Raw genomic sequence first — 57,671 nt, 5'->3', positions numbered from 1 at the left:
TACTATTCGTCTTAATAAAGGAGAACCAAAATGGCTGTAATGAAGCAGGATATTCCAAATCGTGTAACGGTTTACCATGACAATATCGATCAAGAACAAGAGCTGAAAAATGCGATGCTGCCAGAGAAACCGCGCTACTTTAACGGTGCTCCGACTTACAAAGCGAACAGCATCGAAGAGTTTGAAAGCAAAATCAGTCAGATAGGTTTGTCTCTCGATAAATAATTTTTCTTTTACCTAAAAGCGCCCTCAAAATGAGGGCGCTTTTTTGTTTATGTGATTGATTTGAATCGTAGGGAATTAACCTTGTTGTGCACTGCCTTGGCAGACCTGTTTTTGCACTGCTGGTGGCGCGGGCTCGTAATGGCTTAAAGTCATACTAAAACTGCCTTCACCACCCGTGATGGAGCGCAATCGACGAGCGTAATCTTGCAGCTCATTTACTGGTGACTTGGCTCTGAGTAAAGTGAAGCTGCTGTCTATTGGCTCGGAGCCTTCGATTAAGCCTCGGTTTCCAGATAAATCACCAGAAACATCGCCAACATTCGCGGTTGGGATGTGCAGTTCCATCTGGACAATGGGTTCTAGCACAATAGGAGCTGCGTTGTTAATCGCATTTAAAAACGCTTTCTTACCTGCGATGACAAACGCAATTTCTTTTGAATCGACGGAGTGATATTTACCGTCATAAACGGTGACTTCCACATCCTTAATTGGGTTGCCAGAAATCGCGCCTTCCTCTAACGCTTGCAAAATACCTTTTTCAACAGAAGGAATGAGCGCGGTTGGAATGGCGCCACCCACCACTTTGTTGATGAACTTAAATCCGGCACCACGTTCGAGTGGACGAACCTTCAATTGCACTTCACCAAACTGGCCTGCACCGCCACTTTGTTTTTTGTGTCGATAATGCCCTTCGGCAGGTTTGGTGATGGTTTCAAAGTATTCGACGCTTGGTTGGCAGGTTTCGACGTCCAGTTTGTACACGTTCGCCATCTTTTCTAATGCGACTTTGAGGTGAAACTCCCCTTGGCCGCTGATGATGGTTTCGTTGGTGCGAGCGCGATGTTCGATGCGCAGCGAAGGGTCTTCACTGGCGATTTTATTCAGCACATCTCCTAATTTTTGCTCATCTCCACGCTTAAGAGGTTTCAAGCACAAAGAATACATGGAGTCAGGAAGGTCCAACGTTTTGAGTTGAACACCATCTTCTTCGTGAGAGTCATGAACGATTGAATCGAATTCGAGATCATCCACTTTGGCTAAAACGCAGAAGTCGCCTGCAAGCGCGCGAGGGATCTCGGTTCTATCTTTGCCCTGCAGTTGATATAAGTGCCCAACTTTAAATGCCTTGTTGCTTTCGCCAATATAAAGCTGGCTGCCCGCATTGATTTCACCCTGATACACACGTAAGTAGGCAAGTTTTCCCATATATGGGTCGACGCTGACTTTGTACACGTGTGCGACGGTGTGCTCTAAGGTTTCGCAATTTACTTTGATTTTTTTGCCGTTCTTTTCCAGTAGAGGAGGGTTACCTTCGTTTGGCATGGGCATGATCTCCGCCAAGGTACGAAGCAGAAGCTCGACGCCCGCGCCGGTTTGTGCTGAGACAAAACAGACCGGAATCACATGTCCAGTTCTCAGTGCTTCTTCAAACGGATCATGCAGTTGCTCTGCGGTGAGTTCGGAGCCTTGTTCCAGATACAGTTCCATCAGTTCTTCATCGACTTCGATAACTTGGTCAATTAAGGTCTCATGAGCTTCATCTACCGTTGCAAGTAAGGTTTCTCGTCCCAATTCTGGTTCGAAATAGCAGTCAACTACAGATTCCCCGTCAGCCGAAGGTAAGTTGATCGGCAAGCAGTGGTCACCAAAATGCTCAACGATGTTCTCCATCAATCTTTCTAACTGATTACCGTGGTTATCGAGCTTATTGATAATGATCATCTGACATTTTTGCTGCTCTTTAGCAAAGGTGAATAAGCGATCGGAAGTTTGGTTAAGTGGGGTTTGAGGGTCGATGACAAGGGCAGATGTTTCAACGGCAGGAAAAACGCTGATAGTACGGCCAAGTAACTCGTTTTGTCCCGGAGTGTCGATGATATTGAGCCGGTGTTTATTCCAGCGCAGTGCGACTGGCGTTGCTTCAATACTGTGTTGATATTGGATGGATTGAGGGTCGAAGTCGGTAACGGTATCGCCTTTTTCTACGCTGCCTAAATGGTGCGTGGCATCGCAGGTGAAGAGCAGTTTTTCTATCAGCGTGGTTTTACCGGTCCCGGTTTGGCCGACAAAAGCGATATTGCGTATTTTATTGATAGGCATAGAGCCTCCTTGCAAGATGGCGTGAAAAACCTACGAATTGCTAGGAAGTGGGTTGTTATAGAAACCCACGCACTGCATTGGAGTAGGGCGGGATTACCGCCTATTCGTTTTCCACGTCATTTTCCGGATGACTCGATGCATAAGATCACCTTCTTGGACTACTGGAATCTTAGCATGCCTCAATAACCATATAATTTATGTGACTTATTTCATGATGGGGCTGATTGTTTTTTTTATCGAGATCATAAACTCAGAGGTTCTGACTTTTGGAGTAAAACCTCTGGATTGTTTAGGCTATTTGGAAAGAACGATTTCGCCGTCGCGATAAACCAAGCTTGGCGTTACATCTTGTCCTAGTAACACCGGGCCATCAAGATCGACAACGCTCGCCTGAGCAGCAATGGGTAACGCGGCTCGCATCGCCAGCGACGTCCCCAACATACAACCGGACATGAGGCTAAAACCGAGTTTTTGGGCGTCGTCGGCTAATAATAGTGCTTCAGTGAGCCCGCCAGTTTTATCTAGCTTAATGTTCACCATCTCGTATTTGCCAAGCAGTTGATGCAATTGCTCTCTGGTGTGACAACTCTCATCGGCGCAAAGTGGAATGGGGTGTGGAATGCTGGCGAGTACGTCGTCGCAGTCTTGTGGCAACGGTTGCTCGATCATGGTGATATTAAACGGTTCGAGTTGAGCAAATACCGTCGCGAGGTCGAGGTTTTGCCACGCTTCATTCGCATCTAAGACAATTTGTGCGTGCGGCGCGGCATCGCGTACTGCTGCAACGCGCTCAATCACGTTTTCACCATCCAGTTTTACCTTTAGCAGTTTTGCGCCTTGGCTAAGGTAAGCTTGTGCCTGTTTTGCCATCGCTTGCGGCGTGTCGATAGAAACCGTCATCGCCGTCACAATCGCCTCGGGTAACGTAAAGAGGTCGTGAACCTGCTGCTTTTGGCTCAAAAGCGCGTGAAGATGCCAAAGGGCGCAATCCAATGCATTTCTTGCCGCCCCTGCGGGTAATAACGATTGAAGCTGGCTTTTGAGAACCATGACATCAGCTTCGCCTTTGGCATACAAACTTTGCAGTTCATGCGCGGCGTGAGAAATCGCCTTAATCACCGATTCAACCGATTCACCATAACGAGGGTATGGCGTGCATTCACCTTGGGCGGTCATGCCTCGATGTTCAATTGTCACGCGGACTACGTGGCACTCTGTCCGACTGCCGCGAGAGATGCGAAATGGTGTCGCCATGGCAATCGTGACAGGTTCTACATGAATTTTCATCTCACTAGTTTTCCCTAAACCGCAGTTATTTTCTAAACCGTAAATGTTTCTTTAATTGTAAGGAGCCTACCTGCAACCGCATCAACGCCAAAACGTACAGGGTCGGTGACGGGCACTTGGTATTTGTCGCTCCAATCCTGGCATAACTGGGCTGCATCTTCTTCGCTGAGCGCAGAAGTGTTTAAGCAAATACCCACTAATTGAGCGTTTGGATTTGTTAGGCGAGCAGCGGCCAGATTCGCTTCTATCGTTTGTTCAATGGTTGGCAAGCTCACATGTGGTAAGTTCCGGATGTGTGGTCGACCAATCTCATGGCACAGTATCAGAGCGTCAGCTTGTGCGCCGTGAAGTAAGCCCAAACTTACGCCAGCAAACGAAGGGTTAAACAATGAACCTTGCCCTTCGATGATGTCCCAATCGTGATCGGTGAACTCAGGGCTGATCGCTTCTACTGCGCCGGAGATAAAATCGGCAACTACAGCATCAATCGAAATGCCACTGCCTGCGATGAGAATTCCGGTTTGACCCGTTGCTTTGAACTCTGCACGACAGTTTTTACGCTTCAATGCATGCTCAATGGCAAGGGCAGAGTACATTTTGCCAACGGAGCAATCTGTCCCTACAGTAAGTACTCGCTTGCCTGCGCGAGCTTTGCCATTGCCGACCTTGAGCGGGGCATCATAATGGCGAACATCATACAGTTTGGTTAATCCGCGTTGTTCTAGATCGGCAAGGAGAGCAAATTCCGCCAAACGTTGGTGCATGCCCGATGCAATTTCAAATCCCATCTCTGCCGCTTCAAGTAAGGTTGCTTGCCAAGCTTCGGGAATGACGCCTCCTGGATTTGCAGTGCCAAGCACCAGCGTTTTTGCTCCTTGCTGCTGCGCTTGTTGTAGTGTCATGTCGGTTAAACCAAGCGATACGGTTTCTGGCGTCAGGCGGATTTGGCCAAGACAAATCTCAGGTCGCCATTGATATATGCCACGCGCGGTTTTTGCTGCGAGTGGATCGGTTACATCGCCAAGAAAAAGTAGGTAAGGTTGAGCAATTTGCATGATGGTTCCCTTCGTCATCGTTATTGCTCATTAATGTAGCCAGACTGATTTAGGAAACCGAATGCTTATTTGTTAGGCAGGTATAACTTCAGGTTATACCTTTAAACCATCTGTTGTTTTAGGGCGGTGATAAATTGCTTTGTCGCAATGGATTGAGGTGTGTGCTCTGCGAATAAAATAGAGACAGAGAAGGACATATTTGGCTCCAAAGCATGCACGGAAACGGCATTATCTTGGCGATATTGTTTTGCAGTCCAAGGGTCTACAATCGCGAATCCTGCTTCGTTTTTCACCAGTTCAGCCGCCGCGGAGTAGCTGCGGACGGTAATGGCATGTTGATAATGCTCGTCACGCGCTGATAAGGTTTGATGCAGCAATAAGCCCAGAGGGTCTCGGCTATCTAAACCGATAATGGGTAAATCGTGACTGATGAGTTCTTCTAAAATGACGGTTTTTTCTGCGGGTATCGCTGCGCTTTTAGGAGCGATCAGTGCTAAGTTTTCTTTCAATAACACGTGCCCCATGATCGCTGGTGGTGTTTCTTCACCGAACGCAATGGCGACATCCAGTTCATGTTTCAGTAATCCTGAGCACAGCTCATCGCGATTGGCCGTTAAGAGCTCAAAGGAGATGCTGTGCTCTTTCGACAACAACGCGACAGTCGGCGCTAACAAGTGTGCGGCCAAAACAGGCGGAGCACCAACTCGTAAATGTTGAGTTCCCTGTTTGACTTTGTTGGTCAGAGAGCGAAATTGTCCGAGTTGTTGATAGACTTTTTCAGCCTCTGGCAATAAGGCTTTGGCTTCTTGAGTTGGAACGAGACGGCCCTTTACACGCTCAAATAAAGCGAAGCTCAGTTGTTGTTCTGTATGGGCGAGAACTCGAGTGACATTAGGTTGGGAAACGTGCAGTAAGCGAGCCGCGCCTGACACCGTTCCTGCTTGCATAATGGCGTAAAAGACTTCTAATTGCCTTAAGTTCACTGAGATTTCCCTCTGCTCATGTTGGTCACCTCAGAATACCCAACCTTGCTGATAAGCGATAGAGGTAAAAGTGCTGGCGTAAAAAATAGGAAGACGATGTTGGTTGCCTTCCTATCTCGCTTTTTCAATTTCTCAACTTCTCAATTTCTATGCTTCACTTTGCTGCTGCATGAAGGGGCAGGTCGTTAAACGGCTCGACGTCTTGACTGAGTAATCCCATCAAAATCACTGCTAACACCATGACAGCAGCTGCGATTGCAAAACCGTATTGTGTTAGTTCGTAATGACTCAACATTGCAATCAGGACGTAACTGAGAGATTGAATGGTGGTGGCAAACATGCTGATGCCGCCATCGACGCGACCTCGTTGATGAACCGCTACGGTGTGATGCATCCAGTTGACTCTCGCAATGCGATTTAGCGCGTTAAATACGCCAAACAGCGCCGTAAACAATAAGATGGTCAGCGGGCTCATCGCAAAACTCATCCCGATAAGCGCAAAAGAGACCATAACCATCGAAGCGAACATAATGTGGCTATGGGAGGCACGGCTTAGCACTTTGGTGACAATAAAGCCGGTTAGCAACGAGCCGAGGCCAAAACTGATGTTGAACCCTGCAAACCAATCGCCAGAGATGCCTTGTTCAGAAAACCAAATCGGCACCAGTTTGCTCAAATACGTCAATGCAGGATAAGAGAGGCAAGAGAGCAGAATAAAGCCATAAAATCGGGGTTCGAGACGGAATATTTGTTTGCTCTCTTTGAGTTGCGCGATGAAAGCAACGGATTTTGACGCCCTTAATTGTTGGGTATAAGGCGTCAGAATATAGAACATCGCTGCTAACGCAGAGGCGCTGGCCGCAAACAAAGCAAACTCTTTCATACCCCACATTTCAAGCAAAACAATACCCAACGCGCCAGCTCCGAGGGTTGTGGATTGCATTACAATTTCTTGCTGACCCGAAATTTTCGCATACTCATGGTGCTGATAATTTTCTTGGGTGAAGGCGTTGTTGGTCGTCCATGCAAAATTACTCGAAACCCAATACACCAATTGCGCAAAAGCCAGCAACCAGTGTGACTCAAACCCTAACCAATAAGCAATGAACACCACCAAAGCCATACCCGATTGAATCCATTGATTGAGCACGAGTAGTACTTTGCGTGAATGTCGGTCAATTAAAGTGGAAAAGAAAGGCGTTGCTAGAAAAGAAATCGCGGTGCAGCTCAGAGAAACTAAAGCGACGAATGTACCCATGTTAGGTTCGGAAAGCATGACCCATGGCAGTGCCATCATGAATAAGCCAGAGGAAATGCTGTCGAAGAAGCGGCCAGCTAAGTACGGCTGAGTTTTATTTTTCATTATGTTTGCCTCTAACTCCCGATGTATTTCAAAAGGTTGATGTCCAACTGTCTTGTGTTTAACAACCAAGTCGTTCGCGCTGAACACATTATCTTGAGATCGCCGGGGTTTAGCGTTAATTAAGATGGTGCAACTTTAAAACCTCAAGTAAACTTGAGGTAAAGCATTTTTTTAACAAAATTGATACACAGGGAGTCAAGGATGGAAATCAGCGTAGGAGAAGTGGCAAAACGTTCTGGAGTGAAAGTATCTGCCCTACATTTTTACGAGCAAAAAGGATTGATTTCGAGTTGGAGAAATCAAGGTAATCAGCGTCGCTACCATCGCAGTGTGTTGCGCCGTGTTGCGGTGATCAAAGCAGCGCAGCAAGTTGGGTTGTCGTTAGAAGAAATTAAACATGCGTTAGATGAACTGCCGAAACACCAAGCCCCTAACAAAGCGCAATGGGAAGAAATGGCAAGCCATTGGCATGAACAGTTAGAACAAAAGATTCAAAAACTTAAAGCGTTGCAAAACGATTTAGGCGGATGCATTGGCTGCGGGTGCTTGTCGTTAGAAACCTGCGCACTTCGAAACCCAGAAGATGTATTAGGGAAAGACCACTCGGGGTCGAACTTAACGTTAGAAGAAGAGTAGCGATTATCTCTATTCTTTGTCGAAACTGTCGACTACGATCGCGCCCATCGAAGCAGGCATTGTGATGACGATAACGCGTTTTATCGCAACCAAAGGCTCATTCATGAGTGGCAGTTTATCAAGACAGAAAAGAACTAACGCTACCACAACGGCCGCAATGAGGTACGCGATAACCACACGAAAAATAAAGATGGATACGCGATTCTTGATGTGGCTTTGAAACACGCTTTGATACGCGAAAAAACTGAGGAAAATGACAGAAAGACTTAACAGCATGAGCAAGTTTGCCATTGGTAGGCTCTCACCTAATCGCCACGCTTCCTCCGAAAATGAGATCGGGACTGCTAGGGCAAAAGCGCCAACCAATACTTGGCTAGCGTCTTCTAGATTAAAGTGGCTGCTCATGCTGTTTATTCCATTATTCGCTTGCTAGATGTAAGAGCTTTTCAAAACGCTCATTACCGTGCAGCAATTCGAGGTCTCGTTCTTCGGCAAGTAAATCACGAATGGATGGGCTGTATTCAATTGCGCGTTCCAAGTCTTCAATAGCTTGCTCTTCGATACCAAGGCGAGAGTATGCACACGCGCGTTGATACAGTGCAGGGCCGTTGGTGTAATCGACTTCAAGTACGCGGTTACAAATGCTAAGTGCCCAATGGTATTCGTTGATTTCCATCGCTGCGTCGGCTTTGTAAGTCAACGCTTCTAAATCACCTGGACGAATTAATAAGATTTCATCATAGATTTCAATACGTTGTTCTGGAGTTTGAGAGCTTTGTGCACGTAGCCATAAGTTATGGATCTCGTTGATTTTCTCAATCTCTTTGTTGTTTTCGCTGATAATGCGAGTTTTGCGTTTTAAATCTCGCTCAAGGGCGACAAACTTTTTCTCGTATTCTTGGGCGATCTTCTCCAATCGTTTATCAGCCATCTCTTTGGTGTTGTGTTTAAACTCGCGCAGAGATTGCCATCCGACAAAGGCAATCAGCGATGCGACACCAGCAATGATGTAGAAGAAGTATGTAACGGTCACGTTGGCATAGTTCAACGATTTATCTGCGACCGTTAGCTCGCGATCGGTGATCTCTGTGATCATTCGCTTTTCTAGGCTTTGATAGTCCTGACGCAGCGCTTTTAGTTCATCTAAAATATAGCGTTCCATTAATGGTCTATCTAACAGATCCGATTCTGAATACTTTTCCTCCGATGCCATTGTTGGCAAGGCAAGCATCAGCGAGAAAAAAATACCAATAAATAAGCGCATATAACGTCCTTTCACGAGAAGAGTACAGATAGACCATGCAACAATAGCAAATAGCACAAACGTTTAGCAAAGTTATTACAAAAGAAATCACAGTCGTCTTCGTAGAAGTCATATTCTTGTTGTTTTTCAGTTTGTTCCTGGTGGTTATTTGTTGTGATATCTTTTATCCTCCTTGCGAATTTATGATTAATGGAGTGAGCATGGACGCGCGAGCTAAGGATTACTTAGAACAATTCCTAGAATTATTATCACCAGAACAAAGGGAAGCTGTACCATCAGTCAGTGCTGACTATTATTGTGCCGATGAATACAACGCGAATGTATGCGCAGATTTGGTTCGTATTGGACAGAAAACTGCATCGTGCAGTTTGGAGCTTTGGTATCGAGAGCATGGTGAAATCATGCCCCAAGTCGGTCATTTACAAGTAGTGACGAATTGGGATGGGGACCCGGTTTGCGTGATACGAATTACTGACGTAAGTACATGCAAATATGAGAATGTAACCGCAGAGTTTGCCTACGCAGAAGGCGAAGGTGATAGAACCTTAAACTGGTGGCGTGATGCTCATACTGCATTTTTTAAAGCTGAATGCGATGAGTTGAACATCGATTGGCATGAGAAACGTACGCTGGTTTTAGAGCGTTTTGAAGTGGTGTATCCCGTCAATTAATCTCTGATAGCAGCACTGATTTGAAGTGCTGCTTTCTTTACTGAGAGACCATTTTTAGCGCTTTCGAGCGGTCACACTAAACATGTGCCAATGTTTTTGGCTTCCGACTACAGTGGTCCCGTCTTCATCTCTTTCATGCAATGAAATGAGGTCGTAACCTTCGAATAAGCTTTCCACTTCCTTTTTTGTTAATGCGGTAATGTTTGGGTGCATTTCGGAGGTAACCCAGGAGTCTTTCACTCCCAAGAAATCGCCGCAGAAGATACCGCCCGGTTGTAATGCGCTGTCTATTTTTGTCCAGACTTGTTTGAAGCCTGTGTCAGGGCAAAAGAACAAACTGGCATTTGCGATAACCAAGCTGCACTGAGGGTAATTAAATTCAGTAAAACAGCACTGCGAAACCGAAAATCGTTTATTACCTTCAAAGCGTGTTAAACAAGTTTTTACTGCATCTTCATTGCTATCACATGCGTGAACCTTAAATCCCTGTTCGAGTAGAAAGTGGCTGTCTCGACCTATTCCGCAGCCAATATCAAGAGCGACTTTGCCTTCTATCTTAAGTTGGTTTACGGCATTTTCCACGTTTGGGCGGTGAGGTTGGCTTAAAATTTTCTGATAGTATTCATTCCATTGCGCTGGCATTGAACTTCCTTATGTTGGTTGTGTCCCCTGCCCAAAACTAGCGTCCATTTTGTTTTGCTTGACTGGGGAGGTTTGCAGTATTGGCAGCTGTTATAGCTGATCTTCAATCGGTAATATTCCGGAGAACCAAGCGCCCATTTTTCGCCATACTCCTGCTTCTGGTTCGGAGTCGTATTCTTCGCCTGTTTTTACGTCGGTCCAGACAATGTCCCCGTCGCGCAGAGTTAAGGCATAGGCGTTACTCGACAGTTGACTCGGCAGTTGTTCTAGAAACATTTGCACATATTCTGGCTGTTCGATAACAACGGCCATTTCGGTATTCAAAGCGGCCGAACGTGGGTCCCAGTTCATCGAACCAACGAAAAGTGTTTTGTTATCAATCGTCATTGCTTTAGCGTGTAAACTTGCTCTGCTACTCCCCGTGAGGCTCCACTTACTTTTGAGTTTCGCGCTCGCTTTTACTTCCCAAAGCTTTATTCCAGCTTCGAGTAGATCTTTTCGATATTTTGCGTACCAACCATGCACGGCAAACACATCGTTAGACGCGAGGCTATTGGTCACAATCGTGATATCAACGCCTCGCTTGGCCGCGTTACTTAATGCTTGAGTACCTACTTCAGTTGGAACGAAATAAGGAGAAATGAGCACAAATGAATCCTCAACACTTTTAACCAGTTCCGACAAATTATCAATAAGTTGGCTCTCTCGGGTTGCGACTTTATCGGGCAGATCAAACCATACTTTCGCTTCTCCCCAGTAGAGCTTGAGTTTGCCTTGTTTTAGATCTTGGTACATATCCAGTTGGGTGAAGTCATAGCGGCCGGTTGAAAACTTTTCCTCTAACCGGAGTTTATTGACCTGCTTTTGAATCGCTTGGTCGGTAATTTGCTGTGAATTCGGTGTAATCCATTCCATTGGTATCGCATAGGCGCTATTCCAGTAGAGGTCGAACTGATCGGCAGTTTGTTGTACCGCCTCACCATAGAGCAGAAGATCAAAATCACCAAACTCAACTTGCGATTCAAAAGAGAAGTATTCATTGCCGATATTTCTACCTCCGACAATGGCGGAAACACTGTCTGCAATCAGAGACTTATTGTGCATACGACGATTAAGACGTTCAAAATCGCTAGCAAGAGCGAACCAACGGGAGTCGCGATACTGATGCGGGTTAAATAAGCGGATTTCTATATTAGGATGTGCATTGAGGGCAGCCATCACATCGTCGTTTCGCTTTTGCATATCGTCAAGCAACAGCCTTACTCGAACACCACGCTTTGCCGCTTCATACAAGCGCCACGTTATTAGCTGACTCGTTTCGTCACCGCGGTAAATATAGTATTGAAGATCAAGGCTTTTCTGGGCGGACTCGATCAAAGAGGTTCGAGCAAGAAGGGCATCGTGTCCCTGATTTAACGGTGCAAAGCCAGTTATGGACTTAGGATCTCTCCCGTAAGCTTCAAAGTACTGCGCAAGAACAGAATCCTTTTGATAACCGAGCTGAAAGCTGGTGGACTTTTCACTGGCGTCATTCAACGATACGGATGAGCATGCCGATAAAATAGTGAGCAGCGAGGGGAAGAGCAACTTGGCGAGCGTTTGTAACAAAGCACATTTCCTTGTCTTACAGAGTGTTACCTACTCCAAATTATAGACTTAAGCTGACGCCACATGCACCCAGAACCGTTTGATAACGAGCGATTAATTAATGAATTGCCATAGAGCCTGCACCAAGTTCAACTTTTAGAGCGCAGATAATCATTTATTTTAATTATCATTATGGCCGTATTGGTCATAATCACTAATATCTGGTGATTATGACCAATAGCACACTGGATAAAATAATGGTTTTTATATAACCATATGATTTTTAATAAATAAATGCTTGGCATGTCATTTGCTGTTTAGAATAAAAGTTAAGTCAGAGCAACTTGCGCAGTTGGTTAATTTTTTGTTAATTTTATTAACTTTGAATTGGCAATAACTATCTAGTTCGCTGCTTAAAAGACTAGGCAAGTGCCGCTTTGATGTTTATTCAAATTCAATTCTCTCACCACCATGCTTACCGGGAGCAATGGACTGAATAAAAGTGTGGTGTTGAAAACAACAATAAAAAAGGATTTTCGATGTTAGCAAAACCCATATTACGTTGGCTTTTACCCTTCGTCGTCGTTGGAGGCTCTTATGCAGGATATGCTGCAATTGCCGCAACTGCGCCGGAAAAAGAGTCAACCAAAGATGCAATTACAGAGCCTACTGTTCAGGCTTCTTCTCTTTTTCCTACCGATCACAAAGTGGTGATTACCAGTCACGGTGAATTAGTCCCTTTTGAAAAAACACACCTTTCCGCGCAAGTTAGTGGTGAAGTTACAAGTTGGCACCCGAATTTTGTGACGGGTGGCATCGTAAAACGAGGAGAGGTTCTTTTCACAATTGAAAGTGACAACTATGAAGCGTCGGTTTTACAAGCTGAAGCCGATTTAGCTAGTGCACGCGCAAACTTGATTGAGGAACAAGCGAAAGCCGAAGTGGCAAAACGTCAGGCAAAGAGACTGAGCGATAAGCAAGTGACGGATCTGTATTTACGCAAGCCTCACGTTTTGAGCGCACAAGCGCAAGTGAAGTCGGCTCAAGCGGCACTCAAACGAGCAAAAAGAGAGTTAGAAAATTGCAAAGTCGTTGCACCTTACGATGCGCTGGTTGTTGAGCGTGATATTGGTGTTGGTCAATTTGTTACATCTGGTTCTCGAGTTGCCACGTTAAACAACATCGAAGTGGCAGAGGTGCACGTACCCATTGCCGGTTTTGATAGTGCATTTTTACCCGAATCCATTGGTGAACTCACTGCGACAGTGACGCAGCAAGGTGTGTTTTCTACCACTAGAGAAGGTCGAGTAGTTCGTGATCTAGGCATGATTGATAGCGCTACCCGAATGATTAACATGGTCATTCAAATCGCGGACCCATACGGTGTCGATAACCAGCAGCCTCCAATTAAATTCGGCTCCTACGTTGAAGTGAGCTTCACTGGTAAGGAACTTAAGCACATCTACCGCTTGCCACAGGAATTAGTTAAAAACCGTACCGTGTGGGTGGTGAATGGCGATAATCAACTTCAACCCAGAACTGTCACGGTTTTGAGAGCAGAAGGTGAGTTTTTGCTGGTGGGCGAAGGCTTAGAGCAAAGTGATAAGTTGGTACTGACCTTACCAGAGTACCCTCAAAAAGGCATGGCGGTACAAATCGCAAAAAAGAGTGACGACTCCGAAACCGTCGTACAGTAAGTAGGAGTTTGTCATGGAAGATACTAAACAAAAGGGCTTAATTGCCTATTTTGCGAATAACCCCGTCGCTGCCAACCTTTTGATGGTGTTCATCATTATCATGGGTGTGGTGAGTTTTCTCTTTATTCAAAGGCAGATGTTTCCGAATATTGAGGTGAACTACATTGATGTTCGTGCGACTTATCCTGGCGCTTCTCCTCAAGAGATAGAAGAGAGTATTCTCGTTAAGGTCGAGGAATCGATTAAAGACGTCACCGGGATTAAAAAAGCAGTCTCAACGGCCTCTAGAGGTAGCGCGTATGTTTCCATCGAGGTAGACGTTAATGCCGATATCAAGCGTGTCTTAGATGATGTAAACCAACGTATTGATACCTTGTCTAACTTACCAGCGGGTATGGAACCAATCAATGTCTACCAAGTTGAATGGCGCCAAGATGTAATCGAAATGGGGTTAGTTGGGGACCGACCGCTCGAGGAGCTTAAACCGCTTGCTAAGCAAATCGAAGATGAATTACTTCAGTTAGAAAACGTCATGCTGGTGTATCTGAGTGCGCCAGAAGAAGAAATAGCGATTGAAGTAGACCCACTTGTTCTTCGTAAATACGACCTGACGTTGAGCGATATCAGCAGCGCGATCAGCCGTTACTCAGCCAACTTTTCTGCGGGCGAAGTAAAAACAAACTCAGGGATGATTGCAGTAAGGATTGAAAACCAATACTACCGTGGTGATGAGTTTAGAAATATTCCTGTAAAGCTTGGCGCAAATGGTGCGAAGGTTTTACTGCAAGATATCGCCACGATCAAAGATGGCTTTACGGAAGAAGAGCGCTATTTTGAATACTCAGGGCAAAATGCGATCTACATGTCTGTTGAAGCAACTCGTGATCAGAACATTATCCCTGTTGCACAGTCCGTTCGTAATTATATTGAAGCAAAAAACAAGACATTGCCGCAGGATGTTAAGCTCAAAGTCTTAGTTGATACGACTTATTATTTAAATGGGCGTCTCGACATGATGTTGAAAAACTTGCTGCAAGGTGCTGCATTAGTCGCGATTATGCTGACCATTTTCCTACGTTTCCGCTTGGCTATGTGGGTAATGATTGGGCTACCTGTCTGTTTCCTCGGTGCTGTAATGATGATGCCAGCTTTGGGTATTACAGTGAACATCGTCTCGCTGTTTGCTTTCATCATGGTGCTCGGAATTGTGGTGGATGACGCCATCGTCATGGGAGAAAGTGCGTACAGTGAAATCGAAGAAAAGGGCGGCGGTGTCGATAACGTGGTACGCGGTGTCAAACGTGTTGCTACGCCAGCGACATTTGGTGTTCTGACAACGATTGCTGTATTCGCACCATTCTTGTTGTCTAGTGGTATTGATAGTGCCTTCTTTTATGGTATCGCGGGGGTCGTGATTCTGTGTTTGATCTTCAGTTTGATTGAATCGAAGCTGATCCTTCCTGCACACCTTGCGCATACTCATTTTAAGCCAGTTAAACCAGGTGGTTGGCGTGACCGATTTAACCAACGTTTTTTTGGTTTTGTAAATGGTCCATATCGGAACTTTGTAACAACATGCACCCATTGGCGCTGGACAGTGTTTGCGGTGTTCTGTGGTTTACTGCTGATCAGCGCGGCTTTGATCAACGCGAATTATGTTCGGGTGATCCCCAACCCTAAAGTGCCGACTGACTATCCTGCGATCACTATTGAAATGAATGATACCGTTTCAAGTGAGCAGACAATCAGTGCACTCAAGACTATTGAACGTGTCATGCAAAAGATCGAATCTGAGACCATTGCAGAACATGGTCAAGGAATGATTCGTGATGTGCTGTCGTACAACAGAAGCCGCACCGAAGGTCGTGTATTAGTACCTCTGGTTGATGAAGAGTTACGCCCGTTCAATACATTTGAACTGGCTCGACGTTGGCGTGAAGCTATGCCTGTTATTCCCGGTATGAAGAGCATCAAAATCCGCGAGCAGAGTGCGGGTGGTGGTGACAGAGATGAGTTTGGCTACTTGTTGTTTGGTTCTAACATCAATGAGCTCAACGAGGCTGGGCGTTACTTGATAGAGCGTTTACAGCAGGAAGAAGGGTTATATGATATTTCATCTTCTATTGATTCTGGAAGCAAAGAAGTACTCCTGTCTCTTGCGCCTGTAGCGTACGATCTCGGTCTGGATCTCACCATGATCGCAGAGCAAGTTGGTGGCAGCTTTTATGGTGGCGAAGCACAGCGCATTATTCGTGATGGTGAAGAAATTAAAGTTATGGTGCGTTACCCGCAATTGACGCGTGAAGCATTCTCATCATTGCGTTACGCTGTGATTACCACACCAGCAGGTAAGAAGGTCATGTTGGGTGATGTGGTGAAGATCAATGAGCAGCCGGGCGTGAGTAGCATTCGACGTGAAGGCGGGTATCAAACCGTTTATGTCTATGGTTCCATAGACGAAGAATTGGTTGAACCTCAAGAAATCGTTAAGGTCATTGACGACAATATCTTACCGGACATGAAGCAAGCCTTCCCAACTGTGAAAACAGAATTGGGCGGTGATATTGAAGAGCAGGCTGCGCAGCGTAATGAACAGATTTTGTTCTTTATTGCTGGCATGATCATCGTCTACATCTTGTTAGCTGTACCGTTAAAAAGTTATACCCAACCTTTGATTGTAATGTCCGTTATTCCGTTTAGTCTGACGGGGGCGATTTGGGGCCATTTCTGGCTAGGTTTAGACATCAGTATGATGTCGACATTTGGTTTGATCGCCGCTGCTGGCGTGGTTATTAACGACTCTCTGGTTATGACAGATTACGTAAACCAAGTGAGAGAAAAGGGTATGAACATCAAACAAGCGGTTGTTGAGGCGGGTTGTGCTCGTTTTCGAGCTATCACGCTCACCTCAATAACGACGTTTGCGGGTGTATTGCCGATAATGTTTGAAACGAGTTTGCAGGCGCGTTTTGTCATACCGATGGCTGTCGCTTTGGGCTTTGCGGTGTTGTACGCAACGGTTCTGACTTTAGTGTTGGTGCCTTGTTTGTATTTAATGCTTGAAGATATTAAAAATATTTTCAGATCGATTAAGAGGTTTATCCATCGTTTGATTAATCGTTTCAAAAAGTCGCCAGTGACGTCGAGCGTTGAAGCAAGCGTATCGAGTTAACAAGCTTGATGTTAACGATTAGGAGCAGCCTTCGGGCTGCTTTTTTGTTTCCGCATTTTGATTCAAAGCGATTTTTTAGTGGGCAGTTACGTAATTATCTGATGAGAAAACTGCCTGACAAAGCATTTTCAATGTGTATGTTTCTAATGTTTTAAATTCGTATGGTTAATTTGACACTTGGTTAGCGAAATTTACCAGACGAAGATAACGTTGAATATGAGGGTTTATTTAAGTTGTTGAAAAATAACAAAATAAAAGTTGGCATCGTATGTGCAATATATAAATTGTAATTAAAATTAACTGCTAATCCTCAAGGAGCTTATTATGAAAAGCGTATTTCTATCTACTCTAAGTCTTATTGCTGTAATGTCATCACCAATCGCTGCTGCTAACACTTTAGACAAAGAGGAGTGGAGCTCAGATTTACGTCAGGACTTTTCTGAAATGAAACATGAAGCTATAGCAGATATTCAGCAAATGAACATGGATGCCATTCACGCACGTGATGAGCGTATCGTGAAAAACATTAAAGATGAGCAAGAACAGTTAGTAAAGGTAACGTGCCACAAAGAGAAAGCAAGCAAGTCATAAACGCCGATAAAAGAGACTAACAGACGAAAATGAATCCAATACGAGTTCGGTGTTAGTTAGCAGTAAGCACTGACCTTGTTGCTCTACTTGCCAGCCTTTTAAGGCTGGCTTTTTTGTTTCTCATTTCATGGGTGGAGATCAGATCCTCAAGCCTATTATCAATAGTTGGCGTGTTTGATGAGCTATTGCTGGATGGAGCGGATGTAACTTTTAAAAGTGTAGATTTCAGTAAAGTGGAGGTGATGTTAGATATTTAAAATTTTGAAAAGATCCGATCTCCTTTTTGACCTTCATAATACCTTAGTATGTGGCTTACCTTTACTTGAATTAGAACTCATATTGCAGGCGTTCGTTTAAAGGTATTGATGCATATTTGAAGAGTAAGAGATAGACATATGAGTTTTATTAAAATGTGTAAAGATGGTTTTAGAGGAAAGCCGGATTTCTCTGACTTATTACATAATGCGTTCCAGATAGATGACTTAGTGCTGTCATTTGAGTGTCCGAACAACATATATGAAGGACATGTATACCAGGATCTTGTTAATTTAGAACAGTTCGATGTTGAATCAAAAATAGAGAGGCATGAAAGGTTTGTAAAGTTAGCTACGGTATATTTTTTGTTTCAGAAGAAAATATTAAACCCTTTGCTTCCTATTAACAAACAAGGTGGATTATATATTAGGCTACGGGTTAAATCTACTGGAGAAGATATTGATAATATTAGTCAATTGTCCTCATTTTTAGAGAGAGAATATTATGATTTTTATCATGCCCCGGAGCAAAGTGAAGGCTCTATGAGGGGGTATCATACAGACTTGATGAAAGAATTGACTAAGCGTGCGAATAAACAATGGGGAGAAATTCCAGAAAGTGAACACCGAAAAAGAGAAAAAGAAGAATATTTAATTAGAGGTTTCTTAAGTGGTTATCCACCAATAAAGTGTGAGATAGTTGAAGTTGGAAAAAACAAATACTCAAAATACTCAGAAGGTAATCTTAAGTATAAGAGTGAATTACGAAGAGTATACAATTTACCCATAAAAAATGAATTCTACCTGAGCATCGAGTTTTGGTATAAGTACGAATCGATGTTTGCTAAGCAGAAGTTTTTAGATTGGGTGAGAAGTGCGGATGAAACCTTTGAAAAAAAAGTATTGGAATTACTGGATTTGTCTCCGCTCATCGACTCGTATACAGCCAAAGCGGTAAAGGGATTGAACGAAAAAACTAAGGCAGAGTAACACAGCGTCAAGAAAAGCTAGCAAAGTATGTAGCCATGAGAGAAAAATGAATCAAATTGGATGTCTATTTACCTTTGTACGCCATGGCGCATATAAAGCCAATGGATTTAGTATAGAGCCTATCACAAATATCAATACATATTTAAATAACAAGAGATATAAATATGAATTTTATCAAAATCTTTAAAGATGGGTTTAGAGGGAAACCAGATTTTGCACACTTGTTACATAATGTATTCCAGATAGATGACTTAGTACTATCATTTGAATGTCCGAACAATATATATGAAGGTCATGTATACCAAGATTTTATTGAATTACAACGATTCAATATTGATTCAAAAGTAGAGCGGCATGAAAAGTTTATAAACTTGGCCACGATTTATTTCTCTTTTCAAAATAAAATAATAAATCCACTATTACCAATCAATAAACAAGGTGGTTTATATATTAGGTTAAGGATTAAGTCTGCAGATAAATATATTACTAGTGTTAATCAACTATCTTCATTTATAGAGAAAGAGTACGTAGATTTTTATCATGCTGTAGAGTCACCTGACGGTTCTCAAAAAGGTGATCATACAGAGTTGATGAATGATGCCATTGCGTATGCAAATCATCGTTGGGGAATGGACCCGATAAACGAAGAAAAAAAGAGAGCGAAAGAAGAGTTCCTTGTAGGAGAGTTTCTTCGTGGTTACCCTCCAATCAAATGCCAAGATATCAAGATTGGTGGAAATACATTTTCAAAATATGTAGAAGGAAATTTGGAGTATAAAAAAGACTATCGAAGAGTGTACAATTTGCCTATCAAAAATGAGTTTTACTTTAGTATTGAATTTTTATATGAAATCGAGCCTATGTTTGCTCAAAAAAAGTTTTTAGATTGGGTAAGACACGCGGATGAAATCTTTGAAAAAAATGTTTTAGAGTTGCTAGCACTGTCTCCGCTTATTGATTCGCATACTACCTCCAAATCCGAAAGGTTGGCAAAAAAAAGTTGATCCAGAGCGTTCATACTTAACTTAAAGAAAAAAGCCCGCGAAGAATGCTTTCACGGGCGAAAAAAGGGCACCAAATTGGGTGTCTATTCATTTTGGAGGTGGTCGAACGTCCATATAAAACTGACAATAGGCTTGGTGAGAGGCTTACCACCAGCGCGACCAACGAGGCTAAAGTTAACATTGTTGTAATGATTGTTAAAATGTTAATTCTTCAATCAATGTTTTCATTATCGTGAGTTTAAATTGTGAATGTGTTGCCTGCGTGTATTTTTACTCTGTGAAATGCCGTTTTTGACAATAAAACATATTATAAATCTTGTGTTGGTTATTTGATTTGGTTATATAAAGCTCAACATACTTAATCCTTAACTGTTCATATTTACACTTAATGAGACACAATAACCCTCTGTTTGTTAAGTGATTGTGTGTTTTTTAACGCATTGGTATTGAACAAAAAGCGACCTAAGCCGTTCTTGTTCATTTTGATAAGTTTACTTATCAGTCGTTTTAGATTTCTTCGTGCTTATGGACTAGGCCGAAGTCAGCTAAAATGGCATACGCAGCAGGGATCATAAACAACACCAGCAGAGTGGATGCGAAAATACCAAACACGATGGAGATAACCAGTGGTTGGATAACCTGTGCTTGCAAACTGGTTTCAGTCAGTAACGGAAGCAAACCTGCTGCAGTGGTCATTGATGTTAGGAATACTGCTCTAAAGCGTTCCCGACTGGCTTTGACTACTGAGTCATGTACATTATCCCCTTCATCCACATGATGGCGTATGTACTGAACTAACAGAATCGAGTCATTCACCACAATCCCTGCTAATGAGACGAAGCCCATCATACTTGGCATACTTAATGAGTGACCGAGTAGGATGTGTCCCCATACCACGCCAATAAAGGCGAGGGGAATCGCAAGCATGACGACGAATGGTTCCAAATAACTGCGGAATTGGTAACTCAGAATCGCAAACACGCCAAATAAACCAAGCAAGAAGCCTTTACCCATTGATGAGCCAGTTTCAGCGGTATCTTTGGCTTCACCTTCAAAATCAAAGCGAAGACCAGGATACTTTTGCATAAGCTTTGGCGCCTCATCCTGTTGGAACTGACGAATAATGGCGGTTGAGTTGGCTTTCGTATTGTCGATATCGCCGAATACGCTCACAGTCCTCAAGCCATCAATGCGCTGGATTCTTACGTAATTACGTTGGAAATCCAAAGTCGCAATGGTTGCGAGGGGGATTTGACTGCCATCGGACAAGATAATCGGAAAGTTTGCCAATTGCTGTAAGTCACCGGCTTGTGCTTTATCGAGGCGAACTTCGATGGAAATGTTTTCTACCCCAACTTGGATCTCGTCTGCGGTTTGGCCAAAGAAAGCTGCACGCAATTGATTGGCGATGAGTTGGCCGTTAATCCCGTAAGCTTCTGCGCCCGGACGCAGTTTTACCAAGACTTCTTCTTTACCCATACGCATGTCATCCAACACGCCATGGACACCGTCAAACTCATTTAAGTACTGTTGAATGTCGATAGAGGCGGCTTTGAGCGCATCCAGTTCATCATGCTTCGCTCGAATTTCAATCGCTCGTCCACCCGGCCCCATGGTCGGTTGTTTAAATACCAGTGAGATAGGATCCGCAAGTTCACCAATGTCTTCACGCCATGCGTCGATAAATTCATCGATGAGTGTGTTACGACTCTCGGCGCCCAGCAAATCCAGACGTACCGTGGCAATGTGAGGGCCAGATTCATTCGCGTCGGCGTTAGCGTTGAATTGACTGGTGATGTGTAGAACCAATGGATTGCCGTCTTCCACTTTCTCTGTCCATTCTTTATCTAGCTTTTGAGCGGAAGCGACGATCTTATCGACGACAGCTTCCGTTTGAGACAGAGAAGAACCCGGAGGAAGAATAATGCGCGCTTCTGCAATGTCGCCATCCAACTCAGGGAAGGGTTGGAACTTGAGTAAACCACCTACTAACGTGGCAGCGGAGATAAGAAGTAATGCAACTACGCCACCCATAAAGGCATAGCGATACTCGACCACTTTATCCACTGCGTTGACCAAGGTGGTGTTACGGAAGTTTTCAAAAGAAGCGAGCAGCTTTTGTTTAAACTTCGGTGTCTTTCGCTCTTGCTTTTGTTTATGTAGCGAATGAGAAAGGTGGTTAGGTAGGATCAAGAAGGCTTCCACCAAACTCAAACTCAAAACGAGGATCAGAACTTGAGGAACTGCTTTAAGTACCGCACCCATTTCACCTTGCAGGAATAACAAGCTACCAAAAATACACACCGTAGTTAGGAAGGAAGAAATTACCCCTGGCAGTACCTTTTTCACTCCTTTGATAACGGCATCATCGATCTCTTCTCCTCGGTCGAGGTGAGCGGCAATCGATTCGGCAATAACGATGGCATCATCCATCATGATACCGATGGCCATGAGTAACCCGACCAAAGACATGATGTTGATGGACAGGCCAAGTTGCGCCATCAAAAATAACCCACCTAAGAAGGCAACGGGTAAACCAGCTGCGACCCAAAAGGAATAGCGAAAACTAAAGAACAACCACATGGTGGCGAAGACCAGAATGATACCTTGCCAACCGTTTTTGACCATCATGGTCAGGCGATCCCAAAGCACGGATGAAAGGTCATTGGTCATTTGTAGCATCACACCGTCTGGCGCGATAGCTTGTTGTTCTTCGACAAATTGAGCAACCCGTTCCTTGATACGCAGTGCGTCATCTTCTTTGTTTTTGCTGACTTTTAGTAGGGCAGAAGGGTGACCATCGAAGAGGACTTTCTGTTCGTCCAATTCAAACCGGTCGGTAATCGTCGCAATATCTCTTAGACGGATGATTGAGCCATTTGTACCAGAGCCCACGACGATAGTCTCAAGCTCTTCCGGCGTCACGCGTCGTTCGTCAAAGCGGATCAGAAAGTTCTTATCTGGCGTTTCGACATTACCACTTGGCAACTTGACGTTTTGACGACCAATCTGGTCCGCAATATCACCAACACTCAAACCAAGTTGTCGGATAGCTTGAGTGTCTAACTCTACTCGGTATTGGTGGTCAGAGAAGCCAGCAACTTCAACCAAAGAGACATCGTAATCGATTTTTAACGTGCGTTTAAGCTGTTCGGCATACGCTTTTAGCTCTGGCCATGTGGTATCTGCGGTGATCGCGACATCCACAACTGGCTCGTTCCAATCGAGCTCTTGGACCACAGGAGATTCAATCTCTTGTGGGAAGTCGTTTATCGAGTTGATCTGGGTTTGAACATCAACCAACATGCGCCCAATGTCGGCTTCTTCATTCAGTTTTAAGATAAGACGCGCAGAACCCTCAATCGCTTCACACTGAGTTTCTTTAATGTTGGCAAGGCCATCGACAGCATCTTCCATTCGGATACAGATGCTCTCTTCTACCTCTTGAGGGGAAGCGCCGGGGTAAACCACACCAGCTAGGATGTAGGGCGGATCAAACTCAGGAAAAGTTTCACGCTTAATCGTGGAAAGTGAAGAAATCCCCAATATCAGCAGCGTTAGCATCAGCAAGTTGGCTGCTGTTGGATGCTTGGCGAAGAATCGGATCATGAATCAGACTCCTCAATAGCCGTTTCTGACTGTTCAGGTGACTCTTTCAATAGCATGCCGTTAATCGCAGGCAGCAAATCGTTGATGATCAGCTTCTGACCTTGCTCTAGTTCACCATCGATCACCACTTGGTTATTGCGACGATATAACACTTCAACCGTGACGACTTGCAGACGATTGTCATCGCCCATCAGGTAAATCTTATTGCCATGAAGCGCACGCTCTGGGATGACCCAACTCGGGTTCTCTTGTCCCTCAATCAAGGCACGCACAAACATGCCGTTCACCAATGGAGGCGCAGACGTTGGGTTTAATGCACGGTAGTCTTGTTCAATTTCCAGAATCACACCGGCAGTCGCTTGGCTTGGATCAACCGTTTCACTGATGCGTGCAACTTTCGCAGGCCAGCTTGCAGAGAGGTTACCGCTGCTGAGTTCAATGTTGGCATGAATCGCATTCATATCAGGTTGTGGAATACCAGATTCATCACGGACAAACTCACCGATGCTCGCCGCCAAAGTTTGCATGTCATGAATGGATAGTTGAGCTTCCACTTCCATGACATCAATACCATGTCCTGTCACCATGGTTTGTTGGAGGTTAACCACTTGCTTTTTCTCAATTTCTACGTCAGCAATACGCAAATCGTAAGGAAGCGTGATGATGGTTTTATCAAGCGAGCGTTCGGCCTCATCCACTTTTGATGCATTAACTTTAACTAGGGCTTCCGCGACTCGTTTCTCATCCGGCATCAAACCAATTTGATTTTCAATATCCAGTACTAACTTACGTTGAGAGAGCGCGCTTTGCTCTTGCTGATCTACATCCGATTGCGAGGTTAAGCCTTTCTTACGTAGGTTTTGTTTACGGTCTAACTCTTTGTTGGCGATAACCAGACGGTTGGCTTCTATCTTGAGTGTGCTTTTGAGATTCGCTTCTTCTTGGTTCAGCTTAGCCAGAGAGGTTTGAGCAGATTTGAGATCGGCTTGAGCTTGAACCAGTTTCAACTCGTAATCGAGTGGGTCGATTCGCAAGATTTCCGTTCCTGCTTGCAGCACTTGTCCTTTTTCCAGTTGCGGATGACGGTAAACCACTTTACCGGTCACTTCGGCTATCGCTTTCCATTCAACTTTCGGTGCGATTTTACCAAAGCCAATAGCAACAGGTGCAATCGCTTTCAGCTCAAGTGGAATCGTCTCGACCAACCGTGCACGATCTCCAGCGGGTTTTACGGGCAAATCTGGTTTGAGGCTAATCGCCAAAAACAGAATGACGACCCCCACCGCAAGAGCAGGAAAGAACAGCAGCTTTTTATTTATCTTCATATTGGTCGCCCGAGTCTAAAAATCCATGTTTCATCAGTTGTATGTTGTGTTCGAATAATCGGTTCAAGAAGGCTTCAGAAAGTTCAATGCCATGAATGGCGAGCAGTGCTGGTGGTGCCATAAAAGGAAACACCATCAAGCTGATGTAAGAGACGCGACAAAGTTGAGGGTCGGCGTCTTTTCGTAAAACGCCACTGTCAATCAACTTATCAAAGATCACGCCTTGCATTGGCTTGCTGATATCTGCGAAGACTTTTTCGAGCAGTTTGCGTTGGGTTTCCGATGGGGGCATATGCATAACTTGGGCAACTAAGCGTGGGAACTGTGGTACCTTGATCATTTCGCGGTAGTAGGTACGCATTAGATCGAGAAAGTTTTGCTCGTTACTGTTGGATACCAACGTCTGCATCTGCTTTTGCATCGGTGACAGTGTTTCGCGCAACATGGTCTCGAACAGGCCTTCTTTGTTGCCAAAGTAGTAGCGAATCATCGCAACGTTCACGCCTGCTTTCTGCGCGACTAGGCGAGTAGAGACCTTGTCATAAGCCATAATGGTGAAGAGTTCGCGCGCGTGGAAAATCAGTTTTTCCCGTGCGTCGATATTATCTGTGGGTCTTCCCGCCCTTCGATGCGCTTCCGTCACAATCTTCTCTCAAAATATTAAACATTTGATTAATTATAAGACGCTGATTTCTCATGCGACATGTGAAAAATTAATCAGTATTTAATCAAGTGATTAATTTGTGATGAAGAGAAGTAAAAAAGAGCAGAAAGAACTGCTCTTTGAACAAATAGAAAAGTATTTACTTAGGAAGAACGGTCTTGTGAGGCTATATCACCCCCAACTTAACACACTCCAATTCGGTCTGTTGGCGTGTTCTTTTAGTTGTGGGCATGGATTTACCAGATAAGCGTAGTTCGCGTATTCACAAAGCGGTAAATCGTTGATTGAATCGGTATAGAAATGGATTTCGGAATAAGGCTCAGGCTGATTTTCTAGCCACTGTTTTAATCGCGTGACTTTGCCTTCACGATAACTCGGGATACCGTCGATTTCAGCAGTATAACGGTTGTTTTTCTCGATTAAATCAATTCCGAGTGCGGTTGGAATATTAAGACGGCGACCAACGGCTTCCACCAAAAAAGTGACGCTGGCAGAGATGATAACCATATCTATACCATCACGAGACAGTTGCTCAATCAGGGTTTTGGCTTGAGGGAACTGTTTAGGCAAAATATGGCTTTCAACACATTCTTCAACCAAGGCGTTTACTTCTTCAATCGGCATGTTTTCTAGTGGCTTCATGGAGAACGCTAGGTAATCTTCCATGTCCATTTTGCCTTCAGAGTACAAGGCCATTAGACGCTGATCTTCCATAATAAATAAAGGATCAGTCGCGATGCCTTTCTCAACCATAAACTCGTTCCAAATCATTGCGCAGTCAGCGTTTATTAGGGTTTCATCCATATCAAAAACATACAAAGGTTTGGACATGTTTAGGCTCTCACTGGTTGAATTTCGTTTAGGTTAAAGAGTAGTTCTAGTTGGCTGCCATTCGCTAGTAAGCGTTCTGAAGAGCGGTTAAGTAAGTCAACAGTGAGCTCACACTCTTCAACGTTCACTTGATAGCGAATAACATTACCTAGAAGCTGGTGGTTGGTGATCGTACCTACTTGTGGCGCTGAGATGTGGCTATCATATTGACGACCTTGCTCTTTTACATATATAGACTCTGGGCGAATCGCCACTTTCCATTCGGTATCAATGTTGAAGAGTTGCTTGGCTTTATTGGCCTCTACAAGGTTGTAGTGCCCCATGAAACCGGCCACAAACTCGTTAGCAGGATGAGTATAGATTTCTTCAGGTGTTCCTGCTTGAACAATTTCTCCTTTACTCATTAGGAAGATACGATCAGACATAATCATCGCCTCTTCTTGGTCATGAGTTACGAAGATAGTGGTGAGATTCATCTCTTTCTGAATATCTCGGATTTGCTGACGAAGGTGTTTGCGGATTTTGGCATCAAGCGCAGAAAGTGGTTCATCAAGCAATAATATGCGAGGTTTCACCACCAACGCTCGAGCGAGTGCGACACGCTGGCGCTGACCGCCAGAAAGTTGATGCGGATAGTGTTTTTCTTTACCTGCCAGATCCACCAGTTTGATGACTTTAGCCACTTCACGTCGAATATCATCATTCGCAAGCTTTTTCATTTTTAAGCCAAATGCAATGTTGCCTTCGACGGTCATATTGGGAAACAGCGCATACGATTGAAAGACCATCCCAATACCACGCTCTTGCGGGACTTGATGCGTGATATCTTCTCCGTTTACCCAAATCTCGCCTCCATCGACAGGGTTAAGCCCAGCAAGGCTGCGAAGTAGTGTCGATTTACCACAACCGCTAGGGCCTAAAAGCGTAATGAATTCACCTTGCTCGATGTTAAAGTGAATGTCCTCAAATACGGTGTTATCACCAAAACGTTTAGTCAGATTTTTCGCTGTTACGTAGCTCATTGTTTGACTCCTCGGCTGAAACGACTTGCCAACCAAGTCAGTAAAAAAATAAATAGGAAGTAGGTCATCACTAAGGCAGACGTAAAGTGGCCGCTCGTCTGACGCATGTTATACAAGTAGATTTGCAGGGTTTCATAACGTGTGCCGACTAAAATATTGGCGAACACAAACTCTCCCAATAGAAATGAAAATGAAAGGAAAAGCGATGCCATCAGTCCTTTTTTGAGGTTAGGTAAAATGACCATCAAAAACGCTTTGGTTGTGCTTGCCCCTAGCAAGTGTGCAGCGTCCATTAAATCGTTAAGGTTAATTGCTTCGAAGCTATTAGAAATCGCACGATACATGAACGGTAACGCGATGGTGAAGTAAGTACCTACTAGAATCCAAGGAGTACCGATAAGGGAGATTTCACTGTCAGCATAAAGTTGAAGCAAGCCGACGGAGGACACCACTGGTGGTACAGCGAATGGTAGCAAAATCAATACGTTCATGAGCTTATCGAGCTTCGGAAAGTAGTAAAACACCACGAATATCGCTGGCAGAACCAGAATCACACTGAGGGTTAGCGAAGCAATACAAATAAACAGCGAACGCCCAAACGCTTGCAAAAAGCGTGGGTCGGTCAGCAATTTAACGTACCAATCAAAAGTGAAACCATCTGGAAGCACCGTGGCGCCCCAGCGTGATGAAAGCGAATAGACAAAGGTCGCTAAAATCGGGATGAGCATGATCCCAACAATGGAATAAACCACCGTTTTATGGAATCGATTATTAACGTTGTGCATGACTACTTCCTACCTGCATAGCTTTTCGAAATGAGCCATTGGTTAATCACTGTGATAAAGGCAAGTAACGCCATTAGAATCACCGAAATTGCAGCGGCGAGATTAGGTTCAAGGAACAGGTCTCCCGATACCAGACTCGCAATTCGAATTGTGATGACGTTATAGTTACCGGAGGTCAACGCATAAACACTCGCATATGCGCCAATTGCGTTGGCTATTAAGATAATAAAGGTACCGAATAAGGCTGGTGAGAGCACTGGCAGAGCGATTTTCGCCCAATACTGTGATGTTTTGGCTCCCAGTAGCGCAGCAGCTGCTTGCCAATCATCACTCAACGCATCGAACGCAGGGTAGAGCAACAACACCGCCAGCGGGATTTGGAAGTAGATGTAAATGGCCAGCAGGCCCCATTTACCATAAAGGTCGAAATCACCGAGTAAGCCATACTGCTTGAGCAAAAGGGTAATCGCCCCATTGGTGCCCAAAATAATAATAAAAGCGAATGACAGAGGTACGCCTGCAAAGTTGCTGCTCATGTTCGTAAACGCAATCACACCGTCGCGGACTTTAGAATCGACTCTGCGCAGAGAAGAGACCAACAGAGTCGCAATGGCTAAGCCAAAAATGCTCGACCATATAGCTAACCACAAACTGTTGCCAAACGCCTGCATCATAAAGGCGGAGTCGAGCACTTCAATGTAGTTATCGAAGGCAAACTCGCCATCGTAGATAAAGCTGTTTAACAGCACCCAAATCATCGGTGCGAGTTGAAATAGGTAGAAAAACAGCGCGAAAGGCACCAACCAAATGGCTGGCTTAAAGCGCTTTAACCAAGTACTTGCCAAATTTGAGCGTGATTCGCTGGAGCTTGGGGAGAGGACTGAACTGCTCATAGTGCTAACAATTCCTGAGTGTATGGCTTCGTGTGGTCAAGGTTTAGCAATTGACAAACGGTGCCACAAATATCAGTTTGCTTAACATGACAATCTTGATGGGTAAACTTATCACCAATGACAAACAGGGGAACTTCTCGCTCTTCAGGTAAAATCCCACCATGAGAAAGATCGTTGTTCATGCCATGATCGCTGGTCACAATGATTTGATACCCATCAGCAAGCCATTGATCGATGTAGTTGGAAAGAATAATGTCTGCACCTCGCGCACAATTGCGGTATTGGCGAGAGTCTAGGCCAAACTTATGTCCTGTATCGTCGATATTCATCGGATGGATCAATAAAAAATCAGGTTGATAGTTGCGACGTAAATACTCTGCGTCCAGGAACAAGGCTTCATCAGGATAATGATCCCAATGGTAAAAGCAGCCATGCTGGATATTCAGGGTTTCATCATGCGTGAAACGATCGCGAACAGGTTCAAATGGCGCGCGATTATAAAGCTCACTTACCCAATGGTAGGCAGCCGCAGCGGTCACTTTTCCTTGGGCTTTTGCCAAACTGAAAATGGAATCGTGTTTGGATAGACGAACGATATTGTTGTTTACGATGCCGCTTTCTACAGGGCGAACGCCCGTTAAAATGCACTCATAAAGTGGGCGAGACATAGAGGGCAGCTCACACTGCACAGGATAAAGCGTTGCGCGAGTTTCTTGTTGGGAACGACTTTGTTCTAGAAGACCATTGAGGTAGCCCATGCAATCACGGGCTACCTGATAGTTCAGTCCATCTAGAACAACAAGGATGACCTTATTGCTCATAACGACTTACTCTTATTGCTGGTGGATTAAGACACTTTCTTGCCATTGACGTGGCAGCTTACGTGCGGACTTTTCCCAAGCTGAGAAGTCAGTCACTGGGTGAACATTGCTGTATTGGTCATTAGCAATTAGCTTGTCTTGCACTGCTTGAGGCAGTGTGATGTTGGTGCGGATTGGACGCGCATAACCTTCTGCTAAGTTGATTTGCCCTTGATCGCTGAAGATGTATTCACGAGCAAGCTTTGCTGCATTAGGGTTCTTCGCGTATTTATTGATTATGGTTGTATAACCAGAAATCACAGAGCCATCTTGAGGAATGCTCACTGTAAAGCGGTCGCGGTCAATTTTGTCGCGGTAGTTCAATGCATTGAAGTCCCACATGATCGCCACTTCAACTTCGCCTTTTTCTAGGTTGGCGATGTTCGGATCGGTAAATGAAAGACGACCTTGCTTCGCGAGTTCAGAAAAGAATTTGAGCGCAGGCTTGAGGTTGGATTCGTCCCCACCGTTGGCGAAAGCTGCGGCGAGAACCGCGTTGTTTGCCTGTGCTGCTACGCCTACGTCACCTACGGTCACTTTGTAGTCGCCTTTTAATAGGTCATCCCACGTTTTTGGCGCGTCTTTTACGAGGTTATTGTTGGAGATAAAAGAAATAGTGCCAGTGTAGGCAAGTGCCCAATGACCATCTTCGTCTTTTGCCCAATCTGGGATGTCATTCCAAGTTGTTGGTTTATATGGCTGAGTGACGCCTTTTTTAACCGCTACACGTGCGAAGGCAAAGCCTACGTCACCAATGTCTGCGGTCGCGTTTTTCTTCTCAGCTTCGAATTTTGCGATTTCTTGAGCCGAGCTCATATCCGTGTCTTGGTGCTTAAGGTTGTAATTTGACTTTAAATCAGCCCAAGTGTCTTTCCAGTTTGCCCAACTGTCAGGCATACCCACACTGTAAACCGCCCCTTCTTTTTGTGCTGCTGCTACCAAAGATTCAATATCGGCTTCTTTCGCTACTGTTGGCGTAGCGAGCGTTACCGCAATGATTGCCGCTGGTGCGGTAATTGAACGACTTAGCAAAGTTTTCATTGTCTCCATCCTTCTGGACTAGGTCAGTAAGTTCGCTTTGTATGCTATGGATGGAATGTGACGATTTAGCGCAAGTAATTTGACAGTTTTGCTGATTTTATATGGCACTTATATTTCATACGTTCAGTATGTGTTCTGTTGATTAATGTCATATTTTTGTTACGTAAACGCCTTATGTTATTCGTCAAATTATCGTTGGACTAGATCAGAATGAGAGCGACAGGCACCGGACAATTTGGTACCCAATTAGGAAAAATTAGAAGCAGCTTAAAACAGCAGATTCTTTCCGGCATCATGTCGGAAGGACAAAAACTGCCGTCAGAGAGAGAGCTCAGTGAGCTGTTTTCTACAACTCGAATCACTATCAAAGATGCGTTGGTGTCTTTAGAAACTGAAGGTCTTATTTATCGAGAAGAGCGCCGGGGTTGGTATGTATCTCCTGAGCGTATCTGTTACAACCCGTTGTCTCGTTCTCACTTCCATCAGATGATTCGAGAGCAGCATCGTATTGCAGAAACTAAGTTACTCAACGTGCGAAGTGAAATGGCCGCAGGTGAGTATGCCAAATCGTTAGAGGTGGAGCTAATTACCCCAATTTATGTAATTGAACGGTTACGTTTTATTGATGGGCGAGCGGTATTGTTTGTTGAGAACGTGCTCAAAGCGGCACTGTTTGAGGGTATATTGTTTGAGAACCTCACCATGTCCCTGACGGGCATTTATCGTGAGAAGTATGGTTACGAGACAAAGCGCTCTCGTTTTGATGTGATTCCCACGTCAGCTCCTGCTCATGTCGCTAAGGCGTTGAACCTAGTTGAAGGACAACCCGTTCTGAAAATTCGGCGGGTAAACTACAAACAAGATGGGCATTTAATGGACTGCGAATTCGAGTATTGGCGTCCAGACGCAGTGATGATTCGCATTGATAGCGTAGGATAAAGCGCAGAATTAAAAAGAGCCCAATGAAGGGCTCTTTTTCGCATATTGGTTAGAGAGGCGGTTTAAACGAGGCCTTGCTCTTTCGCCATTCTGCTTGCAATGCCGGGTGCTTTCCAAATGCTTGGCAGCAAAATGAAAGACACAGGTACGGCGGTAATCACAATGAAAGACTGCAATGCAGAAATACCACCAGAGCCCATTGAGATAAGCGCAATAGCGACAATACCCATAATCAGCCCCCAGAACGAGCGAATCACTGCGTTTGGTTCTGTTGAGCCCGTCATCACTACACTTATTGTGTAAGTCATCGAGTCACCCGTCGTCACGATAAATGTTGTCGTTAAGATCAGGAAAAGAACCGAAATGATCATTGGGTAAGGTAATTCACCAGTAATCGCTAGCAGTGCTGCAGGCAAGTTAAAGCCTTCAAACGCAGATGAAATCAAACCAGGGTTATCAAGTTCAAACGCAAGGCCACTGCCACCAACGATACTAAACCAGAAGCAAGTAATCAGCGGTGCCGCGATGCTAATAGACATGATTAATTGGCGAATTGTACGACCACGAGAGATACGAGCAATAAAGATCGCCATCATTGGGCCATAACCGATAAACCAACCCCAGAAGAATACTGTCCACCAACTTAGCCAGCCTGTATCACCACGGTAAAGTGCCATAGGGAAGAAGTTATCCACCATACGACCAACGCCTTGCACGTAGCCATCAACGATAAAGCTTGTCGGCCCGAAGAACAGGATGTAACCAATTAATAGTACAGACAAAATGATGTTGTAACGACTGACGATTTGAATACCCTTGCTCAATCCGCTCAGTGCGGAAAGGGTATACATCAGGATCGCCGCCATAATAACCATACTTTGCGTTACGAACGTATCTGGCAGGCCAAACAATGAGTTTAGCGCGTAGCTAATTTGTAAACCTAAGAAGCCGATAGGACCGATGGTTCCTGCTGCTACTGCAATGATGCTACATGCGTCAGCAACATCACCAATCCAGCCTTTAATGGCTTTATCACCAAACACAGGGTAAAGCAGAGTACGCGGCTTAAGAGGCAGGCCTTTATCGTAATGCAAGTGCATTAAGACAATGGAAGATAGACCACCAAGGATCGCCCAAGCTAAGAAGCCCCAGTGCATAAAAGACTGAGATAGGGCATTGATTGCGGCAGTTTTCGGTGAGGCTTCCCCGTATAGAGGCGGAGCAGTCACAAAGTGCGCGATAGGCTCAGCTGCGGCCCAGAACACACCACCACCTGCAAGTAGAGTACAGAGTACGATTGACAACCACTTAAAGTTATCAATATCAGGTTTCGCTAGACCACCTAGGCGCACATAACCAGTGCGACCAAACGCAAGAGCCAAACCAATTAGGAAATTCAGAAGAAGCAGTACTTGCCAGTAAGCTCCGAAATATTTAGTAGCAAAGCCGAAGCCGGTGTTAACCATTGCGGTTAGAGAGTCGGTATTCGTTAGAGCAAGTAAAACGAATAGAGTGAGGAAGCTACCACTTAACCAAAAGACAGGATTGGTGAGTTCGAGGCGCTTGAGTAAAGATGGGGGATGAATAGCAGAATAGTCAGCATCCTGAATAGGCGCTGTGTGGGAGGCGGCATTCGTCATATTTGACATAATTACTTCGCTTTTTAGGGCTATGAAGCCGTGCATTTCCCCTCACATCGTTTCGACGAAAAGTGTGAGGATGTTCAAAAAGCCGATGATGTTAACATGTCGAAGTTGCAAATATAACCTTAGATTTCGATTAATTTTTAACAGGTTAGCCAAGTTGCTGATTTTTGGGTAGAGATCAAAAGAAAGAGTTTTTACGTGAAATGCACCGCATTTCGTATGTAATTAACATTTCCCTTGTTTTTGCATGGGATTATCAGGATTACATTGAGAAAACATGTTTTTCCCAAGCTAAGGTTTAACTCGATGGCTCACTTCGAACTTAACGGGCAGTGGATGCTTACCTCGCCACAGCGCCCCAATCTTGAAATTCCAATGTTTATTCCGGGCGATAATGTGTCGGCGCTTTTACAAGCAGAGCAGATTCCAGATCCTTATTTTGCCGATAATGAAAACAAAGTTCGATGGATTGAAGAGTGTGAGTGGCATATCTCACGTGAGTTTGACGTCGACGCGTTTACGTTGTCTGCCAAGCAAATTTGGATGACGCTAACTCGTGTCGATACATTGGCAACCTTCTATGTTAATGGTGAGCTAGCACTAACTTGCAGCAACATGTTTACCCAGCAACGTGTGGATATTAAACCGCATTTAAAGCAAGGTACTAACACGATTCGGGTTGAGTTTGCTCGGGCGGATTTAGAAGGTATCGCAAGAGCAAAAAAACTGCCATTTCCTATTCCATCGGCAATGGGCAACAACCAAATTCCACACATGAACTTGATCCGCAAAACACAATGCCATTCCGGATGGGACTGGGGCATTTGCTTGATGGTATCGGGTATTTACGACCCCATTCAAATCGACATTGTGAATGAGCTTTGGCTCAAAGGCTTCTCGACAGAGCAGCAATGGCAAGCCGATGGGAGTGTGTTTCTTGATGTAGTAGTTGAAGTGGAAACGGACAGTCAACGCCATGAAATGATGGTTGAATTTAATGGTGGGCGTCAATGTATTCAAACAAAAGGAAGTGGTCACTATCATTGCCAGTTCCACATTTTGGAGCCTCAACGCTGGTGGCCATCGGGTTATGGCGAAGCGTATCTCTATCCCATTACCATTTCTTGCAGAGAGCAAAAGTTAACGCACAACATTGGTTTGCGTCAGTTAACCCTAAATAACCAAGCTGATGAGCACGGCTCTGCAATGGAATTTATCGTCAATGGCGTACCGATTAATGCTAAAGGTGCCAACTGGATCCCTATTGACGCAATGCCGGGGCGAGAGTACGAAACACGTTATCGCAACCTTTTGCAAAGTGCGGTTGACGCCAACATGAACATGATTCGCGTATGGGGCGGTGGTCAGTACGAGAGTGAAACCTTTTATAACCTTTGTGATGAACTTGGTTTGTTGGTGTGGCAAGACATGATGTTCGCCTGCTCGTTGTACCCATCAAACGACGAGTTTTTAAAAGACGTAGAAGAAGAACTTAGATTCCAAATCCCGAGGCTTAAGAAGCACCCATCAATCGCACTTTGGTGTGGTGACAATGAAGTGATTGGAGCTATTGGTTGGTATGACGAATCTAAGCGCAGCAAAGTCAAATACACGGTTAACTACGATCGCCTCAACCGCATGATTGAGAAGGAGATTACCGAGCAAGATAGCACTCGCCGTTTCTGGCCAAGTTCCTCATGTAATGGTGAACTGGATTTCGGTGATGCGTGGCATGATGATAGTAAAGGCGATATGCACTTTTGGGACGTTTGGCATTCAGGAAAATCATTCAGTGCTTACGTTGACGTGAATCCTCGTTTTTGCTCTGAGTTTGGTTTTCAATCTTGGCCATCTTTTGCTGAAGTTAAGCGGTTTGTCCCTGAGCAAGACTGGAATATTACATCCCCAACTTTCGAACAACATCAGAAGAACCCTCGAGGTCATAGTATTATTACAGAGATGTTCACGCGCTATTTTCGTTTTCCCTCTGGATTCGAGAGCATGCTGTATTTAAGTCAAGTTCAGCAGGCAATCGCGATCAAAACTGCATGCGATCATTGGCGTGCCATTTCTCCAGTTTGTCGCGGCATGCTGTACTGGCAACTCAACGACAATTGGCCTGTCAGTTCTTGGTCTAGTTTGGAATACAGTGGTCGATGGAAGCAGTTGCACTACCATGCGAAGCGATTTTTTGCGCCACAGTATTTGGTATTTTCCGAGCATACAGGCAAGTTGAGCCTACATTTGCTCAATGATGCCAAAGAGTCCGCAAGCGTCAACGCACTGCTTAAGTGGGTAGATTGGCAAGGGGAAGAAAAGCAATGTTGGAGCTTAGAACAAACAGTCATAGCAGACAGCAATACGATTTTGTGGCAATTGGATGAATCGATCGAGAAGGACGAACTTACGTCAGGCTTCTTCTATGTTGAAGCGCAAATCGGTGAAGACAGAATAAGCAACACATGGTTTAGTACTCACGAGCTAAAAACCTTGCCGATAGCGAAAGCCAATATAGGTGTCTCTATTGAAGGGAGGAAAATTACATTGATTGCGGATAAGCCTGCGTTTTTTGTTCATTTGGAGAGTGATGCTGATGGAAGGTTCAGTGACTCTAGTTTTACTCTGTTGGCCAAGGTTCCAATGACGGTTGAGTATTTAGGTGATGATGTTTCAGGTATGCAGCAGTCGTTGAGGGTATGCCACCTTAATGATTAAAGCGGGCATAGAACATCTACATGCTGATAACTAAAAAGGGAGCGTTTGCTCCCTTTTTAGTTACCAAGTATCCGTTATTAAGCTCAGGTTGAGACAGAAGTTTATTTAAGTTTCTGATGGACCCGATAGCTAACGACAAAGCCAATGTAGAATAGTGCAGCAAGAGTAATCACTGCCGTCGCGTACGCCAGCAGGCTGTTTAACCCTAAACCAAAAGCCAAAGTGAAGGCGATACCATGAATGGCTTCCGCAGGGATTCGGTACCAAGCAGCGTGGACGGAAGATCCGAAGAGGATAAAGGTACTAAGTAAGACAATCGTGCCGCCTATAAAGCCGACCCATCTGCTGTTGTTCATGTTGCAGTCTCAGGGGTTACCGAGGTAACGTAACAAAATATTTCAGAGTCGTATTATACAACCGAGAGAGGGTATGGGTGGTAGAAATATTTGCCTCACAAACTAAGAGGCCATCTAAGTGGCCTCTTTTTAACCGATTTAACGGCATCCGTTATGACGCAAAGGTGTGAGGCTTGTAAGAAACCTAACCTTTGGCATTCGTTTGGGGTTGTGCTTTTGGTCGTATCGTCCAATCACCACCAAGCGATTTGTAGAGCGTAATCGTAGCTTGTGCGGTTTGTAACTTTGCCGCGACTTGCTGATCTTGCATCATGCGTTGCTGACGTTGCGCATCTAAAACCGATAAGTGATCAATCAAGCCAGCGCGGTACAGTGACTTGGCTTTGTTGACGGCGTTATTGGTGGCTTTCAATGCATCATCGATTCGGCGCTGACTTTCTTGGCTGCGACCATAAGCAAACAGTGTGGATTCGGTTTCTGCTAAAGCCGCCTCGACCGTATGTTGATAAGACAATGTCGCCGAATCAAAACGCGCTTGGTTGATGGCTTCAATCGCTTCGCCACGCCCCCCATCGAACAAGTTCCAGCTTACGCCAGCCGCACCCATCCAACCGAAAGAATCGCTACTGAAGAGATCGTCAAAGCTTGACGCCGACAACCCCGGAGCGCCCGTCAAAAAGAACTTCGGATATTGATCAGCAACGCTTGCTGCTAACTCTTCATTGAGCGCGGCCATTTCACGCTCGGCTAAGCGAATATCGGTACGACGTTTCAATAGATCGGAAGGTAAACCGACCGGCACCATGTCCTGCATGACAGGTACACTATGCTGCTTAGATAGGCGGATTTCGACTTGTGTTAGCGGCTCACCAAGCAATACTGCTAAACGATGTTTGTGCGCTTGTTGGGCAATCTCTAACTGCGGAACGAGCGATTCCATTGCCGCAAGTGTGGCCTTCGTTTGGGCTAAATCGAGATCAGAACCGTAGCCGCTGCGCACGACTTTTTCGACGAGATCAAGTGTACGTCGTTGATCTTCTAAGTTCGACTTTGCCAACTCAAGGCGTTCGCTTGCGCCTTGGTATTGCAAGTAGTTATGAATCAAATCCGCCGTGATCACCGTGTTCAAGCCGTTTTGATAAATTTGAGCTTGTTCGAGATGAATTTGTGCCGCGTTTGCTTGGCGGTCGATACGCCCAAACAGATCAGCCTCCCAAGCCATACTCGCGCCTGCAAATACGCCATCGTGCTGATTATCCATTAGGGTGACGTTACCAATTTGAGGTGGCAGACCCGGCATGGAATCACTGAGTGGATTCAATATCGGACCGAGTGAAGAGTCATTTTTGCTGAACTGATAGTTCATGTAAACCGCACTAAGATTAATTGTCGGTACCTTGAATGACTCCACCATGGTTTTATAGTTGTTGGCCATTTTCACCCGCTCGGCCGCCACTTTCAGCGGAATGTTTTGGTTCTGCATGTCTTGAACCATTTGATTCAACACCGGATCGTGAAACTTAGTCCACCAAAACTCAACGTGTTGTAAATCGGTACTCAACCCTGCATTTTCGGCGTTCAAGTAGGTTTCTGCCATACTGGTGGTCGGTGCTTGGTAGTCTGGTCCCACCGCACAGCCCGCTAAACTTAGGGCTAGAACGACAGGCGTTAGAATGAATTTTTTCACGATGACGCCTCCTCTAGCTCAGCGTTGGTTTGTGTGGATGGTACTTTTTCTTTGTAAGCAAGGCGATACAGTGCAGGCATGACAAACAGTGACAATATGGTTGCGGCTGCCAAGCCTCCGATGATGGTTGCCGCCATTTGGTCAAACAGCAGGTCTGACAGCAGCGGGATCATGCCGAGCGCGGTCGTTAACGCACCCATAGAAATGGCCATAGTACGGTTGATCGTGGCTTCTTTGATCGCGTCAGACAAGCTCTTGCCATTTGTGCGTTCGAGCTCAATTTGATCCATTAGTACGATGCCATTTTTGATGATCATCCCGGTCAGTGTAATAGCTCCGATTAGCGCCATAAAGCCAAATGGTTTATCGAATCCAAGCAGAGCAAACACCGCCCCTGATGCTGCCAGTGGTAGCGTTGCGAGGATGATGATTGGCTGCTTAAAGCCGTTGAACATCGCGACTAAAATGATCACCATGATCAGCATTGCTTTTGGTTGCTGCTTCATGATGTCGGTGACCGCTTTGTCTTCATCGTAATATTCGCCGCCCCATTCCATGCTGTAACCCGCCGGAAGTTGGATAGCTTCAACCTGATCTTTAATGGCATTTCTTACGTTCGCTGGTGTGGAGTCTCGGCTCACACCCGCTTGAACCGTGATGGTTTTCACGCGGTCGCGTTGCCAAATCATGTTCTCTTCGGTGACCAGTTCGAATCCATCCACCACTTGACCAAGCGGAACGCTGTTAAAGCCAAGTAGCGAGCGCACAGGTAGCGTTTCTAGTGACGCCATGTTTTGCGATGTGCCACGTAGCTGAATTGGAATCAACTCATCATTCAGGTTCATTTGTCCGAGCGGCATGCCGTCTGATGCGCGTTTTAGCGCGAAAGCGACATCGGCGCGGTTAATGCCTGCTTGACGCATTTTGTCTTGGTTTAGAATCGGCTTGAGCACTTTGCTTTCTTGGCGCCAATCATCGCGAATGTATTTTGCATCAGGGTTTGAAGCAAAAATCGTTTTCGTTTCCGCCGCTAGTTGATGCAATACGGTTTCATCCGGACCAGAAAAACGCACTTCAACCGCGAACTTATCTTTGGTTGCCAGCTTCAGCGCTCGAAAGCGAGGTTCGGCATCAGGAAACGCCTCTTTCAGCCAATCATCCCCACGCGTTACCAAGTGGCTGATGCTCTCGTAGTCTTTGGTGTTGATCAGAATCTGGCCGTAGGCAGGGTCGAGCGGCTCAGGCTCTACCGTTACCGAGAAGCGAGGTGCACTGGTGCCGACGTAGCTAGAGATACTTTCCACTTCTGGTTGTGCGACCAACCATTCTTCAACTTTGCGCATGTCTGCCGAGGTTTGTTCAATCTTGGCACCATTGGGTAGCCAGTAATCGAGAAACACAATTGAGCGATCCGACTGAGGAATAAAGTTCACGGCCACATACGGGATTGCCACGGCGGTGACTAAAATCAACGGAACCAAAGCGGCTAAAGCTTTACGCGGGTTGTCCACCGTCCAGAATACCAACTGTTTATAACGGCTCGGTTTGGTCTCTTCGCTGTTAGCTTTTGGCTTGATGAACATCCACGCCATTAATACTGTAAACGTCATCGCGACGATCCATGAAAGCAACAGTGACGATGCCACAATGTAGAACACAGAGCTCGCAAACTCGGCGGAGTCGGTTTTGGAGAACAACACTGGGCTTGCACCCATAATCGCGATGATAGTTGCGCCTAAAAGTGGCACGGCGGTCTCTTTGACGGAATCAATCGCGGCGCGAGTTCGCTCGATACCTTTGTTGAGCTTGGCGATCATCATATCGGTGATCACAATGGCGTTATCCACCAACATGCCCAGTGCGAGAATAAACGTACCTAGCGAGACACGGTGCAAATCGATGCTGGCGATGTTCATGTATACAAGCGTGAGCAAAATCGTCAGGAGCAAGCTTGCGCCAACGATGGTTGCACTCTTAAAGCCCATGAAAACCAACAACACCACAAAAACAATCGCGACACTTTCAAGCAGGTTGCCAACAAAGTCGTCGATAGACTTTTGTACTTCTTCAGGTTGATAAGCAACGGTCGAGATGTCGACACCCAGCGGCAGCGTTGCCTGGTAGTTAGCGATGATGTCTTGAATCGTATCGCCAAGTGACACCACGTTAATGCCTTGAACTGGGCTCACCGCCAAGGTGACAGCGGGCTCTCCGTTGTAGCGGTTTTCTGCCAATGCTGGTGTTTGATAACCCATGGTGATGTCGGCGATGTCACCAAGACGAATCAACCCCGAGCCAAACTCGCCGGTGCCACCATTGATGATTAAATTGCGAATGTCTTCTAGAGACTGAAACTCACTGGTTTGCGCAATACGAATACGCTCTGTACCTGCATCGAATTTTCCCGCTTCGAACGTGCTGTTTTGTGTGCTCAGTTGGTTCCAAACTTGTGCTATCGACAAACCATATTGAGCCAAGCGCTCGTCTGGCATATCGATATGTACAACGCGAGGTTGAATGCCGTGTAGCTCGATCTTTTTGATGCCGTCGACGGCTTTGATTTGGCGTTGCAGCTCTTTGGCGTAGCGACGCAACTCTTCTGGCGCAGCATCTGTGCTGTGGATAGAGAAAAGCATGCCGTAGACTTCAGAGAACTCGTCTTGCACTACGCTGATCTGTGCACTGGAAGGCAGCTGCAGTTTTACATCGTCCACTTTGCGTCTCAATAAGTCCCATTCCTGCGGAAGTGCTTTGGAATTAAGGCTCTCTTTGAGGTCAACAAAGACCATAGACAAACCTGGGCGAGACAATGAGCGCAAGCGATCCAACTCTGCCATTTCCTGCAATTTGGTTTCCACGGTATCGGTGACTTGGTGCTCGACTTCTTCGGCAGACGCACCCGGATAAAGGGTCACGACTACCGCAGTTTTTACCGTAAAGCTCGGGTCTTCCAACTTGCCTAAGTCGAAGTAAGAATAGATGCCAGCGATCACGCTCAATACGATAAAGAACAGAACGAACTTACGTTGGCGAATCGCGAATTCAGCTAAATTGATCATGGATTCGCACCTACAACGTCTTGATGGTCAGGTTTGGGGCGGCATCGCCCTCGCTCAGATAATGGCTACCGCTGATCACCACATAATCGCCTTGCTCAAAACTTCCGGTCACACACGCTTGGTATGCGTCGATAGAGTCAAGATTGACAGGCTCTGAATGAATAACCGCATCACGAACCACATTCACGTGCAGAGTCTGTTTCTCACCCAAAATTGCAGAGTAAGGAAAGCAATGGCTTGAGTGACTGGTGTTGAGCGCGGTATTTACTGTGACTGCTTTACCGTTGAATAGCGCACTGGAAATCGAATCGATGTCTAGCGTGACGGTATAGGTTTGTTTGAGCAGGTGCTTCTTCGGCGCGATTTCTGCCACGGTTGCTCGGTAGGATTGCTCCGAATCATACCAAGTCAACGATGCTGGCTGACCTAGTGCGAATTGCGCAATCATATTTTCCGGTACGTCGATGTCGACTTCCCAACTGCCTTCTTGCTGAATTGACACAACACTGCCGCCCGGCAAGGTTTGTTCATGTGGATCAACAGAAACGTCGGCAACAATGCCAGTGAATGGTGCACGTAGAGTGGTGTAACGTAGGGCATCTTTTGCACGTTGGATGTTTTTCTCAACCACTTTGACGGCAGAGAGGCTACGTTCGTAGCTGCTGATGGCTCGGTCTAAGTTTACGCTGGCAATGGCATCATCAGAAGTCGCTTGTTTTACGCGCTTTAACTCGGCTTTCGCGAGTTTGTGGGCTGATTGTGCTTCTAACATGCGTGCTTGTAATTCTTCTAGTGAGACTTGGTAGTCGTGCTTGTCCAGCATGGCAATGACTTGGCCTTTTTCTACCAAGCTGCCTTTATTTACGAACACGCTTTCCACGGTGCCGGGTACACGAAAAGAGAGTGAGGCGGTTTCTTTTGCTTTTACGATCCCGCTGAATGATTTGTTGAGTTATTCATTCCTTTCGTTGACTTCAATCACTTGAACGGGTCTGGATGCGCTTGGCTCCTCAACCTGAGGTTGGGCTTGATTACAGCCGAGTAGAGAGAGCGCGATAGTGCTCAGCGCAGCGATTTTGATTTGATGATTCATAAGATGGCTCCATAATTTCGGCGCCATCTTATAATTCACAGATGTTCAGATAATCATGCGTGCGCATGATTCAATGTCACAAATTTTATGACAATAAATGCAAACTACAAAAGTTTTGGGATTTTATTGCACAAATGTTCAATAAGTAACCGGCTAGCTTGGTTCAGCGTTTTCGGTTGAGGATAGAGTAACCACCCCATTTCTTCCGTGACAGCATATTGAGACAATACTTGCACCAATGCACCGGATTCGAGCTCATTTTTTACCAACAGTTTTGGGATATAGCTGATGCCGCGGTCAAGCACTGTGGAGCTTTTAATAAAGCCGATGTTGTTGGAAATGAGTTTTGGTTTGAGCGCTACGTTTTGTTCCTGAAAATGCCAAAGGTTGTCGACATTGCCATTTGGCCAACGAAAACAAATGCACTGATGATCGCTCAACTCTTCTAATGTGGCGGGCGTGCCGTGAGTTTGAAGATAGTTCGGTGAGGCAACGACACATCGGTCTAGCGTTAAGATCTTTCTCGCGACAATGTCTGAGTCAAACAGCATGCCGCCGTGCAGCGCGATGTCCAACCCTTGCTGAAACATATCAATAAAGCCATTGTTGATATTGCGAATGTCGAGTTCAACCTGCGGGTATTGATCCTGAAATTCAAACAAAATGGGTTGAAGATGTTCATAGGTTTCTGGCAGAAGGCCAAGTTTGATTTTGCCGCTGACCTCGATGTTTTCGTTACTGGCTTGCTGGTTTGCCGAATCAAGCAAGGTGAGTACTTTTTGCAGATCTTGGTAGTAGGCATCGCCTTTGTTTGTCAGCGAAAGGCTGCGAGTGGTGCGGTGAAAAAGTTGCGTTCCGAGGTAACGTTCCAGTTCTCCAATGCGTCGACTAACATTTGCTCGTGGCAAGTCCAAAGCATTGGCTGCCGCTGTAAAGCTGCCAAGTTGGACGACTTTGGTGAACAGTTTTAGATCGTCAATTTTCACTCTTGAACTCCATACTCTTTGAGCGCCGTGCTAAACCCTGACACTCTAGAGTATTGATGTGTGGTATACAAAACTTATTATTAATTATCAAAATATAAATAAGGACTTCAACATGTTGAGATTTATACAACGTCGCCGCATTAAGAAAGTGATTAAACTAATGAGTACCAGATTGGTGGTGGGATACGGCAGTCGTGAGTACTTTTCGGTTGGTCAGGTAAAGACGAGCACCAGCGAGTTAAGCGCGTGCCAACAAAAAATTGCGTTAGCATTATATGCGGATCCGCAAGATCTTGATTTGGAAAATCAACCAGAGTTGCAAGCAATACGCTCAGACGTGGCGCATGATTTCTTTTCTGGTGCCGATTATACCGCTCAAGATGTGCTTAATTTACTCGGCTCTGGTGGCTGGAAAGGCGGTCGAATGGAAGATGGAATGTCTCATCATTTTGGTATGCACAGTCGCTATTAAAAACATGCGTTAATTTTATAAATTCGATAAATATTTTTGCTGTTAAAGATTAATTAAATTTTCTTTCAATTGGGTAACAATTACCTAATTATGCACCCGAATCCCAGCGCGTCGCTGGACTGGTTGGATTGCATACCATGAAATTAATCATCAAAGGATTGGGGCTGAGTGCTCTTGTGCTCAGCATGTTTGCTCATGCAGATAGCAAAACGTTGAACGTTTATGCATGGGGTGGCTATTTGCCGGAATCATCGTTAAAAGCGTTTGAAAAACAAGAAGGCGTTACGATTAATTATTCGACCTTTGAGAATAATGAATCAATGTACACCAAGCTAAAATTGCTAAAAGGTTCTGGCTACGATGTGGTTTTTGCTTCTGCGTACTTCATTGAAAAAATGGGGCGAGAAGGGCTGCTTTCGAAAATAGATCACGCTCAAGTGCCAAACATGCAAGACACAATGGACGGTTTACTTGGCCAAGCGCACGATCCGAAAAATGATTACTCGCTGCCTTATATTTGGGGCATTACCGGGATCAGCTACAACGAATCCATGGTTGAGCAACCAGTGACCAAATGGGCAGACTTATGGGAGTCTCAATACGAACAACAAGTCATGCTGATTGATGACGTTCGCGATGTGTTCGGTATGGCGCTGAAGAAAAATGGCCATAGCGTGAACACAAAAGACGAAGCAGAAATCGAGCAGGCTTTTGATTCTCTAGTCGCGCTGAAAAACAACGTATTACTGTACAACTCAGATGCGCCGCAAGTCCCTTACGTGTCCGGTGAAACATCGGTCGGCATGCAATGGAACGGCAACGCATTCCAAGGACAGGTTGAAATGCCTGAGCTGAAGTTCGTGATGCCGGAAGAGGGCGCGGTATTGTGGATGGACAACTTCACTATTCCGTCTGGCAGTAAAAACAAAGCATTGGCGCATAAATTTATTAACTTCATGTACCAATCAGAGAACCAAGCGGAAATCGTGACCAGTTTGGGTTATGCGTCGGCAACGAACGCTGGGCGTGACAAATTGCCAGAAGAGTTGAAAAATAACCGTACTATTTTCCCTTCATCAGAAGACATGAAAAAAGGCGAGTTTATTAATGATGTTGGCGCAGAAACGTTAGCGATTTACGAAAAGTACTGGCAACGTTTAAGAACGCAATAAGCAACGTCTTTGCCTATTGTTAGGCTTAAAATCGTTCAAATTTGGATTCCCCTCATCACGAAAGTGGTGAGGGGAATTTTTTATAGGCTTTGTACTGCGAGTGTTGCTACGCGGCACGCTTTACGAGGCAGAAGTGCTTTTTACCGCGTTGCAGTAACCAATATTGATCAAACAGTGGGAAGCTTAAACTCGGGTTATCAGCCGCCACTTTTTCACCGTTTACACTGATGGCGTTGTTGCTGATGTGTTCGCGTGCAACACGCTTCGAACTTGCTAAACCCGACTCAATCAACAGCTCAACCAAATCTTGCTGTGCGCTCTCAATGCTTGGTAAACCATCCAACTCCAATTGTTTTAATTCACCCAAACTCAGTTGTTGCACATTACCGCTGAATAAAGCTTGAGTGATGCGCTCGGCACTGGCGAGGCCGTCTTCGCCATGAACAAATCGCGTCATTTCTTCAGCGAGAATACGTTGTGCTTGTGGCTTGCTTTGGCTTGCTTGGTCTTGCGCTTCAATGCTGGCAATTTCTTCGCAGCTCAAGAACGTGTAGTAACGCAGGAAGTGGTAAACGTCGGCGTCTTCTGCGCCAAGCCAGAACTGGTAGAACGCGTAAGGAGAGGTCTTGCTAGGATCTAGCCACACTGCGCCGCCTTCGGTTTTGCCAAATTTGGTGCCATCGGATTTGGTGATCAGCGGCAGAGTTAAGCCAAATACTTGCTCACCATTTTGACGGCGAGTTAAATCGATCCCGCTGACGATGTTTCCCCATTGGTCATTGCCACCGATTTGCAAACGGCAACCGTATCGACGGTTTAGCTCGGCAAAATCGTACGATTGCAGTAGGGCGTAGCTAAATTCGGTGAAGGAGATACCTTGGTCAGGTCGTTGCAGGCGTTGTTTTACCGATTCTCGGTTGACCATAGTATTGATCGAGAAGTGCTTACCCACATCGCGAAAGAAGTCGATCACATTGATCGCTTTCATCCAGTCAGCATTGTTCACCATGATCATCGGCTTGGTCAGTTGGTGGTTCATCAACTGCTGAATTTGATTAGAAAGATCGTTAACCCAGCCTGAGACGATTTCCTCTGAGTTCAGACTGCGCTCAGTCGCTTTAAAGCTTGGGTCACCAATCATGCCCGTTGCACCGCCAATCAAGGCAACAGCTTGGTGTCCGGCATCTTGAAAGCGCTTAAGCATAATCAAAGGCACGAGGTGGCCGATATGTAAGCTGCCAGCTGTAGGATCGAAGCCGCAGTAAACGGTTTGTGGCTGTGAGAGAAGTGTCTGAATTTCTTCCAAATCGCTGGCTTGTGCAATCAAGCCGCGATCTTGTAAATCTTGCAGTAATGGTGTCGTCATTCTTTTTGTCTGTTTTAGTGGTTGTTACATTCAGACTAAAACGCGACACCTTTTCTCGATATATCCCTTAAGGGACAGTTTTTTATCTTGAATGGAGAATTAGGTGATTGAGGAAAAGCTGGAATAACTCACTCAATGAAGACACATTTAATTGCGAGTAAATTCGCTTTCGATGATTTTTGACCGTGCCTTGAACTAAGTGTAACCGCGCGGCAATTTCTTTGGTGTCAAACCCTTGAGCGAGAAGCGAAGCCACCTCTTGTTCGCGACGGGTGAGTGATTCTACGCCAAACGTTGCTAAAGCTTGCTCAATGGCTAATCGCATACTGCCAGAATAAGCACTCTGTGCAAAAACAGGCTCAGAAAAGGTAAATTCCGTTTGTTTCCAATGCTGCTGACAAAGCGACTGAATTATCGGGAAATAGGGCTTTAGCTTATTGATTTGTTGCTGAGAAAAGTATTTTCCATCAGTCATATATCCGAAGTACAGCATGACCCAACGGCCAGATTCAACTTCGACTAGCATGCTAAGTTCGTCTTTCCACCCTGTTTGATGATAGAACTGCTCGCAGTATGAGGTGAAGTCAACGCCTTTACGCGCCACGTCTTTGAGCGTAAATACGCCTTGTTGCTTTGTCTCGTTTAGTTTGAGAAAAAAAGGGTCATTTTGAAATGAGTCAGTAAGGTAGCGTTGAAAAAGTAACTCTCGCTCGTTCTCAATTGAGTCGTAGAGATAAATAGGATGTTTACCTTCTCGGTAACCTAAAATAACTGCGCAATCAAAATGAAAAAGAGTGCGAATGACACGCATAAGTTTAGGAGTAAAGTTAGGCGTGTTAAGAGCAGAAATTGCTTCTGCTAGCAGATTATTAAAGTTATTGTCAGGCATGGGATACCGAATTGCAGGTGGTTTTGCGCAAGCATAACCAAAAGCAATCCAACGAGAAAGGGAAGTCGCCATCTTCTGGTGACTTCCATAGAGAAAGTTGCGTAAGTGCTCAGTTTTGAGGAATCATAGCCCCGTTAACTTATTGATAAGGGTGCATAACAACGGTTTTATTTAAGCGATTAGTTGCTATGCATTACTGCGAGTTAGTGAGCTCTTCGTTAACCCAATATTTAGAACCAGACACGTTAGCATCGATGAGCAAACCTTTAGCGTTCAACTGATAGACGGCGACGCCGCTGTTAAATTGTTTTGAAAGTTGCTCTGAATCTTCGCCCGCAACAGCAGAGGCTTCACTTGTGGCCTCCCATCCTTCGTTGACGAACGTATCAAAGTCTTCTTTGCTCTCAAACAGAACCACTTGTTGGTAAAATTTGCCGCCAGCCCCAAGTGCAACGCCCAAACCAAACATATTCATATAAGTGCGTTCTTCTGTTTCCTTATTCACTGCGACTCCTGACCCTGAGTTGGTGTGAAACAGCAAAGATAATTTACGAGAATCAAAGACCGCGTATCCGTACGCGTTGTCGTAAATAGCTTTTGCCTCCGGCTTTTCATTAAATAACTTGAGCAAAGCGCTATCTGCCATTAAGTCCACGGCTTGGCGAGCTTCTTCTGGCGTATCGCCTTCCATCAGCTCATCAATTTTTTTGTCGGCAGCATCTATCCATTCTTTGCTTTTCTCGATGCTGGCTTCTGTCCATTCGCCTGCGGTATTGATCGCTTCCTCGGACCAATTCGTGAAATCTTGCCACGCTTGTTTTGAAAACGCTTTGGTGTCGTCCCAAGCATCTTGGGCAGTATCAGAAACTGCGTCGCCAAGCTCAGACATTTTATTGGAAATTTCATCCCAATCGGCATAAGCAGGGGATGCCAGGAGCATCAATGTAGTAAGGAGTGCGATAGGCTTTTTCATCAAATTCTCTCTGGAGTTATCGATATACCATTCATTTTAGGTCATCAGACTTTGATAATGAAATTGACTAAATGACGAACTTGAGAGAGGAATCACGAACTGATTGTGAAATGACGTGTGAATAACAAAGCCCTCACAAGGGGAGTGTGAGGGCTAGAGTTTATCGTGTGTTACTTGCTGCTAACTTTACCGAGTTTTAACCAAGTATCGATAACCGTATCTGGGTTTAGTGATACAGAGCTAATACCTTGATCCATTAGCCATTCCGCTAGGTCGTCGTGGTCTGATGGGCCTTGACCACAAATACCAACGTATTTGCCTGCTTTTGTTGCCGCATCAATCGCCATCTGAAGCATCACCTTAACCGCTGGGTTGCGCTCATCAAATAGATGTGCAACATCGCCAGAGTCACGATCAAGTCCAAGCGTTAGCTGAGTCATGTCGTTTGAGCCAATCGAGAAGCCATCAAAGTACTTCAAGAACTCATCGGCAAGGACCGCGTTGGATGGCAGTTCGCACATCATGATGACTTTAAGACCCTGATCGCCACGGCGCAGATCAAACTTCGCTAGCAAATCAATCACTGATGCTGCTTCGCTTGGTGTACGCACAAATGGGATCATGATTTCAACGTTTTTCAGACCCATTTCGTTACGAACGCGTTTGATTGCTTGAGTTTCTAGCTCGAAGCAGTCTTCAAACACTGGAGAAATGTAACGAGACGCGCCACGGAAGCCAAGCATTGGGTTTTCTTCATGCGGTTCGTATGCTTTACCGCCAACCAAGTTGCTGTATTCGTTAGACTTAAAGTCAGACATACGAACAATAACACGTTTCGGCCAAAATGCCGCAGCAATGGTTGCGATACCTTCTGTCAGCTTGCTTACGTAGAAATCGATAGGATCTTTGTAACCACGAATACGCTGAGTGATTTCTGCTTTTAGCTCATCGCTTTGTGCATCAAAGTTAAGTAATGCTTTCGGGTGGATACCAATCATCTTATTGATGATGAATTCAAGACGAGCAAGACCAACACCTTCATTTGGAATTTGTGCGAAGTCAAACGCACGATCAGGGTTACCCACGTTCATCATCACTTTTGTTGGTAGCAGTGGCAGTTCATCAACAGAAGAGCGTTTTACATCAAATTCAAGTTCACCTTGGTAAACGTAGCCCGTTTCACCTTCAGAACAAGATACGGTCACGGTTGCGCCATCGGTTAACTTGCTTGTCGCATCGCCACAGCCAACGATTGCAGGAATACCAAGCTCACGAGCGATGATGGCAGCGTGGCAAGTACGGCCACCACGGTTGGTTACGATTGCAGATGCTTTTTTCATCACTGGTTCCCAATCTGGGTCAGTCATGTCTGTAACTAGCACGTCACCTTCTTGGACTAAAGACATTTGGTCCAGAGAGTCAACCAAGCGAACCACGCCTTTACCGATGCGCTGACCGATTGCACGACCTTCAACCAAAACATCCGCTTTGTTTTGTAGCTCGTAGCGCTCAATCACGTTTTGTTCCGTTTGTGAACATACGGTTTCAGGACGCGCTTGAACAATGTACAGCTTGCCATCAATGCCATCTTTTGCCCATTCAATGTCCATTGGACGCTGATAGTGCTTTTCGATGATCATTGCTTGTTTTGCGAGCTCTTTAATCTCGTCGTCGTTCAATGAGAACGTGTTGCGCTCTTCATCAGAAGTATCAACGATATCAACTTGTTTGCCGATTTCTTGGTTATCTGAGTAGATCATTTTGATCAACTTAGAACCAAATGTTTTCTTAACGATCGGGTGCTCACCTGCTTCAAGCATTGGCTTATGAACGTAGAATTCATCAGGGTTTACTGCGCCTTGAACGACCATTTCACCTAGGCCCCATGAAGAGGTGATGAAGACAACTTGGTCGAAACCCGATTCAGTGTCTAGTGTAAACATAACACCCGACGAGGCTTTATCTGAACGCACCATACGTTGGATACCCGCAGATAGCGAGATACCACGGTGGTCGAACCCTTGGTGAACGCGGTAAGAAATCGCGCGGTCGTTAAATAGAGAAGCGTAAACGTGCTTAGTTGCTTCTAGTACTGCGTCGATGCCTTTCACGTTCAAAAACGTTTCTTGCTGACCAGCAAAAGAAGCATCAGGTAGGTCTTCTGCCGTAGCAGATGAACGAACTGCGACTGAAAGCTCAGGATTGCCTTCGATCAGTTCTTGGTAGTTTTCACGAATTTCTTGTTCAAGGTCGGCAGGGAAAGGGGCCTCTAATACCCATTGACGAATGTTTGCACCTGTCTTACGCAGAGCTTCTACATCTTCAACGTCTAGTTCATCGAGTAATTGGTGAATACGCTCATCCAAACCTTCGTGGTCAAGGAATTGGTTAAACGCGTATGAGGTTGTCGCAAAACCATTTGGTACAGAAACGCCTGCGTTTGCTAGGTTAGAAACCATTTCGCCAAGTGAAGCATTCTTACCGCCGACTTTGTCGACATCATCCATGGATAGGCCATTGAACCAGAGGGTGTTCTTTTGCATGTCTTTCTCCAGAAACATTGCAGCTTAGTAGGGGGACTTAAATCGATCTAAACAAACGCATGTTGGCTGTTATTACACGTTGACCATACATTGCTTCATTTAGATTGATATCAAAGGCAAACGATTACGTTCTGGCTGAAAAAAATTCAAAAGAATTTTTAAAGCTGTGGTGAACCTAACTGAAAGCCAAACTGATTTATTAATATTATGTGTACCATCCTACTCAAAAGATTTTGAAAAATTAAACAGAAATGCAAATAAATAACCAAAGTCGTGATGTGTTCTATGTTTCTGACGGTACGGCGATAACATGTGAGACATTAGGGCATGTTGTTCTCGGTCAATTTCCGTTCATTCCTAACGAAAAAACCTTTCCGTTTGTAGAAAGCCAGGACAAAGCTACTGACGTAGTCAAAGAAATTGAAACTTCCTACCAGCGCAATGGCGTCAAACCTCTGGTCTTTTTCTCAATTGTCGTTCCAGAAGTACGTGAAATGCTGCTTGAAGCGCCGGCATACAGTTACGATGTATTGGAGAGTATTGTGCAGAAAGTGCAAGACGACATTCAGATGGCACCAAAGCCTAAGTTGCAGCGTTCTCGCAGCGTGGGGAAAGATTCCGACACCTATTTTGACCGTATTGCGGCCATTGAATACACATTGGCGCATGATGATGGCATTACGCTAAAAGGGTTGGAGCAAGCTGATATTATCTTACTTGGCGTGTCGCGCAGTGGGAAAACGCCGACTAGCTTGTATATGGCGATGCAATTTGGTTTACGTGTTGTGAACTATCCGTTCATTGCGGAAGATGTGAAGATGATGCGTTTGTTGCCTGAATTTGAGATCCATCGTCATAAGTTGTTTGGGCTGACGATCGATCCCGAGCGCTTGACTGAAATCCGTGAGAATCGTTTGTCTGGAAGTGATTACGCTAGCACAGAGCAGTGCAAGCTGGAGCTAGACACTGTTGAGGCTTTGTTTAGAAGAGAGGCGATCCCATATATCAATACGTCCTCTCTGTCTGTTGAGGAAATTACTACGCGTATTCTGGAAAAAGCAGGAATGAAGCGTCGCTTGTTTGGCTAACAAGAGACGCTCATGTCGCCATGTGTAAGAGGAGGTAAGGTGTGTACCTCCTCTATCGAATGAACCTTAGACAGAATTAATAGTATTGGAACATCTTTTGGATGTCTTGATAGTTTTTGGTCTGAGTTAGTGACAGCATCAGTAAGATACGTGCTTTTTGTGGGTTCAATGTACCAGCGGCAACAAAGCCGTATTTTTCGTCATCAATTTCAGCATCCAAAGTGGTTGAGCCGCTAGGCGTTCGGGAGCTTCTTACAACAACAACGCCATCTTTACTCGCTTTCTCTAGCTCATCAAACACAGTGTGGTACAAGTTACCATTACCGACACCAGCACTTACGATGCCGTCAAACTTCGCATCCACAAAGGCTTTCACTGGCAAATTGGAGGCATTTGCATAGTTATAAACAATACCGACCTTAGGCAACTTAGTAAGCTTTGATACATCGAATGGGGTTTCTGTCGTATGTTTACGCTCTGGGCTTCGTTGATATTTGGCATCGCTATTATGAATGTAGCCGATAGCACCAAAGTTGGGTGACTGGAAAGTGCTGACGGAGGTTGTATTGGTTTTTGTCACATCTCGCGCATCGAAAATCGTGTCATTCATTGCGACTAGCACGCCACGTCCTTCTGAATCTTCATCGGTGGCTGTTACGACTGCATTGTATAAGTTGACTGGTCCATCAGCACTCATTGCGGTGGAAGGACGCATTGCACCAACGATCACGACAGGCTTTTTGCTCTTGACGGTCAGATCAAGGAAGTAAGCGGTTTCCTCTAACGTATCCGTACCATGAGTAATGACGATGCCGTCAACATCATCTTGATCGAGTAGCTCATTAACTCTTTTCGATAATTTTAGCCACACTTCATCATTCATATCTTGTGAGCCGATACTGACCACTTGCTCTCCAGAAATATCGGCAATGTTGGTCATACTCGGCACCGCAGAAATCAATGATTCAACGCCGACTTTACCTGCTGTGTAGTTTGACTCGGTTGCAGATTGACCTGCGCCTGCTATGGTGCCGCCAGTGGCAAGAATTTTAATGTTCGGAAGATCGGATTGCGCGAAAGACAAAGAACTAAGGCACAAACCAAGGGTTATCGTACTGAGGCGGAAAAGATTTTTCGTCATGGGAATCACCTGCTGTTAGGTTGGATGTTGGGGAACTCATCTATCCTAAAAACAGCGGGTTAGATTTTTTGAGTACTAGTTCAACAAATTGCAGATGAAGATCGTGATCAACTAATCACTTAAAGAATATCAAATCAACCAGTTAACCTAATTGACGTGCTTCTTTAACAAGTGAGATGTGCTAGTAACGTGCACAACGTGTTAAGTCCTATAATTTATTGATTTATAAATAGAAGGAGGTAGGAGTCTCGTGATGAGGTTATTAAACATGAATTTAGCCGTGCAATTTTCCAAAGTTTACAGTGTAAAAAAAAGCGGCTTTACCCCGGAACAGATAAAAGCCGCTTGCCAATGATGTGTTAATTCACATCTTATCGCATAATCATTTGTTCACGACCAGGACCCACAGACACCATTTTTACTGGTACGCCCATGAGTTCCTCAATGCGTAGAACGTATTTCTGTGCTGCTACTGGAAGCTCTTCAAACTTACGACAACCTGTGATGTCCTCGCTCCAGCTTTCCATCTTCTCGTAGATTGGCGCAAGAGAGGCAGTTTGAGGCCAGATTGGGTTTTCGCTGTGGTCGCCTTCGTAGCCAACACAGATTTTCAGATCGTTAAGGCCAGTCAAACAGTCTACTTTCGTTAGTGCAATTTCAGTTGCGGCTTGCAGTTCAACGCCATTTTTCGTAGCGACTGCGTCGAAGTAGCCCATGTCGCGTGGACGACCCGTAGTTGCACCGAACTCGCCAGCAAGTTCGCGGAAAGCGTCTTGCTCTTCCATTGCAGTGATCAACGTACCAGTACCCACTGATGAGCTGAAGGCTTTTGCAACCGCAATAACGCGTTCAGGACGAAGTGCCGGAAGGCCACTACCGATACCCGCGTACATTGATACAACGTTAGAAGATGTTGTCCAAGGGTACTCACCGTAAACAAGGTCACGACCCGCGCCAAGCTGCGCTTCGAACAATAGAGTTTTGTCTTTCGCTTGTAGTTCTTTTAGAGGAAGCGTTACGTTGCAAATTGAATCGCGCCAAGGTGCAGAGACTTCTAGCAGCCAGTTCGCCAGTTCTTCAGCGGTTTGTTCAAACTCGAACGTCGGGTAAAGTGCACGCAGTTGCGGCAGTTTCCAATCCATCATGAATTGAAGGCGTTCAACCAATACTTCTGGTTGCTTCAACCAACCAACTAGGATGCCTTTCTTCATTACGCGGTCACCGTACGCAGGTGCAATACCTTGGCGAGTTGAACCGTATGCTTTGTCGCCTAAACGTTGTTCTTCTAGCGTATCTTCTAGTGCATGTAGAGGTAGACACAGTGTTGCGCGATCAGAGATGCACATATTCACTTTTACGCCCGCTTCTTCAACTTCCGCAATCTCCTGAGACAGCAACGCAGGGCTGATAACCATACCCGGACCTAACACTGCCAAACAGTCTGGGTTGAATACGCCACTTGGAAGCTGGTGCAGCTTGAACGTACCTAGGTCGTTAACCACGGTGTGACCCGCGTTGTTACCACCTTGGAAACGAATGCTCGCAGAAGCTTGCTCTGCCAAAAAGTCAACGATGCGGCCTTTGCCTTCATCACCCCAGTTTGCACCCACAACAACGATAGACGACATAATTTAATCTCCAAAAACAGATGCAAAAATCTTAAGGTGTTCGCCATAATAAGAGAAATTAATTATACTCATTAACTTGATAAGAATTTCATATCGGAATTGGCAATGTTAGATTTGAACTGGCTGCGAACCTTCGTAACTCTTGCAGAGGTAAAACATTTCGGCAAAACAGCGACGGAACTGCACATGACGCAGCCGAACGTAAGTTTGCATATCAAGCAGTTGGAGCAAGCCACGCGCACGAAATTGATTGAGCGAAATCCCGTGCAGTTGACGCAAGCGGGGAAGCGTTTGTTAGCTACGGCGCAGCGGATGCTCAATGAGCTGCAAATTTGTCAGTCAGATCTCAATGCCATCAACGATCTTACGCAGGGGACGCTTTCTATTGCGGCGAGCGATATTGTTTCACGTTTACTGCTTATCAAACCATTTCAGCAATTCAAAAGTGAATATCCGGGGATCGACTTGGCATTGTTCAACACCACATCTTCTCAAGCGGTGGATTTGGTGAAAAGTGCGCGTGCCGATATCGGCTTTGTTATCGCACAAAAAGAGAGTCAACCGCTGCATTTTACGCCTCTCACGCAGATTCACTGGTGTGCGTTTGGCGATAACATTTTTGAGTGGCAAGACAATCGAAAAGAGAGCCAGACGCTGATCCTGCTAGGGCACGATACTCGAACCCGAGAGCTGATTGATGCGTCTTTACCTGAACTAAATCTGCCTAAGCATCGCGTGATGGAAGTGGGCAGTGTGGAAGCACAAATCGACTGGGCGGAAGCGGGGTTTGGGACTGCTATTGTGCCGGATTTCTCGCTCGATCCGAGATTAAAGCTTTCTCGTGAAGTTACGCCTTTGCCAAGTTTTCCAAACACTGATTTCGGCTACATCGTGCGTCAAAATCAGGTGTTATCCAAAGCGGCAAAACAGTTGTTGGCTTGGGTTGGCGAGAATGTGTCGGTGGTTGAGGGCTAAGGCGATGAAAGAAAAGGCCATGAAAGAGACGAAGATTACGATTTCGCTCCCATCCTTGATTCACCGTATTGGGGGCGACCATGCCAAGCGAGCGAAAACACTCGCAGCAGAAAAACAGTGCGATCTTAAGCGAATTAGACGATCTCGTCACTGGCAAATCTCGGGCGAGGCTTTGGATGTAAAAGCGTTTTTAGAGCATCTCAAAAACGAAGAAGCAGAGACGATGCGATTTGCGATCAACAAAATCGAACAAGCTCTACTTGCTCACCAAGACAAATTGGAACCTTTGGACGTGAAGTTGATACGTTTGGTGAGACAAAACCCAAACATCACCTTAGCGGAGCTGATGGCTGAAACGAACTGCACGTTAGTTCAAGCTCGCACGGCACGATTTGATGCTGAGTTGCTTTAAGATCGGTTTGTGGTTTACTCACTTTATTAACAGATGTTAGGGTACCGATCAATATCACTCACTAAGACCATTTTATTATGGATATTTGGCAGCTTCTCCTTTTTATTCCTGCTTGCTTCGCTCTAAATATGGCTCCAGGCCCAAACAATTTATTGGCAATGAATAATGCGCGTTGTTACGGCTTTAGGGCCGCGTTTACGGCCAGTTTAGGCAGAATTGCCGCTTTTTCAGCAATGATTGCGTTGTCTGCATCAGGTCTGGCTGTGATTTTGTATACGTCAGAAATGCTATTTTTGGCAATAAAGCTGGTAGGGGCGCTGTATCTACTGTGGATTGCGTTCAACCTTTGGCGTTCAGAGTCCAGTCCGATCTCTGACTTGGACAATTCGCGCAATTACGCAGGACTTGCGAAGCAAGAATTTACGCTTGCTGCTGGCAACCCGAAAGCGATTCTTATTTTTACTGCATTCTTGCCGCAATTTGTTGATGCCAATGCCAACGTTCAAGAGCAGTTTTTTGCCCTTGGCTCGACGTTTTTGATATTAGAAATGGTCGCCATTTCAATCTATGCCATCTTTGGTTTGTACTTGAGACACTGGTTTTCAAATCCAAAAATGGCGAAACGTTTCAATCGCGGATGTTCGTTGTTTTTAGCTGCATCAGGTGCGAATTTGCTTCTAAGTAAGCAATAACAAAACATCATCTCTGTAGATTATTTTTCTATAAAAAAAGCCGCTGATGTTACATTAGCGGCTCTTTTCGTTGATGTATCGATTAATTTATTGTTACCACATCAAATCGTCAGGCACGACGAAATCTGCGTATGGATCGTCTTCTGCTGGAATGTCCGATTCAGGTTCTTTTTGTTCGATGATTACGGACTCATCACGTTGAGTAATTTTATTCGCTACTCCACGTGGAATGACAACATAGCTTTCACCAACAATTGCGATTGCCAAAATACCTTTGATCAACTGCTCGCGGATAAGTGAATCTACATAAAGTGATTTCACTAGCGTACCGTGAGTGAAGTTGTATTTGATGTCGCCATCTTTTAAGTCGATCTTGTTCATCTCAATCAATTGATTGATCTGCGCTTTGATCTCTTTATTTAATCGCTCAGCATTTTGTTGCTCGCTCAATTGTTTATCACGCTCTAACTGTTGGCGTTTATTCTCTTCAACCGCCGCTTTTACTTCGCGTGCTTGAACGCGTGATTTTTTAGAGCCTTTCTTCGCTTTCTTTAGTTTCTTTTCATTAACTAAGCCAGCTTTCAGCATTTGTTCTTGAAGGGTAAGTTTTGCCATGTTTTATCCAGTTAGTGCGCAATTTTGGGCATTTTACCCACTATTGCCACTTGTAGTAAATAATAGTGCTTTCTATGGGTCTAAAATGTTTGGTTGGCTTGTTGTCTCTTTAATGGAAAGTGCAAAGCGGGCCTTCTCCAAAGCCCGCGAGCATTACTGAAATCTAGGTGGGTTATGGTTGCCACTGTTTAGATGTGACGAGGTTATCCATCACTTTGTTTACCGCTTGATGCGCTTTGTCGACAATGGTGTCTATATCGTTGCGATTCGCGATAAGCGGTGGAGCAAAACCGAGGATGTCACCATGTGGCATAGCGCGAGCGATTAAGCCTTGCTCTAAACAGGCCGCCGCGATTTGCGGGCCTACTTTCAAGTTTGGATCAAAGTGTGCTCGGCGAAGCTTGTCTGAAGAAAACTCCAACGCATGCAACAAGCCAACGCCACGAGTATCACCGACTAATGGATGATCGTTAAACGTCTCTGCCATACGTTGCTGCAAGTAAGCGCCGACTTCGGCCGCGTTTTGCACTAAGCCTTCACGTTCAATGATATCGAGGTTGCAGTTCGCGGCTGCCGCTCCCATTGGGTGACCAGAGTAGGTATAACCGTGTCCGATAGCGCCCCATTGGTCGGTGCCGTTTTCTAGCACACTCCAAACTCGTTCACCGACGAT

At 45.2% G+C, this 57,671-nt stretch carries 47 protein-coding genes and 1 pseudogene (1 of these 48 cut by a window edge); 16 read left to right on the top strand and 32 right to left on the bottom strand.

What is annotated here, in order from left to right; genetic code table 11:
* Nucleotides 1–30: 30 nt before the first annotated feature.
* Nucleotides 31–225, top strand: coding sequence for a hypothetical protein (locus tag R7127_RS03015; protein WP_005373920.1), 195 nt, complete (start codon nucleotides 31–33; stop codon nucleotides 223–225).
* 75 nt (nucleotides 226–300) lie between these two features.
* On the opposite strand, the gene fusA is transcribed toward R7127_RS03015, so the two are convergent.
* The 5 genes from fusA to R7127_RS02990 form a co-directional block, all read right to left on the bottom strand.
* The gene (gene fusA, locus R7127_RS03010; RefSeq protein ID WP_064376184.1) at nucleotides 301–2,325 is read right to left on the bottom strand and encodes an elongation factor G; all 2,025 of its coding nucleotides are present in this window, start codon (nucleotides 2,323–2,325) and stop codon (nucleotides 301–303) included.
* Between the two features lie 294 nt (nucleotides 2,326–2,619).
* Complete coding sequence (dgcA, locus tag R7127_RS03005) at nucleotides 2,620–3,612, bottom strand: N-acetyl-D-Glu racemase DgcA (protein WP_064376185.1); 993 nt, start codon at nucleotides 3,610–3,612, stop codon at nucleotides 2,620–2,622.
* 32 nt (nucleotides 3,613–3,644) lie between these two features.
* Entirely contained in the window at nucleotides 3,645–4,667 is a 1,023-nt protein-coding gene (dgcN, locus tag R7127_RS03000; protein ID WP_064376248.1) for an N-acetyltransferase DgcN, read from the bottom strand.
* Between the two features lie 101 nt (nucleotides 4,668–4,768).
* Complete coding sequence (locus R7127_RS02995) at nucleotides 4,769–5,650, bottom strand: LysR family transcriptional regulator (protein ID WP_005387199.1); 882 nt, start codon at nucleotides 5,648–5,650, stop codon at nucleotides 4,769–4,771.
* A gap of 154 nt (nucleotides 5,651–5,804) precedes the next feature.
* Nucleotides 5,805–7,013 carry an MFS transporter gene (locus R7127_RS02990; RefSeq protein ID WP_064376186.1) on the bottom strand — a complete coding sequence of 403 codons (1,209 nt, stop codon included), beginning with the start codon at nucleotides 7,011–7,013 and terminating at the stop codon, nucleotides 5,805–5,807.
* Between the two features lie 201 nt (nucleotides 7,014–7,214).
* Between R7127_RS02990 and soxR the strand changes: the two genes are divergently transcribed.
* Complete coding sequence (gene soxR, locus R7127_RS02985; RefSeq protein ID WP_005373898.1) at nucleotides 7,215–7,649, top strand: redox-sensitive transcriptional activator SoxR; 435 nt, start codon at nucleotides 7,215–7,217, stop codon at nucleotides 7,647–7,649.
* Nucleotides 7,650–7,658: 9 nt separating this feature from the next.
* Here the strand turns inward: soxR and R7127_RS02980 are convergent, their stop codons facing one another.
* On the bottom strand, nucleotides 7,659–8,054 hold the full coding sequence (locus R7127_RS02980; RefSeq protein ID WP_005373896.1) for a DUF2391 family protein: 396 nt from the start codon (nucleotides 8,052–8,054) through the stop codon (nucleotides 7,659–7,661).
* A gap of 13 nt (nucleotides 8,055–8,067) precedes the next feature.
* The gene (locus R7127_RS02975; RefSeq protein WP_064376187.1) at nucleotides 8,068–8,913 is read right to left on the bottom strand and encodes a tetratricopeptide repeat protein; all 846 of its coding nucleotides are present in this window, start codon (nucleotides 8,911–8,913) and stop codon (nucleotides 8,068–8,070) included.
* 200 nt (nucleotides 8,914–9,113) lie between these two features.
* On the opposite strand from R7127_RS02975, the gene R7127_RS02970 reads away from it, so the two are divergent.
* Entirely contained in the window at nucleotides 9,114–9,584 is a 471-nt protein-coding gene (locus R7127_RS02970; protein ID WP_033906307.1) for an ASCH domain-containing protein, read from the top strand.
* A 54-nt stretch (nucleotides 9,585–9,638) separates the two neighbouring features.
* Here R7127_RS02970 and R7127_RS02965 read toward each other — a convergent pair whose 3' ends face one another.
* Together R7127_RS02965 and R7127_RS02960 are read right to left on the bottom strand one after the other, a co-directional pair.
* The gene (locus R7127_RS02965) at nucleotides 9,639–10,226 is read right to left on the bottom strand and encodes a class I SAM-dependent methyltransferase (protein ID WP_017819795.1); all 588 of its coding nucleotides are present in this window, start codon (nucleotides 10,224–10,226) and stop codon (nucleotides 9,639–9,641) included.
* Between the two features lie 90 nt (nucleotides 10,227–10,316).
* A complete protein-coding gene (locus R7127_RS02960) occupies nucleotides 10,317–11,834 on the bottom strand; it encodes a phospholipase D family protein (protein WP_064376188.1) in 1,518 nt (505 codons plus the stop codon).
* 518 nt (nucleotides 11,835–12,352) lie between these two features.
* Here R7127_RS02960 and R7127_RS02955 point away from each other — a divergent pair.
* From R7127_RS02955 to R7127_RS02935, 5 genes are all read left to right on the top strand, one after another.
* Nucleotides 12,353–13,510, top strand: coding sequence for an efflux RND transporter periplasmic adaptor subunit (locus R7127_RS02955; protein ID WP_005387110.1), 1,158 nt, complete (start codon nucleotides 12,353–12,355; stop codon nucleotides 13,508–13,510).
* 13 nt (nucleotides 13,511–13,523) lie between these two features.
* Complete coding sequence (locus R7127_RS02950) at nucleotides 13,524–16,682, top strand: efflux RND transporter permease subunit (RefSeq protein ID WP_318148297.1); 3,159 nt, start codon at nucleotides 13,524–13,526, stop codon at nucleotides 16,680–16,682.
* A 324-nt stretch (nucleotides 16,683–17,006) separates the two neighbouring features.
* Nucleotides 17,007–17,273, top strand: coding sequence for a hypothetical protein (locus tag R7127_RS02945; protein WP_005373876.1), 267 nt, complete (start codon nucleotides 17,007–17,009; stop codon nucleotides 17,271–17,273).
* 395 nt (nucleotides 17,274–17,668) lie between these two features.
* Nucleotides 17,669–18,517 (top strand): hypothetical protein, encoded by an 849-nt coding sequence (locus R7127_RS02940; RefSeq protein ID WP_005387103.1) that lies wholly within the window; start codon nucleotides 17,669–17,671, stop codon nucleotides 18,515–18,517.
* 164 nt (nucleotides 18,518–18,681) lie between these two features.
* A complete protein-coding gene (locus R7127_RS02935) occupies nucleotides 18,682–19,521 on the top strand; it encodes a hypothetical protein (protein ID WP_033906310.1) in 840 nt (279 codons plus the stop codon).
* Nucleotides 19,522–20,028: 507 nt separating this feature from the next.
* Here the strand turns inward: R7127_RS02935 and R7127_RS02930 are convergent.
* From R7127_RS02930 to R7127_RS02890, 9 genes are all read right to left on the bottom strand, one after another.
* On the bottom strand, nucleotides 20,029–23,130 hold the full coding sequence (locus R7127_RS02930) for an efflux RND transporter permease subunit (RefSeq protein ID WP_033906311.1): 3,102 nt from the start codon (nucleotides 23,128–23,130) through the stop codon (nucleotides 20,029–20,031).
* Nucleotides 23,127–24,455 carry an efflux RND transporter periplasmic adaptor subunit gene (locus R7127_RS02925; protein ID WP_025767987.1) on the bottom strand — a complete coding sequence of 443 codons (1,329 nt, stop codon included), beginning with the start codon at nucleotides 24,453–24,455 and terminating at the stop codon, nucleotides 23,127–23,129. Before R7127_RS02925 ends, R7127_RS02930 begins: the two co-directional genes overlap by 4 nt.
* Entirely contained in the window at nucleotides 24,442–25,098 is a 657-nt protein-coding gene (locus R7127_RS02920; protein WP_025767986.1) for a TetR/AcrR family transcriptional regulator, read from the bottom strand. The genes R7127_RS02925 and R7127_RS02920 overlap by 14 nt, the downstream gene beginning before the upstream one ends.
* A 192-nt stretch (nucleotides 25,099–25,290) precedes the next feature.
* Nucleotides 25,291–25,950: an HAD family hydrolase gene (locus R7127_RS02915; protein WP_017633566.1), complete on the bottom strand. Its 660-nt coding sequence runs from the start codon at nucleotides 25,948–25,950 to the stop codon at nucleotides 25,291–25,293.
* 2 nt (nucleotides 25,951–25,952) lie between these two features.
* Nucleotides 25,953–26,972, bottom strand: coding sequence for an ABC transporter ATP-binding protein (locus R7127_RS02910; RefSeq protein ID WP_005373862.1), 1,020 nt, complete (start codon nucleotides 26,970–26,972; stop codon nucleotides 25,953–25,955).
* Complete coding sequence (locus R7127_RS02905; protein WP_033906312.1) at nucleotides 26,969–27,757, bottom strand: ABC transporter permease; 789 nt, start codon at nucleotides 27,755–27,757, stop codon at nucleotides 26,969–26,971. The genes R7127_RS02910 and R7127_RS02905 overlap by 4 nt, the downstream gene beginning before the upstream one ends.
* 2 nt (nucleotides 27,758–27,759) lie before the next feature.
* The gene (locus R7127_RS02900; RefSeq protein ID WP_033906313.1) at nucleotides 27,760–28,650 is read right to left on the bottom strand and encodes an ABC transporter permease; all 891 of its coding nucleotides are present in this window, start codon (nucleotides 28,648–28,650) and stop codon (nucleotides 27,760–27,762) included.
* Nucleotides 28,647–29,471 (bottom strand): alkaline phosphatase family protein, encoded by an 825-nt coding sequence (locus tag R7127_RS02895; protein WP_033906314.1) that lies wholly within the window; start codon nucleotides 29,469–29,471, stop codon nucleotides 28,647–28,649. Before R7127_RS02895 ends, R7127_RS02900 begins: the two co-directional genes overlap by 4 nt.
* A gap of 12 nt (nucleotides 29,472–29,483) precedes the next feature.
* Nucleotides 29,484–30,551, bottom strand: a complete 1,068-nt coding sequence (locus R7127_RS02890; protein WP_005373851.1) for an ABC transporter substrate-binding protein — start codon at nucleotides 30,549–30,551, stop codon at nucleotides 29,484–29,486.
* Between the two features lie 210 nt (nucleotides 30,552–30,761).
* Here R7127_RS02890 and R7127_RS02885 point away from each other — a divergent pair, with 210 nt between their 5' ends.
* Nucleotides 30,762–31,490 (top strand): UTRA domain-containing protein, encoded by a 729-nt coding sequence (locus tag R7127_RS02885; RefSeq protein WP_033906315.1) that lies wholly within the window; start codon nucleotides 30,762–30,764, stop codon nucleotides 31,488–31,490.
* 62 nt (nucleotides 31,491–31,552) lie between these two features.
* On the opposite strand, the gene R7127_RS02880 is transcribed toward R7127_RS02885, so the two are convergent.
* On the bottom strand, nucleotides 31,553–33,139 hold the full coding sequence (locus tag R7127_RS02880; RefSeq protein ID WP_005373846.1) for a BCCT family transporter: 1,587 nt from the start codon (nucleotides 33,137–33,139) through the stop codon (nucleotides 31,553–31,555).
* A 303-nt stretch (nucleotides 33,140–33,442) separates the two neighbouring features.
* Between R7127_RS02880 and R7127_RS02875 the strand changes: the two genes are divergently transcribed.
* A complete protein-coding gene (locus R7127_RS02875) occupies nucleotides 33,443–35,851 on the top strand; it encodes a beta-mannosidase (RefSeq protein WP_033906316.1) in 2,409 nt (802 codons plus the stop codon).
* 101 nt (nucleotides 35,852–35,952) lie between these two features.
* Here the strand turns inward: R7127_RS02875 and R7127_RS02870 are convergent, their stop codons facing one another.
* The 5 genes and pseudogenes from R7127_RS02870 to R7127_RS02850 all read right to left on the bottom strand — a co-directional run bounded on the left by R7127_RS02870 (nucleotide 35,953) and on the right by R7127_RS02850 (nucleotide 43,032).
* Entirely contained in the window at nucleotides 35,953–36,207 is a 255-nt protein-coding gene (locus R7127_RS02870) for a hypothetical protein (protein ID WP_005387084.1), read from the bottom strand.
* 184 nt (nucleotides 36,208–36,391) lie between these two features.
* Entirely contained in the window at nucleotides 36,392–37,894 is a 1,503-nt protein-coding gene (locus tag R7127_RS02865; RefSeq protein WP_033906317.1) for an efflux transporter outer membrane subunit, read from the bottom strand.
* Nucleotides 37,891–40,953 carry an efflux RND transporter permease subunit gene (locus R7127_RS02860; protein ID WP_318141780.1) on the bottom strand — a complete coding sequence of 1,021 codons (3,063 nt, stop codon included), beginning with the start codon at nucleotides 40,951–40,953 and terminating at the stop codon, nucleotides 37,891–37,893. Before R7127_RS02860 ends, R7127_RS02865 begins: the two co-directional genes overlap by 4 nt.
* A 10-nt stretch (nucleotides 40,954–40,963) precedes the next feature.
* A pseudogene (locus R7127_RS02855) lies at nucleotides 40,964–42,046 on the bottom strand (efflux RND transporter periplasmic adaptor subunit).
* A gap of 104 nt (nucleotides 42,047–42,150) precedes the next feature.
* Complete coding sequence (locus tag R7127_RS02850) at nucleotides 42,151–43,032, bottom strand: LysR family transcriptional regulator (RefSeq protein WP_033906320.1); 882 nt, start codon at nucleotides 43,030–43,032, stop codon at nucleotides 42,151–42,153.
* 112 nt (nucleotides 43,033–43,144) lie between these two features.
* Between R7127_RS02850 and R7127_RS02845 the strand changes: the two genes are divergently transcribed.
* On the top strand, nucleotides 43,145–43,504 hold the full coding sequence (locus tag R7127_RS02845) for a DUF6559 family protein (RefSeq protein WP_017819807.1): 360 nt from the start codon (nucleotides 43,145–43,147) through the stop codon (nucleotides 43,502–43,504).
* Between the two features lie 137 nt (nucleotides 43,505–43,641).
* The gene (locus R7127_RS02840; RefSeq protein ID WP_064369399.1) at nucleotides 43,642–44,676 is read left to right on the top strand and encodes an ABC transporter substrate-binding protein; all 1,035 of its coding nucleotides are present in this window, start codon (nucleotides 43,642–43,644) and stop codon (nucleotides 44,674–44,676) included.
* Nucleotides 44,677–44,782: 106 nt separating this feature from the next.
* Here the strand turns inward: R7127_RS02840 and tyrS are convergent, their stop codons facing one another.
* The 4 genes from tyrS to ppsA form a co-directional block, all read right to left on the bottom strand.
* Nucleotides 44,783–46,042, bottom strand: coding sequence for a tyrosine--tRNA ligase (gene tyrS, locus R7127_RS02835; protein WP_262584294.1), 1,260 nt, complete (start codon nucleotides 46,040–46,042; stop codon nucleotides 44,783–44,785).
* 82 nt (nucleotides 46,043–46,124) lie between these two features.
* Nucleotides 46,125–46,931: a response regulator transcription factor gene (locus tag R7127_RS02830; RefSeq protein WP_021707696.1), complete on the bottom strand. Its 807-nt coding sequence runs from the start codon at nucleotides 46,929–46,931 to the stop codon at nucleotides 46,125–46,127.
* 193 nt (nucleotides 46,932–47,124) lie between these two features.
* Nucleotides 47,125–47,904: a hypothetical protein gene (locus R7127_RS02825; RefSeq protein ID WP_005373824.1), complete on the bottom strand. Its 780-nt coding sequence runs from the start codon at nucleotides 47,902–47,904 to the stop codon at nucleotides 47,125–47,127.
* A gap of 170 nt (nucleotides 47,905–48,074) precedes the next feature.
* Nucleotides 48,075–50,447 carry a phosphoenolpyruvate synthase gene (gene ppsA, locus R7127_RS02820; RefSeq protein ID WP_005373822.1) on the bottom strand — a complete coding sequence of 791 codons (2,373 nt, stop codon included), beginning with the start codon at nucleotides 50,445–50,447 and terminating at the stop codon, nucleotides 48,075–48,077.
* A gap of 251 nt (nucleotides 50,448–50,698) precedes the next feature.
* Here ppsA and R7127_RS02815 point away from each other — a divergent pair, with 251 nt between their 5' ends.
* On the top strand, nucleotides 50,699–51,535 hold the full coding sequence (locus tag R7127_RS02815; RefSeq protein WP_005373820.1) for a pyruvate, water dikinase regulatory protein: 837 nt from the start codon (nucleotides 50,699–50,701) through the stop codon (nucleotides 51,533–51,535).
* Between the two features lie 76 nt (nucleotides 51,536–51,611).
* Here R7127_RS02815 and ansB read toward each other — a convergent pair whose 3' ends face one another.
* Together ansB and R7127_RS02805 are read right to left on the bottom strand one after the other, a co-directional pair.
* Nucleotides 51,612–52,676, bottom strand: a complete 1,065-nt coding sequence (gene ansB, locus R7127_RS02810; RefSeq protein WP_042523261.1) for an L-asparaginase 2 — start codon at nucleotides 52,674–52,676, stop codon at nucleotides 51,612–51,614.
* Nucleotides 52,677–53,047: 371 nt separating this feature from the next.
* Entirely contained in the window at nucleotides 53,048–54,304 is a 1,257-nt protein-coding gene (locus tag R7127_RS02805; RefSeq protein WP_005373814.1) for an adenylosuccinate synthase, read from the bottom strand.
* 105 nt (nucleotides 54,305–54,409) lie between these two features.
* On the opposite strand from R7127_RS02805, the gene R7127_RS02800 reads away from it, so the two are divergent.
* The 3 genes from R7127_RS02800 to R7127_RS02790 all read left to right on the top strand — a co-directional run bounded on the left by R7127_RS02800 (nucleotide 54,410) and on the right by R7127_RS02790 (nucleotide 56,383).
* Complete coding sequence (locus tag R7127_RS02800; RefSeq protein ID WP_005373812.1) at nucleotides 54,410–55,279, top strand: LysR family transcriptional regulator; 870 nt, start codon at nucleotides 54,410–54,412, stop codon at nucleotides 55,277–55,279.
* Between the two features lie 19 nt (nucleotides 55,280–55,298).
* Entirely contained in the window at nucleotides 55,299–55,691 is a 393-nt protein-coding gene (locus R7127_RS02795; RefSeq protein ID WP_017819813.1) for a ribosome recycling factor family protein, read from the top strand.
* Between the two features lie 77 nt (nucleotides 55,692–55,768).
* Entirely contained in the window at nucleotides 55,769–56,383 is a 615-nt protein-coding gene (locus tag R7127_RS02790; RefSeq protein ID WP_017633575.1) for a LysE family translocator, read from the top strand.
* A 93-nt stretch (nucleotides 56,384–56,476) separates the two neighbouring features.
* Here the strand turns inward: R7127_RS02790 and R7127_RS02785 are convergent, their stop codons facing one another.
* A complete protein-coding gene (locus R7127_RS02785) occupies nucleotides 56,477–56,998 on the bottom strand; it encodes a DUF2058 domain-containing protein (RefSeq protein ID WP_054574550.1) in 522 nt (173 codons plus the stop codon).
* A 172-nt stretch (nucleotides 56,999–57,170) separates the two neighbouring features.
* Nucleotides 57,171–57,671, bottom strand: partial view of an aspartate aminotransferase family protein gene (locus R7127_RS02780; protein ID WP_318141781.1) — the 3' end only. The gene runs 903 nt beyond the window's last position; 501 of the gene's 1,404 nt are visible here — the last part of the coding sequence; its start codon lies off the right edge, out of view; its stop codon occupies nucleotides 57,171–57,173.

The sequence above is a fragment of the Vibrio sp. 1159 genome (assembly GCF_033340395.1).
Classification (GTDB): Bacteria; Pseudomonadota; Gammaproteobacteria; order Enterobacterales; family Vibrionaceae; genus Vibrio; species Vibrio alginolyticus.
Note: the sequence above shows the minus strand (reverse complement) of the source record. Positions and strands in the feature narration are given on the sequence as shown.

Excerpts from the sequence above, each read along its gene's own strand:
- R7127_RS03015 (WP_005373920.1), top strand. The coding sequence starts at position 31 with ATGGCTGTAATGAAGCAGGATATTCCAAATCGTGTAACGGTTTACCAT.
- fusA (WP_064376184.1), bottom strand. The coding sequence starts at position 2,325 with ATGCCTATCAATAAAATACGCAATATCGCTTTTGTCGGCCAAACCGGG.
- dgcA (WP_064376185.1), bottom strand. The coding sequence starts at position 3,612 with ATGAAAATTCATGTAGAACCTGTCACGATTGCCATGGCGACACCATTT.
- dgcN (WP_064376248.1), bottom strand. The coding sequence starts at position 4,667 with ATGCAAATTGCTCAACCTTACCTACTTTTTCTTGGCGATGTAACCGAT.
- R7127_RS02990 (WP_064376186.1), bottom strand. The coding sequence starts at position 7,013 with ATGAAAAATAAAACTCAGCCGTACTTAGCTGGCCGCTTCTTCGACAGC.
- soxR (WP_005373898.1), top strand. The coding sequence starts at position 7,215 with ATGGAAATCAGCGTAGGAGAAGTGGCAAAACGTTCTGGAGTGAAAGTA.
- R7127_RS02980 (WP_005373896.1), bottom strand. The coding sequence starts at position 8,054 with ATGAGCAGCCACTTTAATCTAGAAGACGCTAGCCAAGTATTGGTTGGC.
- R7127_RS02975 (WP_064376187.1), bottom strand. The coding sequence starts at position 8,913 with ATGCGCTTATTTATTGGTATTTTTTTCTCGCTGATGCTTGCCTTGCCA.
- R7127_RS02970 (WP_033906307.1), top strand. The coding sequence starts at position 9,114 with ATGGACGCGCGAGCTAAGGATTACTTAGAACAATTCCTAGAATTATTA.
- R7127_RS02965 (WP_017819795.1), bottom strand. The coding sequence starts at position 10,226 with ATGCCAGCGCAATGGAATGAATACTATCAGAAAATTTTAAGCCAACCT.
- R7127_RS02955 (WP_005387110.1), top strand. The coding sequence starts at position 12,353 with ATGTTAGCAAAACCCATATTACGTTGGCTTTTACCCTTCGTCGTCGTT.
- R7127_RS02950 (WP_318148297.1), top strand. The coding sequence starts at position 13,524 with ATGGAAGATACTAAACAAAAGGGCTTAATTGCCTATTTTGCGAATAAC.
- R7127_RS02945 (WP_005373876.1), top strand. The coding sequence starts at position 17,007 with ATGAAAAGCGTATTTCTATCTACTCTAAGTCTTATTGCTGTAATGTCA.
- R7127_RS02940 (WP_005387103.1), top strand. The coding sequence starts at position 17,669 with ATGAGTTTTATTAAAATGTGTAAAGATGGTTTTAGAGGAAAGCCGGAT.
- R7127_RS02935 (WP_033906310.1), top strand. The coding sequence starts at position 18,682 with ATGAATTTTATCAAAATCTTTAAAGATGGGTTTAGAGGGAAACCAGAT.
- R7127_RS02930 (WP_033906311.1), bottom strand. The coding sequence starts at position 23,130 with ATGATCCGATTCTTCGCCAAGCATCCAACAGCAGCCAACTTGCTGATG.
- R7127_RS02925 (WP_025767987.1), bottom strand. The coding sequence starts at position 24,455 with ATGAAGATAAATAAAAAGCTGCTGTTCTTTCCTGCTCTTGCGGTGGGG.
- R7127_RS02915 (WP_017633566.1), bottom strand. The coding sequence starts at position 25,950 with ATGTCCAAACCTTTGTATGTTTTTGATATGGATGAAACCCTAATAAAC.
- R7127_RS02910 (WP_005373862.1), bottom strand. The coding sequence starts at position 26,972 with ATGAGCTACGTAACAGCGAAAAATCTGACTAAACGTTTTGGTGATAAC.
- R7127_RS02905 (WP_033906312.1), bottom strand. The coding sequence starts at position 27,757 with ATGCACAACGTTAATAATCGATTCCATAAAACGGTGGTTTATTCCATT.
- R7127_RS02900 (WP_033906313.1), bottom strand. The coding sequence starts at position 28,650 with ATGAGCAGTTCAGTCCTCTCCCCAAGCTCCAGCGAATCACGCTCAAAT.
- R7127_RS02895 (WP_033906314.1), bottom strand. The coding sequence starts at position 29,471 with ATGAGCAATAAGGTCATCCTTGTTGTTCTAGATGGACTGAACTATCAG.
- R7127_RS02890 (WP_005373851.1), bottom strand. The coding sequence starts at position 30,551 with ATGAAAACTTTGCTAAGTCGTTCAATTACCGCACCAGCGGCAATCATT.
- R7127_RS02885 (WP_033906315.1), top strand. The coding sequence starts at position 30,762 with ATGAGAGCGACAGGCACCGGACAATTTGGTACCCAATTAGGAAAAATT.
- R7127_RS02880 (WP_005373846.1), bottom strand. The coding sequence starts at position 33,139 with ATGTCAAATATGACGAATGCCGCCTCCCACACAGCGCCTATTCAGGAT.
- R7127_RS02875 (WP_033906316.1), top strand. The coding sequence starts at position 33,443 with ATGGCTCACTTCGAACTTAACGGGCAGTGGATGCTTACCTCGCCACAG.
- R7127_RS02870 (WP_005387084.1), bottom strand. The coding sequence starts at position 36,207 with ATGAACAACAGCAGATGGGTCGGCTTTATAGGCGGCACGATTGTCTTA.
- R7127_RS02860 (WP_318141780.1), bottom strand. The coding sequence starts at position 40,953 with ATGATCAATTTAGCTGAATTCGCGATTCGCCAACGTAAGTTCGTTCTG.
- R7127_RS02845 (WP_017819807.1), top strand. The coding sequence starts at position 43,145 with ATGTTGAGATTTATACAACGTCGCCGCATTAAGAAAGTGATTAAACTA.
- R7127_RS02840 (WP_064369399.1), top strand. The coding sequence starts at position 43,642 with ATGAAATTAATCATCAAAGGATTGGGGCTGAGTGCTCTTGTGCTCAGC.
- tyrS (WP_262584294.1), bottom strand. The coding sequence starts at position 46,042 with ATGACGACACCATTACTGCAAGATTTACAAGATCGCGGCTTGATTGCA.
- R7127_RS02830 (WP_021707696.1), bottom strand. The coding sequence starts at position 46,931 with ATGCCTGACAATAACTTTAATAATCTGCTAGCAGAAGCAATTTCTGCT.
- R7127_RS02825 (WP_005373824.1), bottom strand. The coding sequence starts at position 47,904 with ATGAAAAAGCCTATCGCACTCCTTACTACATTGATGCTCCTGGCATCC.
- ppsA (WP_005373822.1), bottom strand. The coding sequence starts at position 50,447 with ATGCAAAAGAACACCCTCTGGTTCAATGGCCTATCCATGGATGATGTC.
- R7127_RS02815 (WP_005373820.1), top strand. The coding sequence starts at position 50,699 with ATGCAAATAAATAACCAAAGTCGTGATGTGTTCTATGTTTCTGACGGT.
- ansB (WP_042523261.1), bottom strand. The coding sequence starts at position 52,676 with ATGACGAAAAATCTTTTCCGCCTCAGTACGATAACCCTTGGTTTGTGC.
- R7127_RS02805 (WP_005373814.1), bottom strand. The coding sequence starts at position 54,304 with ATGTCGTCTATCGTTGTTGTGGGTGCAAACTGGGGTGATGAAGGCAAA.
- R7127_RS02800 (WP_005373812.1), top strand. The coding sequence starts at position 54,410 with ATGTTAGATTTGAACTGGCTGCGAACCTTCGTAACTCTTGCAGAGGTA.
- R7127_RS02795 (WP_017819813.1), top strand. The coding sequence starts at position 55,299 with ATGAAAGAGACGAAGATTACGATTTCGCTCCCATCCTTGATTCACCGT.
- R7127_RS02790 (WP_017633575.1), top strand. The coding sequence starts at position 55,769 with ATGGATATTTGGCAGCTTCTCCTTTTTATTCCTGCTTGCTTCGCTCTA.
- R7127_RS02785 (WP_054574550.1), bottom strand. The coding sequence starts at position 56,998 with ATGGCAAAACTTACCCTTCAAGAACAAATGCTGAAAGCTGGCTTAGTT.